The 57138-nt window shown below is 42.2% G+C and carries 53 protein-coding genes, 2 other RNA genes and 2 pseudogenes (1 of these 57 cut by a window edge); 29 read left to right on the forward strand and 28 right to left on the reverse strand.

All coding sequences use genetic code 11. The features are described from left to right. The 4 genes from BJP37_RS15375 to BJP37_RS15390 form a co-directional block, all read right to left on the reverse strand. A protein-coding gene (locus BJP37_RS15375; protein ID WP_075900027.1) for an alpha-2-macroglobulin family protein crosses the window boundary here: on the reverse strand, positions 1-369 show its 5' portion. The gene continues 5388 nt to the left of window position 1, outside the view; 369 of the gene's 5757 nt are visible here — the first part of the coding sequence; the start codon lies at positions 367-369; its stop codon lies off the left edge, out of view. A 157-nt stretch (positions 370-526) separates the two neighbouring features. Next, entirely contained in the window at positions 527-1783 is a 1257-nt protein-coding gene (iscB, locus tag BJP37_RS15380; RefSeq protein ID WP_075900029.1) for an RNA-guided endonuclease IscB, read from the reverse strand. A gap of 229 nt (positions 1784-2012) precedes the next feature. Then, a complete protein-coding gene (locus BJP37_RS15385) occupies positions 2013-2225 on the reverse strand; it encodes a hypothetical protein (RefSeq protein WP_075900031.1) in 213 nt (70 codons plus the stop codon). A gap of 398 nt (positions 2226-2623) precedes the next feature. Next, a complete protein-coding gene (locus tag BJP37_RS15390) occupies positions 2624-3079 on the reverse strand; it encodes a DUF6335 family protein (protein WP_075900033.1) in 456 nt (151 codons plus the stop codon). Positions 3080-3278: 199 nt separating this feature from the next. On the opposite strand from BJP37_RS15390, the pseudogene BJP37_RS45040 reads away from it, so the two are divergent. Next, positions 3279-3419 (forward strand): annotated as a pseudogene (locus BJP37_RS45040) (Uma2 family endonuclease); the annotation flags it as partial. Between the two features lie 173 nt (positions 3420-3592). Here the strand turns inward: BJP37_RS45040 and BJP37_RS42545 are convergent. The 3 genes and pseudogenes from BJP37_RS42545 to BJP37_RS42550 form a co-directional block, all read right to left on the reverse strand. Continuing rightward, positions 3593-4297, reverse strand: coding sequence for a pentapeptide repeat-containing protein (locus BJP37_RS42545; protein ID WP_229415323.1), 705 nt, complete (start codon positions 4295-4297; stop codon positions 3593-3595). Positions 4298-4309: 12 nt separating this feature from the next. Next, positions 4310-4471, reverse strand: a pseudogene (locus BJP37_RS44320) (hypothetical protein); the annotation flags it as partial. A 9-nt stretch (positions 4472-4480) separates the two neighbouring features. Then, a complete protein-coding gene (locus tag BJP37_RS42550) occupies positions 4481-4897 on the reverse strand; it encodes a hypothetical protein (protein WP_229415324.1) in 417 nt (138 codons plus the stop codon). 575 nt (positions 4898-5472) lie between these two features. Between BJP37_RS42550 and BJP37_RS15405 the strand changes: the two genes are divergently transcribed. Together BJP37_RS15405 and nblR are read left to right on the forward strand one after the other, a co-directional pair. Then, on the forward strand, positions 5473-5673 hold the full coding sequence (locus BJP37_RS15405) for a hypothetical protein (RefSeq protein WP_075900035.1): 201 nt from the start codon (positions 5473-5475) through the stop codon (positions 5671-5673). 238 nt (positions 5674-5911) lie between these two features. Next, entirely contained in the window at positions 5912-6607 is a 696-nt protein-coding gene (gene nblR / locus BJP37_RS15410) for a response regulator transcription factor NblR (protein ID WP_075900037.1), read from the forward strand. Here nblR and BJP37_RS15415 read toward each other — a convergent pair. Further along, the gene (locus tag BJP37_RS15415; RefSeq protein WP_075900039.1) at positions 6604-6942 is read right to left on the reverse strand and encodes a hypothetical protein; all 339 of its coding nucleotides are present in this window, start codon (positions 6940-6942) and stop codon (positions 6604-6606) included. The genes nblR and BJP37_RS15415 overlap by 4 nt on opposite strands. A gap of 134 nt (positions 6943-7076) precedes the next feature. Here BJP37_RS15415 and BJP37_RS15420 point away from each other — a divergent pair, with 134 nt between their 5' ends. The 3 genes from BJP37_RS15420 to BJP37_RS15430 all read left to right on the forward strand — a co-directional run bounded on the left by BJP37_RS15420 (position 7077) and on the right by BJP37_RS15430 (position 9795). Continuing rightward, positions 7077-7643, forward strand: coding sequence for a DUF192 domain-containing protein (locus BJP37_RS15420; RefSeq protein WP_075900041.1), 567 nt, complete (start codon positions 7077-7079; stop codon positions 7641-7643). A gap of 875 nt (positions 7644-8518) precedes the next feature. Then, positions 8519-8710 carry a DUF2949 domain-containing protein gene (locus tag BJP37_RS15425; protein WP_070396710.1) on the forward strand — a complete coding sequence of 64 codons (192 nt, stop codon included), beginning with the start codon at positions 8519-8521 and terminating at the stop codon, positions 8708-8710. Between the two features lie 731 nt (positions 8711-9441). Further along, positions 9442-9795: a hypothetical protein gene (locus BJP37_RS15430; RefSeq protein ID WP_081431201.1), complete on the forward strand. Its 354-nt coding sequence runs from the start codon at positions 9442-9444 to the stop codon at positions 9793-9795. Positions 9796-9948: 153 nt separating this feature from the next. On the opposite strand, the gene nfi is transcribed toward BJP37_RS15430, so the two are convergent. Then, on the reverse strand, positions 9949-10614 hold the full coding sequence (nfi, locus tag BJP37_RS15435; protein ID WP_075900043.1) for a deoxyribonuclease V: 666 nt from the start codon (positions 10612-10614) through the stop codon (positions 9949-9951). A 184-nt stretch (positions 10615-10798) separates the two neighbouring features. Next, entirely contained in the window at positions 10799-11503 is a 705-nt protein-coding gene (ispD, locus tag BJP37_RS15440; protein ID WP_075900045.1) for a 2-C-methyl-D-erythritol 4-phosphate cytidylyltransferase, read from the reverse strand. A 126-nt stretch (positions 11504-11629) separates the two neighbouring features. Here ispD and BJP37_RS15445 point away from each other — a divergent pair, with 126 nt between their 5' ends. Continuing rightward, positions 11630-12592, forward strand: coding sequence for a glycosyltransferase family 9 protein (locus tag BJP37_RS15445; protein WP_075900047.1), 963 nt, complete (start codon positions 11630-11632; stop codon positions 12590-12592). A 247-nt stretch (positions 12593-12839) separates the two neighbouring features. Here the strand turns inward: BJP37_RS15445 and BJP37_RS15450 are convergent, their stop codons facing one another. Further along, positions 12840-13343, reverse strand: a complete 504-nt coding sequence (locus tag BJP37_RS15450; protein WP_075900049.1) for a CRR6 family NdhI maturation factor — start codon at positions 13341-13343, stop codon at positions 12840-12842. A gap of 124 nt (positions 13344-13467) precedes the next feature. Between BJP37_RS15450 and ssrS the strand changes: the two genes are divergently transcribed. Next, positions 13468-13650: non-coding RNA, 6S RNA (gene ssrS, locus BJP37_RS15455), on the forward strand. A 386-nt stretch (positions 13651-14036) separates the two neighbouring features. On the opposite strand, the gene BJP37_RS15460 is transcribed toward ssrS, so the two are convergent. Beyond that, positions 14037-14402, reverse strand: coding sequence for a single-stranded DNA-binding protein (locus tag BJP37_RS15460; protein ID WP_075900051.1), 366 nt, complete (start codon positions 14400-14402; stop codon positions 14037-14039). Between the two features lie 378 nt (positions 14403-14780). On the opposite strand from BJP37_RS15460, the gene BJP37_RS15465 reads away from it, so the two are divergent. From BJP37_RS15465 to mreD, 3 genes are all read left to right on the forward strand, one after another. Beyond that, positions 14781-15788, forward strand: a complete 1008-nt coding sequence (locus BJP37_RS15465; RefSeq protein ID WP_070393270.1) for a rod shape-determining protein — start codon at positions 14781-14783, stop codon at positions 15786-15788. A gap of 124 nt (positions 15789-15912) precedes the next feature. Further along, positions 15913-16653, forward strand: a complete 741-nt coding sequence (gene mreC, locus BJP37_RS15470) for a rod shape-determining protein MreC (protein ID WP_075900053.1) — start codon at positions 15913-15915, stop codon at positions 16651-16653. A 240-nt stretch (positions 16654-16893) separates the two neighbouring features. Further along, positions 16894-17439, forward strand: a complete 546-nt coding sequence (mreD, locus tag BJP37_RS15475) for a rod shape-determining protein MreD (RefSeq protein WP_075900055.1) — start codon at positions 16894-16896, stop codon at positions 17437-17439. Between the two features lie 206 nt (positions 17440-17645). Here mreD and BJP37_RS15480 read toward each other — a convergent pair whose 3' ends face one another. Then, entirely contained in the window at positions 17646-18485 is an 840-nt protein-coding gene (locus BJP37_RS15480) for an HAD family hydrolase (RefSeq protein WP_075900057.1), read from the reverse strand. Positions 18486-18876: 391 nt separating this feature from the next. On the opposite strand from BJP37_RS15480, the gene BJP37_RS15485 reads away from it, so the two are divergent. Together BJP37_RS15485 and ribD are read left to right on the forward strand one after the other, a co-directional pair. After that, the gene (locus tag BJP37_RS15485) at positions 18877-20928 is read left to right on the forward strand and encodes a protein kinase domain-containing protein (RefSeq protein ID WP_075900059.1); all 2052 of its coding nucleotides are present in this window, start codon (positions 18877-18879) and stop codon (positions 20926-20928) included. 165 nt (positions 20929-21093) lie between these two features. Beyond that, positions 21094-22215: a bifunctional diaminohydroxyphosphoribosylaminopyrimidine deaminase/5-amino-6-(5-phosphoribosylamino)uracil reductase RibD gene (ribD, locus tag BJP37_RS15490; protein WP_075900061.1), complete on the forward strand. Its 1122-nt coding sequence runs from the start codon at positions 21094-21096 to the stop codon at positions 22213-22215. A gap of 87 nt (positions 22216-22302) precedes the next feature. Here ribD and BJP37_RS15495 read toward each other — a convergent pair whose 3' ends face one another. From BJP37_RS15495 to BJP37_RS15505, 3 genes are all read right to left on the reverse strand, one after another. Further along, a complete protein-coding gene (locus tag BJP37_RS15495; protein WP_075900063.1) occupies positions 22303-23094 on the reverse strand; it encodes an amino acid ABC transporter ATP-binding protein in 792 nt (263 codons plus the stop codon). A gap of 377 nt (positions 23095-23471) precedes the next feature. Continuing rightward, positions 23472-24689 carry an amino acid ABC transporter permease gene (locus BJP37_RS15500; protein ID WP_075900065.1) on the reverse strand — a complete coding sequence of 406 codons (1218 nt, stop codon included), beginning with the start codon at positions 24687-24689 and terminating at the stop codon, positions 23472-23474. 42 nt (positions 24690-24731) lie between these two features. Continuing rightward, positions 24732-25904 (reverse strand): amino acid ABC transporter permease, encoded by a 1173-nt coding sequence (locus tag BJP37_RS15505; RefSeq protein ID WP_075900067.1) that lies wholly within the window; start codon positions 25902-25904, stop codon positions 24732-24734. 772 nt (positions 25905-26676) lie between these two features. On the opposite strand from BJP37_RS15505, the gene BJP37_RS36635 reads away from it, so the two are divergent. Next, the gene (locus BJP37_RS36635) at positions 26677-26856 is read left to right on the forward strand and encodes a hypothetical protein (protein ID WP_143727634.1); all 180 of its coding nucleotides are present in this window, start codon (positions 26677-26679) and stop codon (positions 26854-26856) included. Here BJP37_RS36635 and BJP37_RS15510 read toward each other — a convergent pair. After that, positions 26853-27893, reverse strand: a complete 1041-nt coding sequence (locus tag BJP37_RS15510; protein ID WP_075900069.1) for an amino acid ABC transporter substrate-binding protein — start codon at positions 27891-27893, stop codon at positions 26853-26855. The genes BJP37_RS36635 and BJP37_RS15510 overlap by 4 nt on opposite strands. A gap of 655 nt (positions 27894-28548) precedes the next feature. Here BJP37_RS15510 and BJP37_RS15515 point away from each other — a divergent pair. The 3 genes from BJP37_RS15515 (at position 28549) to BJP37_RS41120 (ending at position 30720) form a co-directional block, all read left to right on the forward strand. Next, positions 28549-30234 carry an EF-hand domain-containing protein gene (locus BJP37_RS15515; RefSeq protein WP_075900071.1) on the forward strand — a complete coding sequence of 562 codons (1686 nt, stop codon included), beginning with the start codon at positions 28549-28551 and terminating at the stop codon, positions 30232-30234. An 80-nt stretch (positions 30235-30314) separates the two neighbouring features. Then, the gene (locus BJP37_RS44590; RefSeq protein WP_366510690.1) at positions 30315-30410 is read left to right on the forward strand and encodes a hypothetical protein; all 96 of its coding nucleotides are present in this window, start codon (positions 30315-30317) and stop codon (positions 30408-30410) included. 163 nt (positions 30411-30573) lie between these two features. Further along, positions 30574-30720, forward strand: a complete 147-nt coding sequence (locus tag BJP37_RS41120) for a nucleoside hydrolase (protein WP_198954058.1) — start codon at positions 30574-30576, stop codon at positions 30718-30720. An 18-nt stretch (positions 30721-30738) separates the two neighbouring features. Here BJP37_RS41120 and BJP37_RS15530 read toward each other — a convergent pair whose 3' ends face one another. The 3 genes from BJP37_RS15530 to BJP37_RS15540 form a co-directional block, all read right to left on the reverse strand. After that, positions 30739-31797: a transposase gene (locus BJP37_RS15530; protein WP_081431203.1), complete on the reverse strand. Its 1059-nt coding sequence runs from the start codon at positions 31795-31797 to the stop codon at positions 30739-30741. A gap of 504 nt (positions 31798-32301) precedes the next feature. Continuing rightward, positions 32302-33897, reverse strand: a complete 1596-nt coding sequence (locus tag BJP37_RS15535) for a bifunctional ADP-dependent NAD(P)H-hydrate dehydratase/NAD(P)H-hydrate epimerase (protein ID WP_075900073.1) — start codon at positions 33895-33897, stop codon at positions 32302-32304. Positions 33898-34104: 207 nt separating this feature from the next. Next, positions 34105-34656 carry an SPOR domain-containing protein gene (locus BJP37_RS15540; RefSeq protein ID WP_158069605.1) on the reverse strand — a complete coding sequence of 184 codons (552 nt, stop codon included), beginning with the start codon at positions 34654-34656 and terminating at the stop codon, positions 34105-34107. Between the two features lie 43 nt (positions 34657-34699). On the opposite strand from BJP37_RS15540, the gene BJP37_RS15545 reads away from it, so the two are divergent. Both BJP37_RS15545 and BJP37_RS15550 read left to right on the forward strand, forming a co-directional pair. Continuing rightward, on the forward strand, positions 34700-35050 hold the full coding sequence (locus tag BJP37_RS15545; protein WP_075900077.1) for a hypothetical protein: 351 nt from the start codon (positions 34700-34702) through the stop codon (positions 35048-35050). 50 nt (positions 35051-35100) lie between these two features. After that, positions 35101-36264, forward strand: coding sequence for an ABC transporter substrate-binding protein (locus BJP37_RS15550; protein WP_075900079.1), 1164 nt, complete (start codon positions 35101-35103; stop codon positions 36262-36264). Here the strand turns inward: BJP37_RS15550 and BJP37_RS15555 are convergent. Further along, on the reverse strand, positions 36154-38586 hold the full coding sequence (locus BJP37_RS15555) for a SusC/RagA family TonB-linked outer membrane protein (protein ID WP_081431204.1): 2433 nt from the start codon (positions 38584-38586) through the stop codon (positions 36154-36156). The two genes, BJP37_RS15550 and BJP37_RS15555, sit on opposite strands and share 111 nt — an antisense overlap. 168 nt (positions 38587-38754) lie before the next feature. Here BJP37_RS15555 and BJP37_RS15560 point away from each other — a divergent pair, with 168 nt between their 5' ends. The 3 genes from BJP37_RS15560 (at position 38755) to BJP37_RS15570 (ending at position 40857) form a co-directional block, all read left to right on the forward strand. Further along, entirely contained in the window at positions 38755-39510 is a 756-nt protein-coding gene (locus BJP37_RS15560) for a DeoR/GlpR family DNA-binding transcription regulator (RefSeq protein ID WP_075900081.1), read from the forward strand. Positions 39511-39633: 123 nt separating this feature from the next. After that, positions 39634-40392, forward strand: a complete 759-nt coding sequence (ppgK, locus tag BJP37_RS15565) for a polyphosphate--glucose phosphotransferase (RefSeq protein WP_075900083.1) — start codon at positions 39634-39636, stop codon at positions 40390-40392. A gap of 9 nt (positions 40393-40401) precedes the next feature. Further along, positions 40402-40857, forward strand: coding sequence for a DoxX family protein (locus BJP37_RS15570; protein ID WP_075900085.1), 456 nt, complete (start codon positions 40402-40404; stop codon positions 40855-40857). Between the two features lie 92 nt (positions 40858-40949). Here the strand turns inward: BJP37_RS15570 and typA are convergent, their stop codons facing one another. Next, the gene (typA, locus tag BJP37_RS15575) at positions 40950-42746 is read right to left on the reverse strand and encodes a translational GTPase TypA (RefSeq protein ID WP_075900087.1); all 1797 of its coding nucleotides are present in this window, start codon (positions 42744-42746) and stop codon (positions 40950-40952) included. Between the two features lie 235 nt (positions 42747-42981). Between typA and kdsA the strand changes: the two genes are divergently transcribed. Further along, entirely contained in the window at positions 42982-43800 is an 819-nt protein-coding gene (gene kdsA / locus BJP37_RS15580) for a 3-deoxy-8-phosphooctulonate synthase (protein ID WP_075906127.1), read from the forward strand. Here the strand turns inward: kdsA and BJP37_RS15585 are convergent. The 3 genes from BJP37_RS15585 to BJP37_RS15595 form a co-directional block, all read right to left on the reverse strand. After that, a complete protein-coding gene (locus BJP37_RS15585; RefSeq protein ID WP_075900089.1) occupies positions 43797-44168 on the reverse strand; it encodes a DUF1801 domain-containing protein in 372 nt (123 codons plus the stop codon). The genes kdsA and BJP37_RS15585 overlap by 4 nt on opposite strands. Before the next feature lie 70 nt (positions 44169-44238). After that, positions 44239-46401, reverse strand: a complete 2163-nt coding sequence (locus BJP37_RS15590; protein WP_158069606.1) for a glycoside hydrolase family 2 protein — start codon at positions 46399-46401, stop codon at positions 44239-44241. Between the two features lie 282 nt (positions 46402-46683). Next, a complete protein-coding gene (locus tag BJP37_RS15595) occupies positions 46684-47889 on the reverse strand; it encodes an NAD(P)-dependent oxidoreductase (RefSeq protein WP_075900093.1) in 1206 nt (401 codons plus the stop codon). 310 nt (positions 47890-48199) lie between these two features. On the opposite strand from BJP37_RS15595, the gene ssrA reads away from it, so the two are divergent. The 6 genes from ssrA to BJP37_RS15625 all read left to right on the forward strand — a co-directional run bounded on the left by ssrA (position 48200) and on the right by BJP37_RS15625 (position 53900). Then, positions 48200-48599: a transfer-messenger RNA gene (gene ssrA / locus BJP37_RS15600) on the forward strand. A 298-nt stretch (positions 48600-48897) separates the two neighbouring features. After that, positions 48898-49086, forward strand: coding sequence for a DUF2188 domain-containing protein (locus tag BJP37_RS15605; protein WP_214607762.1), 189 nt, complete (start codon positions 48898-48900; stop codon positions 49084-49086). 437 nt (positions 49087-49523) lie between these two features. Then, entirely contained in the window at positions 49524-50888 is a 1365-nt protein-coding gene (locus BJP37_RS15610) for an exonuclease domain-containing protein (protein WP_081431207.1), read from the forward strand. 132 nt (positions 50889-51020) lie between these two features. Continuing rightward, positions 51021-51986 carry a sensor histidine kinase gene (locus tag BJP37_RS15615; RefSeq protein ID WP_075900097.1) on the forward strand — a complete coding sequence of 322 codons (966 nt, stop codon included), beginning with the start codon at positions 51021-51023 and terminating at the stop codon, positions 51984-51986. Between the two features lie 261 nt (positions 51987-52247). Further along, positions 52248-53042, forward strand: a complete 795-nt coding sequence (locus BJP37_RS15620) for a sensor histidine kinase (protein ID WP_214607763.1) — start codon at positions 52248-52250, stop codon at positions 53040-53042. 81 nt (positions 53043-53123) lie between these two features. Continuing rightward, positions 53124-53900 (forward strand): LytR/AlgR family response regulator transcription factor, encoded by a 777-nt coding sequence (locus tag BJP37_RS15625; RefSeq protein WP_075900100.1) that lies wholly within the window; start codon positions 53124-53126, stop codon positions 53898-53900. A gap of 367 nt (positions 53901-54267) precedes the next feature. Here BJP37_RS15625 and BJP37_RS15635 read toward each other — a convergent pair whose 3' ends face one another. From BJP37_RS15635 to BJP37_RS15645, 3 genes are all read right to left on the reverse strand, one after another. Then, positions 54268-55044: an aldose epimerase family protein gene (locus tag BJP37_RS15635; protein ID WP_075900104.1), complete on the reverse strand. Its 777-nt coding sequence runs from the start codon at positions 55042-55044 to the stop codon at positions 54268-54270. Positions 55045-55116: 72 nt separating this feature from the next. Further along, a complete protein-coding gene (locus BJP37_RS15640) occupies positions 55117-56097 on the reverse strand; it encodes a PLP-dependent cysteine synthase family protein (RefSeq protein WP_075900106.1) in 981 nt (326 codons plus the stop codon). Between the two features lie 74 nt (positions 56098-56171). Then, on the reverse strand, positions 56172-57138 hold a 967-nt coding region (locus BJP37_RS15645), incomplete at its 5' end, for an ABC transporter permease (RefSeq protein WP_075900108.1).

Consider the following 57138-nt stretch of genomic DNA (forward strand, 5'->3'; position numbering starts at 1 on the left):
ACGAGTGGCTAGAGGCAGAGCTTGGTCAGCTTGGAATCCTAGCATCCGTGGGGTTAAGAAACGAAATTGCCCAGGGATAGGGGGTATGATTTCAAATTTCTGTAATATTTCCCGCTGATTCGGACTTCCCAAGCGTTCAACGGGAATCAGGGGGTCTTTGAAGCGAATCCGAATCTGGGAAAGGGGCTCAGCCATGCCGATGGGACTAATTTGCTCAATCCACTCTGGGATTTGAGGCATCGGTAGGGGAGCAACTGCTGGTAAGGGTTGAAACCCTGACGTTAGTTTAGCGCTATCACAGCTTATTATTCCTAGGATCAGAGATAATCCCAGTAATAACCCTATGGCTGTTTTAATTACCCTACCCATGGCGTGCCTAGATTTTCCTTTTGGAGCTTCCATTTTTGATTAAAGCTCAGATTTTTTAATTTGGCAGGATTGCCCTAAGTTTCGTTAACTCCTGAGGGTAGGGCGGTTGTTGCAGTAACTTCCAGGACAAGTATTCCCTGGTAAATTTCGGCAGATACTAGCAAAAGCGATAAGTGTATCCATCTTTTCGGTGTATTGCCGATATATCTTGAGGCTTGCAACTTTTGTAGCCCTTGGTTCCTAACGGGGTAAATCCAAAGCTTCCTTTGCTTCTAGGGGTGACTTTGCCTATTCCTAGTTTTTGATGCTTGGCTATGTCCCCAGTGACCCAGCCTTTGATTGGTTTCAATGGGTTGTGTCTGATCGGGTAACCGTATTTGTTAAGTGCTGCTTTCTGTCTCCCTCCCTGTCCCTTGCAAGTAACCAACAGTGGCTGATAGGTTTTCAAGACCAAGGTCTCAATATCCCCAACACAAGCAGCATCAATCCAGTGTTGCTTAGGAAGACCTAGTTTAATCCGGTTATACTTGGTCTGCGCTCCTGTTCCAGTAACTACAAGCAAGATATTCTGGAGTACTTTAACTAACTTGTTACGAGTTGTATTTACCGCTGCTGCATCCAATAATGGTTGCTTGGCTTTAGTTTTGATTTTTTGGAGTAAACTTGGCTTATTTTTTAGGAATTCCTCTATGGGCTTGTTTCCTTTCCGTTGATTGCATTTTTCGCAAGCTAAGCAAAGATTACTGACTCGATTACTTCCGCCCAATGACTTTGGTTGAATGTGTTCGATTTGCAGTGGAACGGATTGTTTGCCGCAGTAAGTGCATTCCCTTCTCCATTTCTCTAGCAAGTACTCTCTAACTTCATAACCAGCTAGCTCTCCTTGCTGGTACTCAACACCACTGATTTCAGGTTTCTGCATTTTTTGAGTGTCAAACTTAACTCTTTCAACCCAAATTTCATTAATCGGGCAAAACTTTGTTAATCGCTTTACCCACGTTTCAATCGTCGAAACCCTGTGTTCTAAGCTGGGTGGAAGCCAACCCTCTGAACGTTTGCGATTAAGAAATCGTGGCTTTCTGTAACGGGTGTGACGATTACGTCGGCCACGTCTTACCGCCTTTCTAGACTCTAATTTTTTCTTTATAAACCCTCCTCTGTGTTCTAACTCCATTCCCCAAATGACTTGGTTGTTTTGAACTAAAGCAAATCCAGTTACCTTGCTGCCGGGATCTATCTTGATCTGACCTGGCGAGATAGTTGGATTGCTAATCGCCGTTTTCAAGATGATTGTAAATGGATACATTCTAAAAACGGCAGCTTTACCTTTATCTAATAGTCGGCGAGCTTTCCTTGGGTGAATGGGATTCAATGGTTGTTTATTTGCGTCAATGACAAATACGTAATTCTGCATGATTAGTGCGTCTCAATTCGGTAAAGTGTTCCGGACTTCGTCCCGCTACGCGAACGACAAAGTTGGAATGGCTTGTTGGGCTAATCACACATTTCGCCTTCACCTTAATGATTAGCGACAGAGCCAAGAGCTGGAGTTCACTCTTGGGTGTCATAACCAAACCAACGTAGAAAACTAAGTCTGCATCCTAGCTGGCAATTTCAAGGAATTACCGGGAATTGCCTAGGCTTTAACTAGGAGTCAGTCCATTGCCATTGAAAATGTTAACTACAGCTCCATAATTAGGTTTGAAGAAGCCTTTATTTAAGTTAACAAAAGCAGTGGGATGTAGGATTTCAGCCTGAGCACCAGGGCTGGAGAGGTTAGGATATGTTTGGGCTAGGGCTATATCGGGGTAACTAGTCAGTGATGCTACTATCGGAAGCATCAACATAACTGTCATCAAAAAAGATTGAAAGCTTCTCAGTAAATTTTTTTTCACTATTCTATGATTTATATGACTTTCAAGACTTTACGTTAATTTTTCAAATTTGTCAAATAAAATACACACTTCAAGATGTAGTATATTAATAACACGTAATCCGTAATAAAATTACCTATTTTTTTTATAAATAATCATTGTTTCCTTGTTTAATTTGTGGTATTTGTCTGATTTATCGGGATTTAACTAGAGGGGAAAAGTAAAGTTGCCAGCAACTATCCCCTCTTTTAGAGGTTTTTTATTGGTTAAGTCCCGATAGTCCCAAACTAATCAATTCCCAAACTAATCGATTTCCAAAAAACCATCAATCCCTTTCGCTATCCCTGACATCCGTTAAGCCATCCCTTGCCAACAACACCTTATTTCAAGTGTTGGGAGTAATCTTCAGAAGATTCAGGGTTCAACTCCCAGCGGAGGTGATCGCGAACCTCTAACTTGTCTCGAGTTTGCACAGCTTCACCATCAACTGAAGAAATTCCCATGGACTCCAGCAAGTCTTCAGTTACATTTTGGTCAGGAGTGGGCGTTTCTCCTCCAACTGCTTCTTCACCCACCACTGCAGCCTGATACCAATTATCATAAATATCGCCACCGGTGACATTGCCACCGGATAGTTTACTACTTCTCAACTTCTCCAAGGTGCGTCCCATCCCAGTGTCACGGTCAACCACACCCTCAAAAATCCGGTCAGGGTCTTCTATTCCAGTCAGGTCTGCTAAAAAGACTTCTTCTGTATTACGGTTGTCAGTATACCCTTCCTCTCGTTTCAGAATTTCATAAGAGTTGACTACATCGTTGTTCTTGTAATCTTTCATAATCGTTACTCCTGATTAGTGTCATTGCTTGATTCATAACTAGTCTCCTTCTACTTAAATTGTACTGCTAAAATAGCTATAATTCCAAAGCACTCTCCCTATGACCATCACTCCCTTTACCCCAGCATTATAAGGAATATAACGCGATGGGATCAGTTAGCAACACTATTAAACATTACTCAATAAATTGTAAAACTATCGCTGCTTACGCCTTACCTACAATCGTGGGAAGCTAGAAATTATGGCTCCTTCCCCTGAACATGAACTTTATAAAAAAGTGATGGGTCGCTTTGTTGAAACCCTAGCTGAAGAATTGAAAATTAGGATTTATCCTTTAGGTTAACCTACCTTTAGACTAATTACCAGTTATGTAAGTTATGCGATCGCTATTTTTTAATACACATAAATTATCCGTCGAATTACCAGTTATGTAGATTATGCGATCGCTCTTTTTTAAGACACATAACTGGTAATGTTTCAAGAACTAATTTCAGAGGGTTAAGCTGGAAAATTCTAAAAAATTGCTCCTCTTTGAATTAGCTTAAGCTTAGTAGATTCATCAAGTCCTACAATATATGTGAATCGGGCATTTTTCAATTCAGCACCACTGAGGTTGGCACCACTGAGGTCGGCACCATTAAGGTTAGCACCACTGAGGTTAGCACCACTGAGGTTAGTACCACTGAGGTTGGCACCAGACACCCTCATCGGATTCAGGAAGGCACCACTAAGGTTAACACCACTGAGATTGGAATCACTAAGGTTGGTAGCACTGAGCTCAGCACCCCTAAGGTTGGCACCAATCAGGTTGGCACCAATCAGGTTGGCACCAATCAAGTTTGCACCACTGAGGTTAGCACCAATCAAGTTTGCACCACTGAGGTTAGCACCGATCAAGTTTGCACCACTGAGGTTAGCACCACTAAGATTGGCAGCAATCAGGTTAGCACGAATCAAGTTAGCACCACTGAGGTCCGCATCACTCAGCTTAGGACGAATCAAGTCCGCACCACTCAAGTCGGCACCACTCAGGTCTGCACCACTCAAGTCGGCATCACATAGGTTAGCACCACTGAGCTTCGTATTACTGAGATCCGCATCACTGAGGTCTGCACCCCTCAAGTCTCGACCCACAGCTCCACTGCTGGCAATCTCTTGCACTAGACGCCATTTATGATCAAGGTTGCTATTTTCTTCATCATCTGACCTTTCGTTCAAAATTTGAATATCTTTAACAGGAAAACCGCTTAATTGTTTTAGGTCTTCTGATTTTATCCGAGCTTTAAGCTGTTCAATCGCCTCTTGAGAGCACTCTAGGATTAAGCTGCTGGTTTTAATATCAATAATGTTGATCGTGTATCCTGAAGATTGTTGTAAAATAGATTCAATCAGTTTTGAAGGTTAAACTGAATTTATATCTCCTTCTAATACAAGAACAGCTTTGATTGTTTCACTGTGTCTCTCGATTACAGTCTCTTTTTGGCTCAGGGATTCACTTTGCTCTACACCCTTCACCAGCTCTGAGCTACTGCCATCAGTTTTGTTTAGCTGTTCTGATGCTTGTTCTTCTGCTATTCCCGCAATTTCTTTCCAGTCTAGGGTCAATCCCTCGCATATCCGTTTAAATAAATCAAGCTGAATTGGCTCTAACCTAAAAAATTTTGTAACTGTATTGCGACTTATCCATTGTGACTTGGTAAAGTTACTTTTTAACTCAAATCCTAGCTTATCCAAAGCCTTTTTCGCTGTTTCTACACCTTTTGAAGAAGCGGCGATAGTTAGTTTTTTAGTTTTATTCCCCTGGCTAAACTCTGTCATAGTCTTGCTGATTTAGCATAACTATAGCATTTTCATTTGAGATGTAAATATAAGATTGATGGGAACAGGGAACAGGGAATAGGGAACAGGGAACAGGGAACAGGGAACAGTAGTCAAGATATCCGAGAAGTTTTTGGTGTTATAATAAATCAGCCTTGGTTTTCATGATCTATTTATAAATGGTATATACCATCAGAAGTATTAAACAGGAAATAGGCAATAGGGAATAGGCAATAGGGAATAGGCAATGTACCAATTTGGCATAGTAAAATCAGCCTATACCGTTAAACTACAATTATTACAAATATAGCGTTGATCATAGTTATGAGGTACAGTAAATTTTCTTAGGGAACAGGTAGCAGGGAACAGGGAACAGCCAATAGTAAAACAAGTCTGTGTACCTCATGAGTCCTATAAACGCTATAAATTAAATTATTATCACATAGTCTGCTCCAATCATTTTTTTTAACTATCTCTAACCCCTCCAAATAAAAACTTATAAAAACCCTTGACAATTAAATTTATAATCATTACAATAATTAATATAAAGCCACAATGATTTCAAGTTCTGACTTATGTCAAAATACTCTAACCAAAACTTCAAGAAACAACCTGTTGAGCACACTCTAAAAGGTCCTCGTCAAGCCGTAATCCATAGTATGCAAAGGTTTTATTCCCTTGGCTATGGGGAGATTGCCGACTGGAGCCCTCTGGAGCCTACTGAAACGCCAGGAGAAGTGAAGACAACCATGATGAAGTATTGGCTGTTGCCATAACACTTTAAATTTATGGGGGGGAAACCCCCCGAGCCTTGGCTCCGGTCTGGTCAAAATAGGATCACATCAGGTTCAGTTTGGGAACTAAGTGACATAAGTCATTTAAATAGCCGTGGATAATATTTCTACGGCTATTTTTTTTACAACTTACCCACTCAGCAATATTTAATGAGGACATGCTAAAACAGGGTTGGTATTCACCATAGTTATATCCAGCTTGTGCTGACAAGCATTATCTATGCCAAATCTGACCCTGGAAAGGAATCCCTGTGTCTTAGTTGTAGAAAACGATCAAATATTGGCGGAACGGCTGAGTCAGGACTTGAAAGAAGCAGGTTATCATACCGTCATTGCCCTTGATGCCGCCATTGCTTGCCATCAAGCTTGTGAACTCCAGCCAGCAATGGTGGTTGTGGATAGAGCCCTTTCAGGAGAATCAGGGCTGAGATTATGCGATCAGCTCAGACGTGAAGGCTCTCGCGTACCTGTAATCATGCTGATGGCTCATGACCGAGTAGAGGATCGAGTGGCTTGTATAGAAGCAGGGGCTGATGATTATTTCCTTAAACCCTATCGTACCGAGCCATTTGTAAAAATGGTGCGCCTTTATCTAGAGCCAAAAACAGGAGGCTCCGAGCAGCTTAGGTTTGGAGAACTAACGTTAGACCTAAGCCAGCGTAGAGCAATGCGCAATGGACGGGTCATTGATTTGACCATGAAAGAGTTTGAACTGCTCAAGTATTTGATCAGCCATCCGAGGGAAGTATTAACTCGCGAACAAATTTTGGAAAATGTTTGGGGTTATGACTTTATGGGAGAGTCCAATGTCATCGAAGTCTATATTCGCTATTTACGTCTCAAGATTGAAGATGAAGGTGAAAGGCGATTAATCCAGACGGTGCGTGGTGTTGGTTATGTGTTGCGGGAGGCTTAGGGTTGTGGGGTTGAAGGTTGTTCGCGTAGCGTGGCCAAAGGCCAAGGTTGAAGGTTGTTCGCGTAGCGTGGCCAAAGGCCAAGGTTGGAGGTTGTTCGCGTAGCGTGGCCAAAGGCCAAGGTTGAAGGTTGTTCGCGTAGCGTGGCCAAAGGCCAAGGTTGGAGGTTGTTCGCGTAGCGTGGCCAAAGGCCAAGGTTGAAGGTTGTTCGCGTAGCGTGGCCAAAGGCCAAGGTTGGAGGTTGGAGGTTGGAGGTTGGAGGTTGAAGGGTGGAGGTTGGAGCTTGAACGGTGTTGGGTGAAACTATACTAGTGGCTGAGTAACCAATCAATGCCATGGTTCGCACTTCCCACTCCCGACTCCCGACTCCCGTTCCCCTCCTGGGAGGGGTTAGGGGTGGGTTCCGACTCCCGACTCCCGACTCCCCACTTCATACTTGATACTTGATACTTGATAATAGGGAAAAGGGCTATGAAGTTTCAAATCACTCTATGTTCAATAGCACTAAGTATTTTACTGATGGGCTGTTCAGCAGGGTCAGTTCCAGAAGACACTATAAATAGTAACTCTGTCAAATCTGGTCAACCGCCAGCAACAGCGCCATCAGTATCACAATCACCAACCAAATTAGGTCAAATGTTACCAATTTCTGCTGAAGCTGAAATCGCAGGTGAGCGGATTTCGCTGGAAGTGGCACAGACCCGTGAGCAAAAGGCAATGGGGTTGATGTATCGCCTATCTCTAGCACCGGATCGGGGCATGTTATTTGGCTTCTACCCACCACGACCTGTCAGCTTTTGGATGAAGAATGTTAAAATCGAGCTGGATATGGTCTTTCTAAGAAATGGGGAAGTAAAAGCGATCGCAAAATCTGTCCCCCCCTGCGAAACCGATGAATGCCCTACCTATGGTCCAGGAATGAAAATTATTGACCAAGTGATTGAACTTCGTGGCGGACGTGCGGCTGAACTGGGTCTGAAAGTAGGTGACCAGGTAAATGTCAAATTTCTGGATGGGAGTACTACCGCACCTAACTAATATAGCGCTACGCGCAAGTTAGAAGTCAGAAGTCAGAAGTCAGAAGTAAGCGATTACTTACGTTTCGGATCTATAGTTAAATGCTTACCTCTGTCGTGGGGCTTCTGGCGGATTAAGCTAAATTAGGGTAATCTTTCCTAAGACAGATGTAAAAATCTCGCAAATGACTATACCCTTGATTACTAATGGCTACCCTTGACATAATTAATCAAGGTTGGGAAAACAAGGGTAGGGGTGACGCTACTGAGTCTTAGCGGTGAATCGCTAAGTTGATGGTGTGAGAGAGTAGTCAGTTATAGCGTACGCCAGCCAAAGTTTTTAACTTGACAGACGCTTGTCACTCAAGCGCCTTAGGGAGTGTGTATTTAAAACTGTCGAATTTTGCTTGACTTAACCATATGAGCTACCAGGGTCTTGCCAACTCACTGTGTTGGCAAGGTCTAGGGGTGATGCTAGTAGGGTATTTCATCTCGATACTGGAAAGAAAGCGATGCAGCGCCGACCTGCGGGGGTTTCCCCCATGAGCGACTGCATCAAGACACATAATATTGCTGTTCTAGGTTGACGAAAATCTCAGGTTGGCAGTGATTTAGGACACAGGTAATCAGCCTTGTAACCCTGAAAATTTACACAGGGGTACTAGAGTGCTAGTCCTGTCATCCTAAACCCTAGTCGGGTGATGATTGGGAAAGTTAACTCTTTTCCTATGGGATTAATTATCCTTAAAACCTGAAAATTACTGACTGTTTCTATGTCAGTTATAACCGACGCTTGTAATTTCCTAGTGGACAGATGAGATAGTGGCTACTGATGGTTTACACATTCAGATTACTAATTCCAAAATAGAGCCTATTAAAGGAGGTGAAAGACAACTAATGGCACCAAAAACCTATACAAAATTCTTGCATTTTCTCCAAGAAGAGTTAGCAATTTCAAGAGATTCTATTGCGATCGCACTAAGACACCGGGAACAAGACCCAGGACTTTTGCCAATGATTCTTTGGCAGTACGGTTTGGTAACTCTGGAGCAATTAGATAAAATTTATGACTGGTTGGAAACAGCCTAAAGCCTGAGCCATGAGGGAGGAGTAGGCAATCTATGTCTAAGGAGCTATGTCTTTGGGTTAAAATATCCCTAAGACAAATTTATAATTCTACTTTGTGCTTCATTATTGATCCCCTTATCAAAAAGAGCGGTTTCATGAGCAACTCGCTCTTTTTGTTAGATATTGATTATCCGAATGTAAGTATTAATGTAACTATTCAGCCTACTGCTATCAGCTATCAGCCATTCATATAGCCTTTGTATCATCGGTTGTGAAAATACTCCCAAAGGCTAAGAGGCAAGAGGCAAGAGGCAAGAGGCAAGAGGGGAAAGAGATACTCAGTTTTATTGTCCAATAAAAAAAGACCATACAGGTTTACATCTCAAATACAAACGCTATAGTATGCCTGTAGCCCTTCAGCGGACTGCTGATAGTTAAATGCTTACAATGAAAGTCCACATGAACTATTCCTCTTCTGTCATTTTGGGACAATCGAACGAATTTGCGTCATTTCAGCCTACGAAAAATCAAGGTCTGACCCCAGTTTGACAGAAGAAGGCTATAGCGGGTTCTAACCTAATGAGGTACACAGGATTTTTTCCCTGTTCCCGATTCCCGATTCCCGATTCCCGATTCCCGATTCCCCATTACCTATTACCTATTACCTATTACCCAAAAATTTGTACATCACCTAATTGAAAACTGCTATAGTCATAATGGGTAGTTAAGATAACTAATGGGGTTGTACTACTTTGAAACGAACAATCGTAATACTCACTTTTGGCTTAATCTTAGGAATTTTGATCTCACAGTTTATTCCACCAGCCACAGCTTCTATAACTGTTGTAGAATCGCGGATTTCTTCTGTTGAATCTGAGATAATTAACTTGAGATTTAAACTCAATCAGTTAGAGACTCAGTTACGTCAGGTCAACCAGTCAGTTCCTGATAGTAATCGACCCAGTCAACACCAGGGACCATCACCAACTGATACCTATAGCAGGGTAGAAGCTGATCACCCCATGTTTAAGCGTCTCGCTACTTTAGTAATAGAACTCAAGGAACGGGTTAATCGATTAGAAGAAGAGGTATTACCAAAAGAATGAAGAATGAAGAATGAAGAATGAAGAATGAAGAATGAAGAATGAAGAATTAAGAATGAAGAATTAAGAATGAAGAATTAAGAATGGAAACTTCTAACTTCTAACTTCTAACTTCTAACTTCTAACTTCTAACTTCTAACTTCTAACTTCTAACTTCTAACTTCTCTTTGATGCTAGTTGATCTGCCCAGCGAGTTGTTTCTGGTAATCGATACTTAGATGTGCAGCGCAACACATAATCAATTGCTGTGGGTAAGCTGATGCGATGACCAATGGAAACATAGACTGGCTTAACTCCAGTCCGAGTACGCACAACGGCTCCAATGATTTCTCCATCATGGCTCAACGGTTGCCAATTACCTTTGTTTTCGGGCAACTCCTCATGATAACCAATGAATCGGGACTTAGCCACACCAATGGTGGGAATATCTGTCAGTACCCCCAGATGGCAGGCAAGACCAAACCGACGAGGATGGGCAATTCCCTGACCATCACACAAAATTAAGTCAGGGATAATGCTAATTTTTTCCAAAGCATCCAGTACTACAGGGACTTCTCGGAATGATAGGAAGCCTGGTACATAGGGAAAGGTAGTGGGTCTCGATGCGATCGCATTTTCCCTCAGCTGCAAGTCGGGAAAGCTTAAAACTGCTACTGCTGCCTGTGATATAGCGCCATCCTCCTCAAAACCTACATCTACACCCGCAACATACTGCACTTCCCCCAAGTGATCTTCACAAATTACCTCAGGTTGTAGTTGTTGTTGAATTGCTTTAGCTTCTTCACTATTGACTGGCCAAGGGTGGCGTTGTTGGATCTCCATAGTGATTTTATGATTGGTATAGGGCTACGCGCAATGGCATTGGCAAGAGGCAAGAGGCAAAAGTTCACTACAAAAGCAAATGAGCTTTTATCAATGTCCTAACTTTAATGCGTAGTGCTATATGTGGAAATTTTCCATTTCCTGGCGCAACATAAACGATGATTAATTATAATCAATTAATTAATTAACTAGATTCGCTCCAACTGATATCAAAACGCTGGCGCAAGATAAATTCTGCGATCGCTAAATCCACTGGGGTAGTTACCTTCAAATTCGTCTCCTCCCCTTCCACAATCTTGACTGGCAAGCTGCACCGTTCAAACAAAGCTGCATCATCCGTAACTTCCCAGCCAGCCTTACGTCCTTGGTCATGGCACTGTTTCAACAACTTCACCTCAAATCCCTGGGGTGTCTGTGCTGCCCACAATCCTTTCCGATCCGGTGTATCTTGAACAAGATTGGCTTCATCCACCACTTTAATGGTATCCTTAACTGGCACAGCGGCAATTAGACCGGGACAAGCCATTAGGACTTCGGCACACCGTGCCAGTAACTCAGGGGTAGCTAAGCATCTAGCACCATCGTGAATCAACACCCTTTCGGCTTCTGCTGGTAAAGCCTGCAAGCCATTATAGACAGATTCTTGCCGTGTTTCCCCCCCCTCAATCAACTCCACAGGTTTAGATAGGGCAAGTTCAGCTAGAATTGCTTTAAACTCTGGCGAGTCATAGGGTTGTCCGATGATCCCAATCCAGCTAATACTACTAGCTTTCTCTGCTGCTAGTAGCGTCCAAGCAAGTATTGGTTTACCTAGAAGTGTTAAAAGAAGCTTATTGCGATCGCTCCCCATCCGTCGTCCCATTCCGGCTGCTGGAATTAATAAATGCACGATTTTCTACCTCTTAGCTCCTGCTTCATGGCTGAGCTTAGGATACTATGCCCTGGATAGAATCAGAATTAGTCGTTCCAGCGTCAAGTTAAAATTAAGCTGATCCGTAAGCTCAAGTAATTTGAGATGAGAATACTAGCCCTTGTCCCTGGTGGAATTGGCGACCAAATCCTGTTCTTTCCCACCCTCTCACAACTAAAACAGTATTATCCCAAAGCTGAGATTGACGTTATTGTGGAACCGCGAGCCAAGGGGGCTTATCGGGTTTGTCAGTCAGTCGATGAAGTCCTAACCTTTGATTTTAAAGACCGCAATGGTCTCGCAGATTTTGGTAACTTGTTGGGAGTGATCCGCGATCGCGAGTACGATGCTGCGATGACCCTGGGACGTCGGTGGTCAGTTGGGCTGTTGCTCTGGATGACTGGTATTGTGCGTCGAATTGGTTACCAAGCTGGTTCAAGGGATTTGTTTTTTACCAACCCTGTGCCCCTAAAAACTGAGCAGTATGCTGCCCATATGTACCACGACTTACTACTAGGTTTCGGTATTAACGTTCCTTGTCAAGAACTCGCGGTTAGGGTTCCCAAATCAGATATTGAGTGGGCAGAAGCTCAACAGCAACAGCTAGACATTCCAGAAATTGGCTACATTCTTATTCATGGCGGTTCTAGTAAACTCGCTCTGTCCCAAGGAATTGATAAAATCTACCCAGTTGAGAAATGGCAGCAGATTGTTGAGGACATTCGCCAAAAACAACCCGATCTACCCATTGTCTTGCTAAAAGGGCCAGAGGATGCAGAATGGTGCCAGGCTATGATGGAGTACCATCGTGACCTCAAAGTTACTGCTCCAGAAGATATTGGGAAATTGGCAGCCATGATTGCTGGTGCTAATTTGATGCTGTGTACCGATAGTGCACCGATGCATCTAGCTGTAGCTGTTGGTACTCCTACCATTGCCTTGTTTGGTCCGACAGAGGCCAAAAAACTACTACCTGTCAAGGAGGGGGTATACGGTATTCAATCACCTACCGGTCGGATTGCTGATATCAAACCGGAAACTGTATTAGAGCAAATTTGGGGTAGCTAATAGGTTCCCAGTATTTCTTGAAAAAGTAATCAAGGTGCTTTTCTGTTATCCCCAAAATCTGTTGAGGATGGAAAGCTGACGCTATAGGGGTTGATTGAGATGATCATCAACCCGATGTGACATTATACTTTGCACAGCCATAAGCTGCCCATTCATAGTATTTCTTATGCCAAGATAGCGTTTCTTATACTGATGAGCCTCCACTCCATCTCCCCATCTCCCTATCCATCTTATTTATCATGGGTATTCAACCAGACTTGATATCACCCCCTGAGGTTTCGATCAGATCAAACAAAGTATCATCAAGTTCATAGCCGAGTAACTGAGCCATCGACTTGAGGCGGGATGGGCTCTGTATACCCCACTGCTTTAACCATTGAGTAAGTACAAATATCTTCTGCATCACAAAAATTTCTAAGGCTTCAGAGTTGTACTGGATGCCTTCTGTACGATTAAATTGGTGAGGCACTAGCATAGCAGTATAGCGGACGAATTCCCCAGATTTCCAATCTAGTAGAAAAGGTAACCAGGGATAGGTAGCATCCAAGCGCACAAACCATAACCGCACCTCTGGGATTTCTGAGAATTCCCGAGGATCCTCAGGATCGCAATCAAAATCAATCTTAAAGCCTAGCTGCTGCTCATAGTTTGCGATCGCACCGTCTTGCAGCCACGTTTCAATCAATGTCTGAGCTGGAGACAAGTCTAAGGTTTGGAAATGGTTAGTATTTAAGGAAATGATTGTAGTCACGCAATAGTTCCAATATCAATAAAATCAGTCAAGTCTTACACTATTTTCTCCTGCTAGGCATTTCCGTGCTCAAACACCTAGATGTTGCAGATATTTTGAGCAACTACTACAATAGAGTCAGCAGGTTTTACTGGGAAGTTGGTGACTGCCAATAGTGTTTTTTGATCTATGCTCATGTATATAAGGGAACTAATCGGATTTGCGGCAGTAGACTGGGAAAATACCCAGAAACTTCAAGCGAGATTCGACGGTGCCCACCTGGTTAGCCAGGTCATAAACTGAGGTAAGACGGCTTCTTGGTGAACCTGTAGGATCAGACAATCATCGTCTGAAGGATGTGTGACTAGTGATCGGCAACTAGTGATCGGCAACTGGTAAGTAATAACCTAAATACAGGAATTGGCTGAAAAAGTTAGTGGACAGTAGGCAAAAGTATCACAAAGCTTGGCCATTGCCTCAAGTAATTTGCTATTTTATGGCGCTCACGGGATATTCCGTCAGATCTTTGGGAGATACCCCCTGGGTGCGATGGCATCTTGCCTTGGCGATCTAGGGTCTGCCTTTGGTAGACTTTGGTAGCTAAAAAGTATCGGAACCTAGCGGAGAAATCTAGACCTATACTAGTCTAGCTCTTACTTTCCTCGAAAGCTAATAGCTAATTAGTTAGGAGGTTTGAGTATAAATCAAAACTATTCAAAATTCGGTGTTATCATAGCTGCTTACAGCGCTCGGATCAGTATCACGCTTAGATCCCAGTAAATCAAGGCGCTCTACTCGGATCACAGGTTGTGAGCGATCAGCTCCGGTGGTGCGATCGCTCCAAGTGTCAATTTTCAAAGACCCTTTTACACCAATTAAGCTACCTTTACGCACATAATTAGCAGCTACTTCCGCCGTCTTCCCCCAAATCTCTAAGTTGAACCAGTCAGGCTGATCACTATTGCGTGTCCGTCGTCTCACTGCCAAGGCCAGTTTACACAATACACCCCCAGACTCAAAATACTTAACATCTGGGTCTGTACCTGCACGACCGACTAAATGGACAACATTGAGACTCATAGTTATATTGGTACTTTTGTACTGATTATGGCTCTACAATAGCAGATTGAGCTGGTGTATAACAATTACTAACTTATTTTAAGACTTATTTTAAGTGACCGAAGCAAGTCAGTCATCAATAGTATTCTAGTTAACTTGAGCTTAACTTGAGCCGGTGAAACCGTTGTGTATTTGCAGTTGGGTGTATTTGCAGAAATTTATTCTAAAGAGTATCCGGAGAATCATGATCACCTAGTGTACTAGCGTACTAGACTAACTGGATAAAACATAATAGAATCCACCTCAGTTACAGTTTCGGTGCAATTTCGGTTGTACACAGCATTTTGTGAGGCGTAGAAACTAGTGAGTATTTTAAATCACTTTTCCCTGTCACGGGACATGGGTATAGACCTGGGTACAGCTAACACCTTAGTCTATGTATCTGGTAAGGGCATTGTTCTTCAAGAGCCTTCTGTGGTTGCCATTGATCAAGACGAAAAGCTTCCTCTAGCCGTAGGCGAAGAGGCAAAAAAGATGTTGGGAAGAACCCCAGGTAATGTAGTTGCCCTACGTCCTTTACGGGATGGTGTGATTGCTGACTTCGATACCGCTGAACTGATGCTGAAGCACTTCATCCAGCGGGTAAACGAAGGCAAAGCCCTAGTTTCACCTCGAATTGTGATTGGTATCCCCAGCGGTGTCACAGGTGTGGAGCGACGAGCCGTCATGGAAGCCGCATTACAAGCTGGTGCTAGAGAAGTTAGGTTAATTGATGAACCAGTAGCAGCAGCCATTGGTGCTGGATTACCTGTAGCAGAACCAACCGGTAACATGATTATTGATATCGGTGGAGGCACCACTGAGGTAGCAGTTCTCAGTTTACAGGGGACCGTTCTAAGTGAATCAGTGCGTGTTGCGGGAGATGAACTGAATGAGGCAATCACTCAGTATATGAAAAAAGTCCATAACCTAGTGATTGGGGAACGGACAGCAGAAGACATCAAAATCCGCATTGGCTCAGCCTATCCGACACCTGAGGATAATGAAGCTGCCATGGAAGTGCGAGGATTACACTTGCTGTCTGGCTTGCCACGAACTGTCACCATCAAACGACCAGAGATTCGTGAAAGTATGGCAGAACCCCTTTCTGTTATTGTTGATGCTGTTAAGCGCACTCTAGAACGGACTCCCCCCGAACTGGCAGCTGATATTATTGATAGAGGTATTATGCTGGCGGGTGGTGGTGCTTTATTGAAAGGATTAGATACACTTATTAGTCATGAAAGTGGCATTGTCACCCATGTGGCAGCTGATCCACTCAGCTGCGTTGTTTTGGGAACTGGTCGAGTATTAGAGAACTACAAACAGTTAGAGCGGGTGTTTAGTGGGCGTTCCCGTAATATGTAGTGGTCAGCTATTAAACATCAACCTTAAAGAGTATTTTAGTTCAATATATCAAGAGTGTAGATTGAGTGTGGCTAGTGTAAAAACTCACTGATTAGCCAAAATCTGACTATTTTATGGATAGGCTATGTACATGCTGCGTCGCTGGTGGGGGAGACATGGAGTAGCAATTATGCTGGGGAGTCTTACCCTAATTGCTGCTTGGTTACTGAGAACAACTCAGGGTGCAACAATTTTTGAAATCTATCAATTGATAACCCGCCCTTTTCAATCGCTACCTGCAAGAGAAGAAAGCCTCTCTAATGCGCGGATACTGGAACTACAACAGCAGGTAGAGGAACTCAAAACCCAAAACCAGAAGCTAAAAGAGCTGTTAGGTTATAAGAAAACCCAGAATAAACTAAGAATTGTTGCGCCTGTTGTGGGACGTAGCGCTGACAGTTGGTGGCAAGAAATCATTCTCGGAAGAGGGAGTGAAGCTGGAATCAAAACGGGCTTCGTTGTTATGGCACCTGGCGGTGTAGTGGGTAGAGTCGTTAGCGTAACACCCCACACCAGTCGTGCCTTGCTGATCAGTGACCCCACTAGTAAGGTAGGTGCCGTGATCAGCCGTAGCCGTAGCATGGGTTTTTTGGGTGGAAAAGGAACTAATCGGGCAATAATGCAGTTTTTTGATAAAGTGCCAAACGTCCGTCCTGGTGATGCTGTGGCTACCTCCACTGTTAGCCAGCTTTTCCCAGCTGGTTTACCCCTAGGACGTGTAGAGTCTGTTATTCTTGACAAAAGTCCAGCGCCAGAGGCGATTATTGAGCTGACAGCCCCCATGAGTTATCTGGAGTGGGTGATTATTCATCCCAATCACCCATGATTTATGACCAATGAACAATAACCCATGACTAATAGACCTCTTGCAAAAATATTTTGAGTTATAATAATAGTTTTGGGAAAAATTACTTAGATTGTGTACTAGGCTTATACACAAACTGTACTAGGCTTATACACAAACAAAGTACAAAGCACGTTTGTTAGTCAAAAGCGATCGCTAACTCGGAAATTCCCAGACTAGTGATTATACCAGGAAAAACTTTTGCAAGAGGTCTAATCAACAATGACCAACACGTCTCAGTTTTCTATTTGGGTTCGTCGAACAATCAATTGGGCAGTAACTGTTATTTCAGTTATCTTCTGCTCAATCTTATTACTGACACGTTTACCTGGAATGGAATTACTGGGAATCGCTCCCAACTGGCTGTTGATTTGGGTTGTGGCCTGGAGCATTAAACGCACAGCCTTTCAAGGAGCATTCGCAGGGTTGGTATTGGGGTTAGTGCAAGATGGTATGACATTCCCTGAGCCTACCCATGTCTATAGCCTTGCCATCGTGGGGATTTTGACTGCTCTGATTCAAAAGCAACGGTATATTCAGGAAGATTTTATTTCAGTAGCTTTAATTGTGTTTGGCATGGCGATTGTTGGGGAAACAGTTACTGCTATTCAGCATAGTTTTCAAGGCTCTCGCCAATTAGCACAAATCTGGACAGACCATCAGCGTATTGCCATCTGTTCTGCAATTCTCAGTAGTCTTTGGGCACCAGTCGTCTACTATCCACTCAATCGATGGTGGCAGTGGTGCAATTCAATGGAGGAATCGTGATGCTTTATGAAGGTTGAAGGTTGAAGGTTGAAGGTTGAAGGTTGAAGGTTGAAGGTTGAAGGTTGAAGGTTAAAGGTTAAAGGTTAAAGGTTAAAGGTTGAAGGTTATCGCTCTACCGCACCTAGTATCGATAAAACCGCGCTTATAACAGTGTCTTGATCCAAAGCGCGAGTGAGGGAAACGCCCGTAGAGCCACTGCATCGCTTTTACAGAGCAAGTTCGGTAGAGCCAACAGCTCTAGAGAGTTCTAATAGATAAGAGGTGGCACAAAGTAGGTCGCTACAGATATGAGTGGGTTCAAACCGCTTGAGATATGATTGAGAACGAATGCCACAGGTAAGAGCTATGGTGGGAATTGAGAGAGCTTGTCCTGCGAGAATATCGGCTTCTGTATCACCAATCATCCAAGCAGATACGGACGGTTGAGCCAGCGGAGATTGTTCGGTATAGGATGAAGTACTATGCTCAGACAGTGCTTGTTGGAGAAGTTCCTGTTTGACCTGAGCATAGTTTTGATAAGCATGGTGGTTTTCTGTGGTCCCATAAATGCCGCTAAAAAGACGAGTTAAACCGTAATTGCTCAATATCTGTTTGACCTGGGATGTGCAACGCAATGTCACCAGAACTAGTCTGATACCATAAGAATGCAGCAAAGGTAAGGCCCAGTTTACGTTTGGTTGCAGCTGATCTTTGTTCAATAAGGCAGATTGATTCACAATCTTGATCACACGCCCCAAGAAGAAATCGATTTGCTCTCCTCGCAACCCTGAACGCATGGCAATTTCTTCGTCAGGGATGCGTTCTTGCTTCATTTGCCAGAACTGCTGTTTACTCATGGTCTGGATCGGTAAGCTTATACCTTTAGCTTGGTAGAAGCCTTGAGTATCGGTTAGTGCTAGCTGGTACGTGGTGTAGTAGCGATTGGAAACATCAACAATCGGACCGTCAAAATCACAGAATACGGTCAGTTGTTGCAAGTAGGGGACTGTATTTTGAGGCAGGTAAAATCGGGATAATTGCCTGTCTGGGGCAGCAACACAGTTCATAGATTAGATTTTGGCTGGGCTGGGCTTTTTGAAATACTTCTTTACAATGTACCAGTTTTAGTGTATTTTCGCACCTGGTTGACGGGACATTGATACCATTTTGTATTCTTTGGAGAAACTATTTTGATCGTTGGCGGTCTAAAAATAACTATATATAGTTTAAAAAAACTGTAGCCCTAAGTAACTCGAGCAGCACTTAGGCTAAATTAGGCAACAATTGCATTCCATGAGTGCAACTTTGTACTAGCATGTAAAAACCTATATATTGATCTGTTCACTCCTGCTGTTGAGCTACTAGGGGCGTAATGAGCGAAAATATTGCTTTGAGTAGATTAATTCAAAACCCCCATCCTAATATTGGGATAAGACCACTATCTCTTTGTAGCTAGGCATGAGCTACTGTATCAATCCCCTGTGCCTTCAACCAGATGACCCAGGGAACATGACGAATCTCGTTTGTCGCCATTGTGGCTCAGATTTGTTATTACAAGGTCGCTATCGGGTGATGCGCCTGTTAAGTGACCAAAGTGGCTTTGGTAAGGTTTACGAAGCTTACAACGGGGCAGTACCAAAAATTTTAAAAGTGCTTAAGCCAGAGCACAACTCGAAATCCAGAATTATTGAACTATTTCGCCAAGAGGCAGCTGTATTGAGCAAGCTGACTCATCCCGGTATCCCTCAAATCGATCCAGAGGGCTACTTTCAGTTTTTTCCTAGACAGAGTAAGGAGCCGCTGCATTGCATCATCATGGAGAAAATTGATGGACTTAACTTGAAGCAGTGGATGAGGCAACAGGGCAATCACCCAATTCTAGAACCGCAAGCCCTTAAATGGTTAAAGCAGATAGTAGAGATTTTGCATCTTGTTCACCAAGAAAACTATTTCCATCGCGATATCAAGCCAGAAAACATCATGCTCCGTGCCAATGGGCAATTGGTATTGATTGACTTTGGCACCGCTAGAGAGTTGACCTATACCTACCTAGCGGAAATTGGTGGTGGAGGCAGTGTTACCAAGATTAGTTCCCATGGCTATACTCCCCCAGAGCAAGAAAAAGGGTATGCAGTCCCACAGTCCGATTTTTATGCTCTGGGGCGAACCTTTGTTTATTTACTAACTGGGAAATCAGTCACGGATCAGAGTGTTTATGATCCGTTAAATGATCAATTTCATTGGCGTGATCATGCTCCTCAAATATCTGAGCAGCTAGCCGAATTTATTGATAGTTTGATGGCCCCAACGGCAGCAGCTCGACCTCAGAAAACTCAGCAAATTTTAAATGATATCGCTAATATTTCATCTTTTATTAGTATTTCACAGGCTAATACTAATCTAGAAGCGAGTACAACCAACCAAAGATTTAAAACTAAATCTCAACCCAATATTTCTATAGAAACGGAAGTTGTCAAAACCCCAAGAAGAAGATGGTGGTTAGGAGGGATATTGACTTTGGTGGTGGGATTATTTGGTGCTGGTGGTTGGCTATTGTATCAATCCTATAATCCTTCCCTTAGAAAATATCAAGAGATATCTGCTCAAGAATTATCTGTAGTTAACACTAAGACCTTCACTGCTCATTCAAGTTGGGTTAATTACCTAGTCATTAGTCAAGATGGCGAATTATTAGTTAGTGGGAGCGCCGATAAAACGATTAAAATTTGGAATATCAACACGGCAGAAGAAATCTACACTCTCCAAGGTCATAATAGCTTTGTTAATTATCTAGCTATTAGTCCCGATGGACAACACTTATTTAGTGCTAGTGCCGATAAGACGATTAAAATTTGGGATATCAACACGGGAAAAGAACTCCGCACTCTCCAAGGTCATAAGAGTTATATTAATCATCTAGCGGTTAGTCCGGATGGACAACGATTGTTTAGTGCTAGTGCCGATAAGACGATTAAGATTTGGGATATCAACACGGGAGAAGAACTCCGCACTCTCCAAGGTCATCAAAGTTCAATTAACTTTTTATTAATTAGTCAGAATGATCAAGAACTATTTAGTGCTAGTGCTGATAAGACAATTAAAATTTGGGATATCAACACTGGGGAAGAAATCGACACTCTAAAAGGCCATGATAGCTATGTTAATTCTCTAGCCATAAGTCCGGATGGACAACGATTGTTTAGTGCTAGTGCTGACAATACTATCAAAGTATGGAATCTAGATACTGGAGAAGAAGTCAATAGTCTAACTGATCATACCAATTATGTGGAAGAACTAGCTATCGGTGCTAATTGTAAGAAGTTGTTCAGTGGAAGTGCAGATAAAACGATAAAAGTGTGGGATTTTGCTAATGAAAAACTAATCTACACCCTAAATGGTTTTCCAAATCCAATTGACTATTTTGCGATTAGTCCTGATTGCCATACAATTGCTACTAGTGGTGGTAAAAAGATAATAAAACTGTGGAATTTGCCACAGTTAATTCATTAGTTTTTAAGTGATTATTATGGTTGAGCTATTGGTGAAAAAATTAAATTTTATGACGTTTATAGTTTAGAGTCAAAGTTAATTAAATGCTAAGGGATTTCATTAATGATTAAAAATAAAATATCAATAGTAACAAACGAATACTAACAGAGGAATAGTAATAGACAAATGGACAACTCTCCTGTGACATCTTTTCCTGAAACTCCCTTGGCGCAAGCCATGATACAGCGGTGTATCCAACTAGCACGGCGAGCCCAGGGACGTACTACACCCAACCCTTTAGTGGGTTGTGTAATTGTCCGGAATGGGGAAATTGTCGGGGAAGGGTTTCATCCCGCTGCTGGTCAACCCCATGCGGAAGTGTTTGCCCTCTCAGAGGCTGGGGAAAATGCCCAGGGCGCAACGGTTTACGTGAATCTGGAACCCTGCAATCACTATGGTAGAACCCCTCCTTGTACAGAAGCGTTAATTAAGGCTGGAGTCGCTAAAGTAGTTGTCGGGATGGTGGACCCTGATCCACGGGTATCTGGAAAAGGTATTGAACGGTTAAGGGCGGCTGGGATTGAAGTGGTGGTAGGTGTGGAAGAGAGTGCTTGCCGTCAGCTTAATGAAGGCTTTATTCATCGCATTATTTACCAGCGTCCATTGGGAATTCTCAAATATGCCATGACTTTAGATGGCAAAATTGCTGCTACTAGTGGTCATAGCAAATGGATTACAGGGGAAAACTCACGTAGTTGGGTGCATCAATTGCGATCAGCTTGCGATGCAGTGATTGTGGGCGGTAATACGGTGCGTCAGGATAACCCCAATTTGACTAGCCACAATCCAAACGCACCGAATCCCCTACGGGTGATCATGAGTCGCACCCTCGACTTACCCAGAGATGCTCGTGTTTGGCAAACGGATGATGTACCGACGTTGGTGTTTACAGAGGTCGGAACTGAGGGAGATTTATATCAACATCTGGTCAACCAGGGTGTAGAGGTGGTGGTATTGAATCCCCTGACGCCTTCTCAAGTCATGGCATATTTATATGACAGGCAGCTTTCCAGTGTGTTATGGGAATGTGGTGGTATCTTAGCGGCAAATGCGATCGCAGATGGTGCAGTCCAAAAAATCGTAGCCTTTATTGCTCCCAAAATCATTGGTGGTCAAGGTGGTCCCTCACCGGTAGGAGATTTAGGCTTGACACTCATGACTGATGCTCTAACCTTAGAACGAGTCAGTTGGCGTCAGATAGGATCGGATTATGTTGTAGAAGGTTATTTAGCTCCTGATAGGAAGTAGGGAGTCGGGAGTGGAGTCGGTAATCGGGAATCGGGAGTCGGGAGTCGGGGTAAGAAAATTGACTATACCTGATAAGTATGATCAATCTTATAAAATTTGAGATAAAAACTGCTTAGTACGTTCATGTTGAGGATTGTTGAAAAATTCCTGGGGTGTACTTTCTTCCACCAACTTCCCATCAGCCATTAATACCACTCGGTCTGCCACTTCTCTTGCAAAACCTACTTCGTGGGTAACGCAAACCATAGTCATCCCAGAATCAGCAAGCGATCGCATGGTATCGAGTACCTCTCGCACCATCTCCGGATCGAGAGCTGAGGTAGGCTCATCAAATAACATAATTTTAGGCTGCATTGCCAAAGCACGGGCAATAGCTACCCGTTGCTGTTGTCCCCCTGACAGTTGACCGGGATACTTCTTAGCTTGTTCGAGAATACCGACTTTCTCTAACAGCTGCATGGCAATTTCTTCAGCTTTTGCCTTTTTCCAGCGGCGTACCCAAATGGGAGCAAGGGTGACATTTTGCAGTACAGTCAGGTGAGGAAATAAGTTAAATTGTTGGAAAACCATCCCCACTTCCTTGCGAATGGTATCAATGTTTCGCAAGTCATGGGAGAGTTCAATGTTATCTATAATAATTTTTCCTTTTTGATAGTCTTCTAGAGCATTAAATGTCCGAATAAAGGTGGATTTTCCAGACCCACTAGGCCCCATAATCACTACTACTTCTTTTTTCTTGACTTCTAAACTGACACCACGCAGAACATGAAATTGGTTGCTGGCGTACCACTTATGAACATCTTGAGCGATGATCATGGATTCGGGATCTCCGGAATTAACTGGGTCTTCAGGAGCAGTGATCGGTTGTTGATTGGTCATGATTCTTTTCCCTTGAGTAAGGTTAGATTGGGTTAAAGGTTAAAGGTTACAGGTTGAAAGTTACAGGTTGAAAGTTACAGGTTTAAGGTTACAGGTTTAAGGTTACAGGTTGAAAGTTACAGGTTGAAAGTTACAGGTTGAAAGTTACAGGTTTAAGGTTACAGGTTTAAGGTTACAGGTTTAAGGTTACAGGTTTAAGGTTATATAGCGTTTCTCGCAGTTATGAGGTATTTTATTCTTTGACGTTGATTCCCTGTCTTCATGCAGCGCAGGGCTATTCCCTGTTCCCTGTTCCCTGTTCCCTATTCCCTGTTCCCTGTTCCCTAAAATCCGTAAATTGTGTACCTCATAGCTATGATAATTGCTATAATCTAGATTCAATGGTCTACATTCAATTGTTTTTCTAGACGTCGGCTGGCTGTAGACATGGCGTAACAAAATAACCAGAATAGGAGTCCGTCGAATAGGTAAACTTCTTGATAGGGGGTTTGAAATTTGGCTTGGGCAAAGATTGAATCACCGATACCAAGCAACTCTACTAGACCTACAACAAATAGGAGAGTTGTGTCTTGAAACAGACTAATAAACTGACCGACAATGGCAGGAATAACAGCTTTGAGTGCTTGAGGTAAAACAATCAGCCCTACCGATAGGGGAGTATTTAAACCCAATGCTTTGGCAGCTTCGATTTGACCTGTAGGTATAGATTGCAGTCCTCCTCGCACATTCTCTGCTAAGTAAGCAGCACTAAATAAGGTTAGACCGATTATTGCCCTTAACACCCGGTCTGGTCGCATTCCTTGTGGTAGAAATAGTGGGATAATTACTTGTCCCATGAACAAAATCGCAATCAGAGGTAGTCCTCGGATTAGCTCAATGTAAAGGATAGAGAAGCCGCGCACAACTGGTAAGGTACTTTGTCGTCCTAGGGCTAGTAATACACCTAGGGGAAAACAAATTAAAATACTAACCACTGCGGCTAAGAGATTCAGCAGTAAACCACCCCATTGATTAGTGGATACCTGTTTTAGTCCGAGTCCTCCTCCCAGAAGCCACAGGAAGATTAATAAAGCAATAAACCAAGCTAAAGGTAACCAATTACCCAATTTCGGTTGAGTTTTAGCAACCTGTTGTCCTCCCCAAGCACTAGCTACCAGTAAGACTAATATTCCTAACAGCAATAAGCGATAGGGAATTGCTACTGGAAATAGCACTAAGATAGCACCACTGATCACAATAGATATTAAGACATTGCGACTAAATAGAGTGGTAACATTTCTTGCTAAAACTCCCCAAGTTATCCCGGAGAGGAATACAATAATCCCCAGAATCAACCATGGACGCCAGTTTTCGGTGGCGGGATAGGTTCCTACAAAAAATAGACGGAAGTTCTCCTTAATAACATCCCACTGGGCTTCAGTGGTTACCCATATTATCAAGCCTTTTACGGTTACGAATAGAAACCATAAAACACTAACCGTTAGTATGCTATTATACCAAGTATTAAATAAATTTTTCTTTATCCAGGTAACTGGATTAACCTGTAGTTCAGGGGGTGGTGCTAGTTCAGGAGGTTGAGAATTAACAGTAGTCATTATCTAGTTATAAGTCAATAGTTAACCAATTAAGTTAACCAATTATCTTTCCTGCAATTGAACTGTCCGATTCAACAGATTCATCACGAAAGAAATGATCAGGTTAATGGTTAGATAGGTCAGGGGTATGATCACTACGATTATTTCTATTTCATGACCGGCTTGGTTGAAGGTGGTTTGAGCAATGGAGTAGATATCTGGGTAGCCAATAGCAGATGCTAAACTGGAGTTTTTGGCGAGGTTCATATACTGGCTGTTTAGGGAAGGGATAATCACCCGCAAGGCTTGGGGAAAAATAACTAACCGCATAGCTAAGCCTGACTTAAGTCCCAAGGATCTTGCTGCTTCCCACTGTCCCTTCTGTACTGACTCTATTCCAGCTCGGACAATTTCCGCGATAAACGCACCTGTGTAAAATACTAGACCAGCTAGTAAGGCACAGAACTCAATAGTTAGCCGGAGTCCGCCTTCAATATTACCTGTATCTATAACTTCTTGCGGTCTTTGCCAACCAAAACCGATGATGATAATTAAGACAGCAGCAATTGCGATCGCAATTAAAGCAATTAACTGCGGCTGACCGGATTGTGCTTGTTCTACCATCACTTTAGTGCGCCACTGCCAGATTAAAACTGCTGCGATCGCACCGACTAGCAAAACCACCAACCACAGAAACAGCTGGGTGGTGAAGGGGGGCCAAGGAATATAAATTCCCCGCTTGCTCAAAAATATCGACCCAGGTAACTGAATTTTTTCCGACAGTTTTGGCAGTTGGAAGAATACCCCAAAGTACCAAAATAGCAATTGCAGCAGCAGTGGTGTATTGCGCACTATTTCCACATAAAGCAGACTGAGCTTACTCACTAGCCAATTGTCAGAAAAACTAGCTATCCCGGCGGTAATACCAACAATAGTTGTCAGGATAATCCCAAACACCATCACCCGCAATGAATTGATCAGTCCGATCAATAAAGCATAGCTATAGGGGTCAGTGGCTTTGTAGGGAATGGGAGTATCGCCAATACCAAATTTGGCTTGATCTTGCAGAAAATCAAACCCCAATTTAATCGCTTGTCGCTGAATATTTCGGCTTAAGTTGCTGCCTAGCCATGCCACGACCGCAATCACCACTAGCACAAATAGGACTTGTATGGCAATGCGCCAAAATCGGTCATCTCGCCACAAAGGAGGCTTTTGACCTATATTGCTTGTCATTGGTTAGTTGTTTAGGTTGAAAGTTGGTTGGTTGAAGGTTGGTGGGTTGAAGGTTGAAGGTTGGTGGGTTGAAGGTTGAAGGTTGGTTGGTTAAAGGTTGAAGGTTGGTTGGTTGAATGTTGCAGGTTGGTTGAATGTTGGTTGGTTGAATGTTGCAGGTTGTAGGTTGGTTACAGGTTTTAGGTTTTAGGTTTTAGGTTTTAGGTTTTAGAGGCTGTTTTAAAAGTGTTGGATGCTACTCGAAACCGCTCCCTAGCCCCCCAAATTTGGGGGGAATTTGGCTCAAAGTCTCCCAGATTTGGGGGATAATCGTGGCTCATGCCAAACATTTGGTACTTCTCAAACATCCTCTTAGCTGGCTCGCGAGAAGCCCCGCGCTATTATAATCTCGCTCTTTAGCGTCGGGATGATAGCCCAACAAGGTCGGTCTGCTCAATTGTCAATTTGGAACTTTAATTTTTGACCAGCGTCTATAATTAACATAGTAGGTCAAGTCAAATTAAGAGCTAACCGCCACCTACGTTATCGAACCTTAACAACCACCGAATATGGGGTTCCACTCAGAAAAAGCAATTTAAGCTGTCTGTGGGTGGGTAAAATTCCAGCAGTACTTTGGAGACAGAACTCATTGTATTGTTCCGGCGCGGAGGGGCATCCCGTGTCGTTAATAAAGTAACCCGTGTATCCGTTCGCGCAGCGTCGGCGAAAGCCGATACCAGTGGGTGGAGTTGGTAAGAAGCCCGCGTTGTCCCGTTAGGGCAACGTCGGGAGTATGTCACGTTTACCGTTAACAGTCAACAGTCAACCTTGGCCAAAAGGCCACGCTACGCGAACAACCTACCCTTCAAGGGACGCCAAAGGCGAACAACCAACCAACCTCCAACCTTGGCCTTTGGCCACGCTACGCGAACAACCTTCAACCTTCAACCTCAAACAGTTAACAATCCCTTAACGGAAGGGTGGAGAATACAAAATACCCCCACGAGTCCAGAGGTCATTGAGACCCCGATTGAGTTTAAACTGAGAACTTTTACCCAAGTTCCGGTCATAGACTTCGCCGTAGTTACCGACGTGCTTAATCACTCGCGCTGCAAAATCGTTTTCTAAACCGAGACCTTTGCCTAAGTCACCTTCAACACCCAGGAAGCGTTTGACAGTGGGGTTTTGACTGTTGCTCATTTGTGCTACATTCGCCTTAGTAATGCCTAACTCTTCGGCTTCAATTAAGGCGAAAGTCACCCACTTGACTACATCAAACCAAGCGGAGTCATTATTAATAGTTACTGGTCCCAAGGGTTCCTTGGACATGGTAACATCTAGGAGTATATGATCATCAGGCTTAGGCAGAGTGCTGCGTTTGGCCAATAGTTGGGATTTATCAGAAGTCATGCCGTCACAACGTTCTTCGTCATAGGCAGTATAGGCAGGGTCTGCTTTCTGAAACACCACTGGCTCAAATTCGACACCTGCTTCCCGCATCTTGTCGGTTAAATTCAACTCAGTAGTGGTTCCAGTTTCCACACAGACGGATTTGCCTTGAAAATCTTTCAGTGTCTTAATCCCACTGTTTTTGCGCACCATCATGCCCTGACCATCATAAAAGGTAGTAGGGGCAAATTCTAAGTTATTGGTAGAGCTATCTCGGCTAAGAGTCCAGGTGGTATTGCGGGAGAGCATATCCACTTCACCATTCCGGACGGCGGGAAATCGCTCCGTGGAGTCAAGGTTACGGTACTCTACTGCTTCTGGGTCATCAAACAAAGCAGCAGCAACTGCTTTACAGACATCCACATCTAGCCCGGAGTACTTACCGCTCCCATCCACAAAGCTAAATCCGGGAATGCCACCGTCAACACCACAAATCAGCTTGCCACGGCTTTTGACTATATCTAAGCGGCTTTGTGTAGCGCTTGTCCCACCTCCTTCACAGGCTGTCAAGGGTGCAACTAATACTAGAGTGGCTAGTACCAGAGAACTCCATTTAGGCATAAGTTTTTTCTTGGTCTTGTTTTTTAGATAGACAACGGCCTCACGCGATCAGCTTACATGAGTTTCCGCTGCTTAAGCTTGCTTGCATTTTAGATCAAGTTGGTTAGATTACTTATGCAGCTAGATTAGTTATCTAGCAAGTAGGGAGTAGGGAGTAGGGAGTAGGGAGTAGGGAGTAGGGAGTCGGGAGTCGGGAGTCGGGAGTCGGGAGTCGGGAGTCGGGAATATGGCATCAAAAATTATCATAATTTCGACACGGATGGCTATCCTATCCGTCGGCTGCTAATGGGTAATTACAGTAGACTTCGCTGCAGTTGTCGGGAACTTCAGACCAGGGAAATTTAGTTATTGTAGTTATAAACTTTAAATTATAATTATTTTTAAGTTTTTTTAAAAAACTCAGGTGGTAATAAGCCGGACAGGCACGTAAAAAAAATAAGTATTTCTAGACTACAGGTAGTCCTAAATCACGACCAAACCTCAAGTCTTGGGATGTTCCGGTGCCTGCTCTGGATGCATCTGTGTATTCAGTAACGCCGTCACTGGCATCAGTGTAATTCTTAAGAAACTATTTTAATTATAATTATAGGTTATATTTTTGTTTATCCTATTTCTATATAAAATTCTGAAATATTACTAAAAATTACTTCCTGTAATGACAACTCCTCGATTGTATTTGCCGAAACCCCGAGAGGCGGTGGACAACTATCTCAGAATCATTTCAATCAATGATGTTTACGACATCAATAATTATCCCTACGTGGAAACAGTGATTAAATCCCTGAAGGAAACATCGGAAGATGCCATGGTGATTGCCTGCCTCAGCGGAGACTTTCTCTCTCCTTGTTTAATTACCTCCCTTGATGGCGGGAAAGCCATGCTGGACGTGCTCAAGGTAGTCAACATTGATTATATTTGCTTGGGCAACCATGAATTCGATGTGACCGTGGATGTCCTAGGTGAGCGTTTCAAAACCTACGAAGGGAAATGCTTAAATAGCAACATCTTGGACTTGCCAATTGTGGATGCCAGTGGTCAGCTGCTTCCGAAATATGACATTGTTGAAGTCGGTTCTCGTAGAGTTGCCTTTGCTGGATTTTGCACTAGTAAGATCAATACTTTCCGACCCGGGGCGAACATAACCATCCAACCCATCTTTGATGCGTTAAAAGAAACCTGGTCTGAGTGTTCCAATGACGCAACCATGCTGATTCCGCTGACCCATCAGACGATTGCCGAAGATCGGGAACTAGCCACGGGGATCGAGCAAGATGACCAACTTAGTGGTAAGGTTCCTGTAATTGTTGGGGGGCACGAGCATGAGATTTATATTGAGAAAATTGAGGGGAGTCTGATTGTTAAGGCTGGTGCTGATGCTACTAATGTGGTTGTTGTTGATGTCTGGTGGGATGCTTCCGAGCAGTGGCATAGTGCTGTTCATCTGTTGCCAGCCACCCATTTTGATGCCGATCCCAAGGTCCAAAAGTTTGTAGAAAGTACCGAAAATTTTCTAGGTTCGCTGATGGATGTGGAAATTTTTGAGGTGAAAGAACCCATGTCCTCTAAACGGATGCGATTCCAACCCGAAAAAGTGGCCTCAACCCTATGTTCTTATATCAAGAAAAGCTTTAAAAATGTCGATCTAGTTATGATCCAGGGAGGATCCTTTAGGGGTAAGCGAGACTATGAGAAGGGAGAATCGTTCACATATAGGGATTTGTTGGAAGAGATGCCATTGGATACCGAAATGGCCTTGATTCAGGTGCCTGGGTACATCTTACAAGAGGCGATCGCCGAAACTCGCGGCACGCCCGAGCGGGAAGCATCCAATTTTCTCCATGCCGATCTTGATGTAGTAGTTGAAGACTACCCCAGTCTGAAAATTGTCAGCATTAACCACGCCCCATTTGATCCCCAAAAGATTTACACCCTCAGTATTGTCCAATTCTTGCTGAGGGGGCTCGATCAAATCAAACCGTTGGTAGATTATGTCAACGCAAATGGAGGTGCTCCACCTTTGGAGCAATGTCTTCCAGGCCAAAACCTGATCGTAGAAAGCTGTATGAAAGATGCCTGGAGAGTCCTAATTAATTATGAGGAATGGGACGCCGATGGCGATGGGGAAATCACCAGAGAAGAGCTGAAACAGGGTGTCAAAAATGCCTTTGCCTTTCTCGATCAAAATCAGGATGGGTATATTTCCCCCGCAGAACTACGGGCAGCATTGGCAGAACGGACAGGCCGCATTCAGAAAGGATTAATCAGCCTGATGTTTGAGGTGTTGGATGTCGATAAAGATGGTATGGTATCGATGGATGAGCTGGCATCGTTAGCAATGTAAGGAGAACACAATGGTTAATTCCCAAGCCCGTCCCATTTATCGATACTGATGGGGGTGTTGATGATGCCCTCGCAATTATCATGGCCCTGAATTGTGAACAAATTGAGCTCAAATCAGTCACCGTGTTAGCTGGCAATATTGATTTCATCAAGCTGCTAATAATTTGTTGCGGGTGATTGACATTGTTCAACCAAACCAGCCTCCCCTAGTGGCAAAAGGCTGTGAAAAACCTCTGGTTCGTCCTCCCTTCAATGCTGCAGGCATTCATGGCTCCGATGGACTGGGAGAATTGCATCAGTTCAAAAATGCTGATGGCAGCCCAAGTATCCCCAACTTACCATGGAGCCTTCTTCAGAAGATGCTGTTGATGTATTGCTCAAAGCCGCCCAGGAATATGGCAGCGACTTGACCATTGTGGCTCTAGGACCATTGACCAATATTGCAACAGCTCTGCAGCGCGATCGCACCACCCTGCAAGATCAATAGATTATGTCTGGTTTCTACTCAGATCTTGCACCTGATCAGACAAAAATCAAAACTAAGCTCATGTAACCAAGGCATAAGTGTATCTAAATGATTGAAAATAGAGAGAAGCAAAATATGCGGTAAAAGTAAAATAAGTGCTTGTTGTGCACAATAAAACCCATCTAAATTATCCGATTTACCTAAGTGTAAATAAACCCAATAAGCCAACAAATAAGAAACTAAACACAGAATCAACCAACGGTAGACTCCAAGTCTTGTCTTTTGTCCAAAGCGGTGTAGGCTAAAACGATGTTTAGCTGTCTTAAAGAAACCCTCAATCTGCCATCTACGTTTTCCCCATCGAGCAATAGTTTTACCCTTCATTGGTTTAGTTGATATCACAAAACGTTGAATCATTTTGCCATCTCGTTTTAACCATATCCATGACAAAAAAACAGGTAATTTTAAACCATTCAAATAAACTTGTTGACCACGCTTTTTAATGTCTGAGACCTTACGACCATCAGTTAAAGTTCGATTTTTCCTAATCCCAACAATAGCATGGCCGGATTTTTGACGGATATTATCAATCAATTTAATTGTACCAAAAGCCGTATCACCAAGTACATAAACTTGAAAATTTTGAGTAATTTTTTTAGGGAAATTATTTAATAACTTCTGTGCTAATTGGGATGGGGAGGGAGTACCCTTACCCCTATAAATCCTGAAACTCCAAGGAATACGCCAATTTCCCAGGACTAAATACATCACTACAATGTGTAAACCTTTCTTATGATTATAGACTCGCACTAAGTTTCCTAGATGGGTAAAATTACCTACCTTTTCTAGGGTAGTTAAATCTAGGATTACTTGTAGAGTTGGTTTTCTTCCTCTTTTTCTTTGATCAAGAATAAATTTGATTATTAAAGAACGAACGGTACGAATTAAAGAACGGGTTGACCATTGATAATTATTTAAAAAACGACTAATAGCACTTGCCGATTTGGTTTGACAATGATCCGGAACAGAATTACCTTGCCCACAAAGGATTAATCCAAAAATGGATTCTAAGGTTTCTTGTTGATAACTAGTGGGCATTAATTGTTTTAAGTTTGAGATTAATTTTTCTACTTCTGGTAAAATCTTATTCAGGGTCTTTATCCTCCATTAATCTTAGAAAAGAGTTTACCACAATTCTCATGTAATCAAAAAAAATATCAATTCTAATTGAAGCCATAACTAAACTATTGATTATTTATATTTTTCCGTATAATCTGGGTCATTGAGTGTCATTAAATTATGGGATACAGAGGCTTTTTCAAGGTATTTGATTAGTTGTCTCTAACTCAGGGATAGAACTGCCTCTAATCCCCTAATAACAATAACTTCAGCCGTTCCTTCTCACAGCCACTTTTTTTGGTGCAAGATCTGAGCTATTCCCAATTCCCAATTCCGTCTCCCCACACTTCCCACACTTCCCACACTTCCCACACTTCCCACATTCTTCTCCCTCTTGCTAGCATGCCTATTGCCTATTGCCTATTGCCTATTGCCTCTTGCCTATTCCCTGTTCCCTATTGCCTATTCCCTGTTCCCTATTCCCTACTCCCTATTCCCTCTCACCACTGTCATCAAAAACTCCGCCAAGGTTACCCCATCGACCCCCAACTCACTCCGCTCCTGAGCCGCTAAAATTCCTGCTTGGGCATGCCACCAGGCTGCCGTTGCCACTATTGCCTCCAAAGGATGCTCAGACAGAACTGGCTGAGCCATCAAACCTCCCACTAGTCCAGTGAGCACATCCCCACTCCCACCTCGGGCTAGAGCTGGTGTACTTTCAGGAATCAGCCACACTGAGCCCATAGGATTTGCGATCGCACTCCTGGCTCCTTTTAACAACACCACAGACCGACTCAGTTGGGATGCCTTCCGCACGGCCTTGACTCGATCCGGTAACAGTTCTGCGGAATCAGGAAATAAACGTCGGAACTCTCCGACATGAGGGGTTAAGACTGTCTGGCCTGGACGCTTCAACAAAGTGGGAATAGTGATCAGTTCCGCTAGGATATTTAAACTATCCGCATCCAAAACCATTGGGCATGGGGCAGCTAAAACCCCTTGCACTATATCCTTAGCATCCTTTGTTAAACCAGGACCACATGCGATCGCATTATAAGTCTGATTTGAAGCGTGATAGCTACCAGAGGGTTGGTGTAACTTCTCTAACACTAACTCAGGCAAAAATGCTATAGCACCCGCCGTCGTTTCTGGGCAACCAATTACCACTGCTTCTGGCAAGTGACTGACCACTAGCAATTTGATAGACTCCGGTACTGCCATGGAAAGCATCCCCACCCCACTAGCCCGAGCCCCTAATCCCGCCAAAATTGCTGCCCCTGAATACTGTTTGGAGCCACAAATCAGCAACAGATTGCCCTGTTGGTACTTATGAGTTACCTTAGGGCGAGGTAAAGGTAAAAAATGTTTCGCAACAGTTTTTGTCACTCTGAGCAAATCTGGTGGCTCACCTAAAATTGACCAAATATCCTTGAGGGGAATACCAAAATCAATTAACTCAGCTTCACCAATATAATCCAACCCTTGGTCTTGCAGAAACCCCAACTTCCACAACCCTAAGCACAATGTCCGGGTAGCCCGAACCGCGATGCCCAAAACTTCCCCAGTATCAGTATGTAATCCCGAAGGTAAATCAATACTCACCACCGGTTGTGACCATTGATTCAACAGCTCAACCGCCTCAGCGATACTACCAGAAAGCGATCGCGTCAGTCCAAATCCGAACAAACCATCAATAATCAGGTCACACTCATACAGCGGTTCAATCTCGTCATAAAAAGGAATCCCCAAGCTAAGCGCATACCGAGCATGGTAGTCAGTCAATTCCTTCAGTTTCGACAAAGGACGGTAAATGTGGATCTCATACCCCTGTAAATAAAGTTCACGAGCAACAACTAACCCATCGCCCCCATTATGACCAGGACCAACTAACACACCCACTCGCCTCTTCTCAGCCCAGGGATAAAGACTTTGAATAGAGCGAGTAATCAATCCTGCCACCTTTTCCATCAAAGCTGCTACAGGCATCCCCGCCTCAAAGATGCGCCCTTCAATCTGACGCATCTGCTCAGCAGTTACCACCACTTGCTCAATTACTTCTCGCCGATTCTGAGACTCCATCAGTAGAATTTAGAATGTAGAATGTAGAATTTAGAATTATTGAATGTAGAATTTAGAATTATTGAATGTAGAATTTAGAATTTAGAATTCTGCCTTTTGCCTTCTTAATTCTGCCTTTTGCCTTTTGCCTTTTGCCTTTTGCCTTTTGCCTTCTTAATTCTTAATTCTTAATTCTTAATTCTTAATTCTTAATTCTTCATTCTGCCCCTACCGACCAAAATACACCCGTGCATCCCAACCAGCAGAGCGCAAACGATTACTCCAACGTTCTGCATCACCCCGCTTTTTAAACGGACCAACAGCAACATGTTTACCTCTTGGGGCATCTCGTTGGCTGACTAAATCCTGGGCAATCCCAATTTTAACCAATTCCGTGACCATCTCTGGTAACCTCTGAGCATTTCCAGGAATAGCCACAAAATAGCTCCTACCCCTGGATTCTCCTGAATCCCCTGGATTAGAACCAGAAGTGACAGCACCACGGTTCGCCAAATCTAATCCTGTTTCTGGATACACCAAACGGGAGCCATAGGTGATTGAGCCATCAGATGAGAAAGTTGCTATGTTGCTCAGATTTGTAGCACCATTATCAAATACTTGTTGTGCAATTGTTGTGATGCGGGCTGGAATTCCCAAAGCTTCCAAAGCCTGGAGACGAGACTGAGCATTGTAGCGATCCATAAATGTACCTGCTTGAATCACCCCCTCTCCCTCGCGCACAAACGCTTGTGGTTCAATTGCTTGTACTTGGGATAACAACCAATCACTATCACCCACCACATCAACCCGATAGAGATTAGCGATGGGTATTGATCTATTAGTTCTTGATGGATTAGTTATTGATCTATTAGTGTCGTTGACGTTTAACTCAGGTGGTAATGGTGTATTTGGTGTATTGCTTGGCCGATTGGGTGAGGCGGTTGGCAAAATTAAAGGGGAAGTATTAACCGATGGTAGAGAAGATGGCCTCATAGTTGGTAGAGGTTCCCCAAAAAATCTCGGTTCTGGTGAAGTTTGGGCACTAGCTGGCGTAAGGTCCCCCATAACTGTTTGCCCAGTCAGTAGTAACAGTAGCCAACCAGTTACCTTAATCAGTGTTTTAGGATTTCTGAATTGGTCAGACACTCTGATCATAATCGGTCTTGCTCTCTAGTAAGATGAATAGGTTATATCAATTTAAATTTACCCGTCAACCCTTAACAAATGAAGAAAATCCTGTCAAAATTGGTAATCTTACCGCTGATAATTCTCTGCATTATAGCCTGTCAAAGCAGTAATTTAGATGGAGTAACCACGGTCACTCTCGGTGGTTGGCAAAGCAGCCCTACTGAAAAACAATTACTAGAGCAAGTACTAAAGGAATTTGAAGCTAAACATCCCAAGGTAAAGGTTAAGCTTGAAGTCATCACTGGTCAATACATGGATGTGATCAAAACCCGATTAATTGGTGATGCAGCTCCAGATATCTTTTATTTAGATGCCTATGAAGCCCCATTACTAATGAGTCATGATGTGTTGGAGCCTTTGGATGACTACATTAAGCGCACTGATAATTTTGATGTAGCTGACTTTGAACCCTCTCTGTTTAAAGCATTCCAATATAATGGAATAACTTACGGATTGCCTAAAGATTTTTCCACCCTTGCCCTTTTTTACAATAAGCAATTATTCAAACAAGCTAATTTAACTCAACCACCCCAAACTTGGGAAGAATTACGGGATTATTCCCAAAAACTAACCTTTGATAAGAATCGCGATGGCAGGAATGAACACTATGGTTTAGGAATTAATCAGGAACTGGCTCGTCTCTATTTTTTAATTAAAGCCTTTGGAGGTAATTTAGTTGACAATAACGGCTATGCTACCTTTGCCACTCCTGAAACTTTTAAAAGTCTTCAAACTGTCATTGACCTATACCGAAACTACCAGTCTGCTGCCTTACCCTCAGACGTTGGGGCTAGTTCTGGTAGCGAAATGTTTGGTCAAGGTAAAACCGCAATGGTAATCGAAGGTAGCTGGGCTATTCCTTATCTCAAAGACACATTTCCTAAAATTAAATTCGCCACCGCTGAAGTTCCCTCCTTAGGTAGTAAAAAAGGAACCATGGCTTATACCGTTGCTTATGTTATGAATAAACAAGCTCAACATAAAGAAGCAGCTTGGGAACTCATTTCCTATCTTACCGGCAAAGAAGGAATGAAAGCTTGGGGAAAAGCCGGACTAGTACTGCCTTCTCGGGTCTCTGTGTTATCGGAATTAGGGTATCAAAAAAATCCCCTTTATGCTCCTTTTATTAAAGGAGCCGCCTATGCCACCATTTGGCAAGCTGGGGAAACCTTGCCAATTTCTACTGAAGTTAACATTTAAATTCCAAGTCAAATCTTGTGTCTTAATTGGGGTGAACCTTGCAAAAATTTCGATACCCTTGTTTTCCATGGTGCCCACGTTCTCGATGCGCGACGCACCCCCTATCGATGGTGCCAAAACACGGCTTACGATAAGATCTTCTATATTTTGATTATAATATGAGAAAAGTAATCCCGCCCGATTATCGAAAAAGCTTAAATCGGCACCAATCTCAAACTCCTTAGTACGCTCGGGCACTAAATCTTCGTTACCCAAACGATTGTTCTGTTGTAAGGTAACATCATTTAAAAAGTCAAAAGAGGTATAACTACCGAAGCGCGCATAAGGCCCAATCGCGGTAAGGTTACCGGCCTCACCATAAGAGGCTCTCAATCTTGCTGAGTTTATAAAACTGTCTTCAGACCAAAAAGATTCGTTGGATATCAGGTATGAACCTGAAACTTTGGGATAGAAGTTTGTTCGATTATCCACATCGAAATTGGTCGCCCCGTCCACTCTTCCCGCTAAGGTCAAGAACAACTTGTCATCATACGAAAGTGTCTCTTGTAAAAAGACACCAAAGATATCAAGGTTCGAGTCAATAGGCTGTGTCTGAAGAGGCACAGTAGGATTGCCCGACGCATCCAAATCCCTTCCTTGGGTTCCATCAAACTCCAATTCACTGGCCTGAAAGTTATAGCCCACCGTGGTCTGTGAATTCAACTTAGAAGATATATCCCAATCATAGGTGACATTGATATCATAGTTCCAGTTGAAGACCTTGGCTTCTGCCTCTCCTCTATATCCCAAATTGAAGTAAGCCGGATTGACATTTTCATAAGGATAAACGGGAATGAATATATTTCCTTTCTGATTATAGGTATCAACACCCAAAATCTGATCTATGGTCAGGTTTTTAATAGGATTCATCCTTACATGAAGACTGGGTATGAAGTGATTTACCTTTTGTGTAATGTCAAAAGTCTCAATAATACTCAATGGGTTTACCCTGGTTCGTTCCACGGCCAATAAGTTTCCATTGGCATCCCTTTGCGAAATATCAAAGACATTATTGGTAATGTTCACGGAGTTTATAGGGCTCCAAAATACATTCCCATCCGGTTTCTCATCTGAATTGCTATTTGCGAAGTAAAGGCCCAGGTCATAGGATATCCAGTCGGCTATCTTATGGGTAAAATTGACCCTTGCAGAGAGACGTCTGTAACTTGTATTTCCAATGATTCCCTCGTTGCCCAAATAACCAATGGAGGCATGGTAGTTCATTTTTTCATTACCATCTCGAATCGAAAAGTATGTATCGGAACCAAAACCTGTCTGAAAGATATCATCCTGATAATCATACCTGGTTGTATTGAACTTTTCGGAAGAAAGGAATCTAAACGGGGTCAGTGAACCCGTATCGGGATTAAAACCGAATATTGGCCAGAGCCTTCCTGTGAGAGGGCTATCGGCTATGGTCTCAAATTCTTCACCCCTAAGGTTAAGATCTAGTTTTTTGCGAACCGTATTTACATTAAAGGTGTTCTTAAAAAACATTTCAGGGCCATCGTCGGTATACCTTCCTTTTTTAGTGGTAATGACCACCACACCATTGGAGGCTCGTGAGCCATAAATGGCCGCTGCTGCCGCACCATTGAGCAAGTTTATGTTATCGATGTCATTCGGGTTGATGTCTACCATTCTGTTTTGCCCCGGACTTGCATCTCCAGACGAAACATTTAAATTAGTTACATTGGTGGTAAGGTTACTGACCACTACCCCATCAACCACGTACAAAGGCTCAGAAGACCCTTGTATGGTACTAACACCCCTTAAACGAATGGAGAACCCGCCGGCTGGATCACCGGAATTTTGAGTTATCTGCGCCCCCGGCACCTTACCTTGTAAAGATGTGATGACATTTGGAGGAGCAACCTTGTTCAATTCCAATGACTTAACGGTCGTAATGGCGTTGCCCAATTTTTTCCGCTCTTGGGTCAAAGAAGATCCCACAACGATAACCTCGTCCAAGTTATTGGAATCTTCCCTTAATGATACGTCCAACTGTTGGTCTTGCCCCGTAAGCGTTATCTCTTGGCTCTTAAAGCCAACATAGCTGATGGTAAGGGTTTTGTTCGCCGCATCATTTGTTACAAAACTAAAGTTTCCATCAAAATCTGTTTGACTTCCAATTGAAGTTCCTTTGATAAAGACACTTGCCCCTGGCAAGGGCTGGCCTCCATTGTCGCTTACCGTTCCTGAAATCGTGACTGATTGTGCAAAAGACATGTGCACAAATAAAATCGCGATCAAGTACAATAGTCGATACTGTGCTTTTTTCATAATCGTGTTCTTTTAGTGAGCTTTCAAACAAACCTAGCACAATAATTCAAGTATTGCAATTTTTTATTGCAATTTTTAATGGCAAAAATGACAATAATCGAATAAATTAGGCATTTTAAAGATTATTTTGCTGTTTTTAGTGGCAAAAAAAGATTTTATATTTGCTCAATGGATAAGAAAAAGAGGCATCATATAATTCTCAATGAAGTGCATATTCACAACAGGGTCTTACTGACCGATTTGGCCAGTATGCTCAATGTTTCTGTTGATACCGTGAGAAGAGATGTAAAAGAGCTTCATTCCCTAAAGAAACTAAGAAAGGTTCATGGAGGTGCTATCGCAAATGGATTTAATGTATACTCCGATCGATCAAGAGAAATCTATGAGTTGGGAAGCAAGTCAACAATCGCACAAAAAGGAATTTCCCTCTTAAAAAGAGGCGATGTCGTTCTCATAAGTGGTGGATCCACTAACATAGAATTGATAAAACTACTCCCCAAAAATCTTGAATTGACTTTTTTCACGCCCAGTTTGAATATGGCCATTGAGTTAATCAACAACACTCCGGAACAATATGAAGTATATCTTATAGGCGGTAAACTATCAAGAAAATCACAATTGGCCACTGGTGGCAGCTCAATAAACATCCTATCCGATCTTACAGCCGATATTTGTTTTTTGGGTACCGGTTATATCGATATCAATCAAGGGGTAACCGAAGTGGATTGGGAAATTGCCCAGATGAAAAAAGCCATGATAAGAGCTTCCAAAAAAACCGTTTCGCTTGCCATCTCCGAAAAGTTGAACACTTCAAATCGATATAAAATCTGCGAAATAAATTCCATCGATACCCTTGTTACCGAACTCGACCCTAACTCTGAAATTCTTGAAGAATACCGAAAAGCGAATATCCATATTATATAATGAATCTTTTGAAACGGTAAAATTTGCGGAAAAATCGGTTCATAAAACGCCCCTAGAAACACTTACTTTTCATTGCTTAGCTATCCATTAACTTTTTGTTTCTTTGTTAAAATTTTTTTAAAAATGGAATTACTTGGAATCGATATTGGGGGTTCAGGAATGAAAGGGGCTTTGGTCAATGCAGAAACCGGTGAAATGGTTACAGAACGGTTTCGTGTGCCCACACCTGAAGGTCGAAAACCTGAAGACATGGCACAGGTCATTAAACAAATTGTTGATCATTTTGAATATGAAGGCCCCGTAGGTTGTGGTTTCCCAACCATTGTTAAGAATGGAATATGTAAAGCCCCCGGCAATTTGGACAAAAGCTGGGTTGGGGTAAATATTGATGAGCTGTTCACAGCGGCTACCGGACACGAATTTACAGTTCTGAACGATGCCGATGCAGCAGGGTACGCTTCGATGAATTATGGCATAGGGAAAGGAAAACAAGGATTGGTCATTATGATAACGGTAGGCACGGGATTAGGGAGTGGTGCCTTTTACAATGGAGAGTTGCTTTCAAATTTTGAATTGGGCCAGATACCTTATAAAGATTACAAGAAAATTGAGTTATATGCTGCGTCTTCGGCCAAAGAACGCGAAGGACTGACCATTGAAAAATGGGCAAAGCGCTTTAATAAGTTTCTCAAATATGTAGAACTGATCGTGGCACCAGACCTTATTATAGTAGGTGGCGGCATCTCAAAAAAATGGGATAAATATGGTCACCTTATCGATATAGAAACCGACGTGGTACAGGCAGAACTCATGAACCATGCTGGAATCATTGGCGCCGCCATAGCTAGCCTTAAGGAACATCACCATGGGCACTTAAGCTAAGCTTTTGTCATGGGTCTTTTATCTCTCAGGGAATTCGACCAAATAGTGGCCAAGCGCATGAAATCTTGGGGAATTCCCGCCATGCGTATTTCATTTGCCATCATCTTCTTTTGGTTTGGAGTCTTGAAGCCCTTGGGGCTTTCGGCCGCTGAAGGACTTTTGAAGACCACCGTGGCATGGTTGCCATTTGGGTCCCCGGAATCGTGGTTACATACCATTGGATGGTGGGAAATGGTCATCGGAATAACCTTTTTGTTCAAATCAACAACAAGAATTGCCATTGCCCTCTTGTTTCTACAAATGCTGGGTACATTTATGCCACTTGTTTTTTTACCGGATGTAACTTTCCAAAATAAAAATTACCTCTTGCCCACCCTCGAAGGTCAATACATTATCAAAAACCTATTGATTATATCGGGTGCCCTGGTTTTGGGCGGCAAGTTTTATCGTAAAAACCTCAAGTAGCAGTTAATCAACTCATCGTTTTTAAACCAAGACTCACTATCGATTTTATGTCCGCTTTCTTTGCAACTATTGTGACCAAAATGGCTCCGGTACTATTCCTTATTCCTTTTTCTATCCACTTCTTTTAAATGGATTTTTCTTAGGCGTAGATGATTGGGAGTCACCTCCACCAATTCATCTTTTTGAATGTATTCGAGCGCTTCTTCCAATGAAAACTTAATTGCTGGGACAATCTTAGCTTTGTCATCTGCCCCCGCGGAACGCACATTGGAGAGCTTCTTGGTCTTGGTCACGTTGATGGTCATATCATCTTGACGGGAATTCTCTCCGATTACCTGTCCTTCATAAATATCCTCACCGGGATCAATGAAGAATTTACCGCGTTCTTGAAGTTTATCTATAGAATATGGGATAGCGGTTCCGTTTTCCATGGAAACCAAGGATCCATTGATCCGCCCGGTAATCTCACCTTTTAGGGGTTGATATTCGAAAAAACGGTGGGCCATAATTGCCTCTCCAGCTGTTGCGGTCAACAACTGATTTCTCAAACCAATGATTCCCCTTGAGGGTATAATAAACTCACAAACCATGCGAGAACCTTTTGCTTCCATGCTGACCATCTCCCCTTTACGAATCGAGACCATCTCAACAGCCTTCCCAGAAACCTCATCAGGTAAATCTATGGTCAACTGCTCGACCGGTTCGCATTTTACCCCATCGATTTCTTTAATAATTACTTGCGGCTGACCTATTTGTAGTTCGTAACCTTCCCGACGCATGGTCTCAATGAGCACCGAAAGGTGCAATACGCCTCGACCAAATACCATAAACTTATCCGCACTATCGGTTTCTTCGACCCGAAGAGCCAAGTTCTTTTCCAGCTCTTTTTCCAAGCGTTCTTTTATATGGCGTGAAGTAACGAACTTACCATCCTTACCGAAAAAGGGACTGTCATTGATAGTAAAGAGCATGCTCATGGTGGGCTCGTCAATAGCAATGGTCTTCAATCCTTCTGGATTCTCCAAATCAGCAACGGTATCGCCAATATCAAAACCTTCCATACCTACCAAGGCACAGATATCACCGGTCTGTACTTCTTGGACCTTTTTTCGGCCCAAGCCATCAAAAACAAAGACTTCCTTGATTTTGGACTTTACCTTAGAACCATCACGCTTTACCAAAGTGACCTGTTGCCCTTCTTTCAAATTTCCACGTTGCAAACGCCCAATGGCAATACGGCCGGTAAAACTCGAGAAATCCAATGAGGTAATCAACATTTGGGTGGAACCTGTTTCGGGTTTGAATTCAGGTACATGTTCCAAGACCATATCCAACAATGGGGAGATATCCTCGGTAGGTTGCTGCCAATCCTCACTCATCCAACCTTGCTTTGCAGAACCATATACCGTGGGGAAGTCCAATTGCCATTCCTCTGCACCTAATTCAAACATAAGATCAAACACTTTTTCATGGACTTCTTCAGGAGTACAATTTTCCTTATCGACCTTATTAATGACCACACAAGGTTTTAAACCTAGATCAATAGCCTTCTGAAGTACAAATCGTGTTTGGGGCATGGGGCCCTCAAAAGCATCAACCAACAACAATACGCCATCGGCCATATTCAGTACGCGCTCTACTTCGCCACCAAAATCGGCGTGCCCAGGAGTATCAATAATATTGATTTTAGTATCCTTATATACAACGGAAACGTTTTTCGAAACAATGGTTATGCCACGTTCACGTTCCAAATCATTATTGTCCAAAATCAAATCGCCCTTGTTCTCGTTCTCACGGAACAATTGACAATGGTACATGATTTTATCAACCAATGTTGTTTTTCCATGGTCGACGTGGGCAATGATGGCTATATTCTTGATTTTCTGCATGGCCTTGTTTTAAGCGCGCAAAGGTACCGCTATTTTTCTGTTGCGAAAGCCTACTTATGTTATTTTTATCTTATTGATTTTTAATGATATAAACCCGTAGTTTTTTACAGCCATAAAAGACCCATTGGAACAGTAATAATAAAACGATAAACCTAAAATGTGGTATGGTAGATTATACTGGCAAGGGGCATGGCAATCCTTTTTCAAAATAGTATTTTTGTCTGAAAACGGTTCCATGTTCTTATCCCAGATTCCACAGATTAAGTTTTCCGAAGGCGACAATTTCTTCTTATTAGCAGGACCCTGCGCCATCGAGGGCGAAGAAATGGCGCTTCGAATTGCCGAAAAGGTGGTCCAAATAACAGATAGTCTTAAGATACCCTATGTTTTCAAGGGCAGTTTCAAGAAAGCCAATCGAAGTCGAGTAGATTCCTTTACTGGAATTGGGGATGAAAAAGCCCTTAAAATTCTTCGTAAAGTATCAGAAACCTTTAAGGTACCCACCATAACCGATATCCATACAGAGCAAGATGCGGAAATGGCCGCCGAATATGTAGACGTGCTGCAAATACCGGCGTTTTTGGTACGCCAAACCGATTTGGTCGTTGCTGCTGCCAAGACCGGAAAAGTAGTGAACCTCAAAAAAGGGCAATTTATGAGTCCTGAAAGTATGAAACATGCCGTAAACAAGGTTACGGAAACGGGCAATGAAAAGTCTTGGGTTACCGATAGGGGAACCATGTTCGGCTATCAAGATCTGATTGTTGACTTTAGGGGCGTACCTACAATGAAACAATTCGCTCCGGTGGTATTGGATGTGACCCATTCTTTACAGCAACCCAATCAATCATCCGGGGTTACCGGAGGCAGGCCCGCATTAATCGGAACAATGGCCAAGGCAGGAATCGCCGCAGGTGTCGATGGCCTTTTTATCGAGACGCATTTCGACCCAAAAAATGCCAAAAGCGATGGCGCCAATATGTTGGATTTAAGTCTATTGGAAAAATTGTTGACCGATTTGGTAGCGTTACGCCAAGTGGTGAATACCTTTTAATCCCTTTTATAGAAGCCTTTTTCTTTCAATGCATGGGCTTCTTGTAACACTTCGATGAGAATTTGATCATTAATTTCTTCCAAGGTCCTGTACCGAAAAGACTTTACGACTTTTCTTTTCTCGGAATGCATCAACTCAATGTGTTTTGTGAGATGTGCTGAATTCCAAAAAGCGATATCTACAAATCCGCCCTTATAGGAAGCATTTAAGTAGCAAATTGGTTTTTTTTCAGCATAGAAGCAGGGGATGCTCCATTTGTATTTCATATTAACACCCGGAATCACCACTTCTATGATAGACTTTAGGTGCAGCAGCATACTTCGGTAGGGTTCTTCCCTTGATAAAATATATTCTTCAGCAGGATTCATAATACAAATTGCGAATTTATGGAGTTCATTAGCCACCACTTGTCAAAAGACCAGTACTTCAATCGAATAATCACCCTCCCATCATATTGGACATATAATATTTGGAAAAAGCAACAAGTATTGAAAGTAATGTAAGTAAGACTACAACCCCCCATAAAGCTATTCTTTTCCATTTAGCCTTAATTATGCGCCTTAAAACCAAAAACCAAAGTAAAAAAGCCGCAATCAGCATTGCAAATGCCACTTTGTAGGCAACCTTCATAAAATCGAAAATTTTAATAAAAAGGTTCATACCTGAATACTGTTCTTCGAATACCCACACGCAACTGTCGTAATATATCTTGCCGTCTTTTGAACCACTTACAATAATTTCGTTGTTTCCAATCTGTAGCGTAATGTCTTCCCAAGAGACAATCCCCTTTTTAGGATTTTTCACCTCAAACTCTTTCCCGTTTACTTTAAGACTTATGTCACTTAAATTCGTATACGCCTTGACCTTGGTGTTCATTTCCTTCCTGAAAATATACCGCGAGGAGGTAATGTGCAGAACAGGCTCTTCAGACCAATTGGCTTTATAAAAGAAGAAGACATCCTTTTTTGTCTTTCGATCATAGGTAACCATACCCTTATCGTTGATTCCATAATGATCACCCTCTTTTCTAAAATGTGACCCAAAGTCGAACATATTCCATATGTATGTTCCCCATACATATGGACGTTCATCAAAAATTTTCAGGTTTTCTTCGTGATAAAACGACTGCCATTCTTCAGGATGCGGGGACCCCATAGGGTTGGGGCGTTCCAACTTATCAGCATGTTGGTATATACTTCCGCCTGCTCCATATTCACTGATCCCTACTTTATAATTTGGAAAATCATTGTGCAATTGGTCTAGAAAGAGTCCCATATCCTTTGGTTCTTTATAGTACCACCCAAAATATTTGTTCCATGCAATGATATCCGTAATGTTATGGATATTCTCATTTTCTTGTGGACTTAACATACTGGCCCCAACAGATAATCGATCAGGATCTTCGGCCTTTACCAAGGCATTCAGCTCATTAATAAAATCTGTTGGTCGGGCATCCTCAGGATTTTGTATCTCATTGAAAATACTCCACATTAAAATTGACGGATGGTTGAAGTTCTGGCGAATCAGTTCATAAAGTTGTTGTTTGGCATTGGTTTTAAATGCTTTGGTATTTTCAAATCCGTTTGATTGGGATAGAAACCCCGATGGAATACCCACCCAAGGCAGCTCTGCCCAAACAACCAAACCCGCTTCATCGGCCATGTCATATACAATCTCGGCATGCTGGTAATGCGCAAGGCGCAAGGTATTGATTCCCATTTCAAGCATTAGATCCATATCTTCTCTATGATCTTCATTAGAAATGGCCGAGGCTTTATCCTTTCTATCTTGGTGACGGCTTACACCTCTTAAATCGATGGGTTCCCCATTTAAAAAGAACCCTTTGTTCGCATCAACCGAAAAATAACGGAACCCTAAAGGTTCTGTTTTGGAATCGACTACCACTCCGTTTTTTAAAATATTAACTTTAACCTTGTAGAGATAGGGATCTTTTTTCCCATTCCAGAGACGTGGATTCTCAATGTTATAATCATGGGTCAAATCGGTTGTGCCCAATGCAACGGTATGTTTGGTGAGTTGTTTGCTTACTACCTCCCCCTTAGCATTCAGTATTACCGTTTGGTAGCCAATTTCATGATTGGAATCTGACCCATTTGAAATTTTGGTCAAAACATTCACCTCTGCACTACCCTTACTCACATTACGCTGTCTTATGTATATTCCAGGAGAAGCATAGTCTAAAGGCGTAATGCAAATCTCATCGGCGATAATTAATTGTATTGGTCGATAAATACCGCCATAATTATTAAAATCACCAACCAGGGGTATCACTTCTGAATTTACCGCATTGCTGACAGTAACCACCAATTCGTTCTCTTGACCTAATAGAAGTTGGTCTGTAATTTCATAGCTGAACGCCGCATAGCCGCCCTTATGGGTGCCGATTTCCCTATCATTTAATTGAACTTTAGCAATAATATTTACTCCCTCAAAATGAATGAAAATTCTTTTTCCAACCCAAGATTCTTCAGCGATGAACATTTTTGTATAAGTACCTTCTCCCCGGAAATAGGGAATACCTTCTTGAGCATCTGTCCTATTCCATGAATGCGGTATAGTTACCATTTCGTCAATTACCACCCCCGAAACGGTCCTACCTTGAAAGTTCCAACCATTGTTGAAAGGAATATGTAGTCGTTCTTGGGCGCAAAGAGTATTTATGGGGAATAACAAAAAAACCAGATAATAGAAGAAAAGCCTATAATTCAAACAGATTTCCATGGTGTCATAGATTATATAATCTCAGAACGGTATAGACTCCAGCCAAACAGCTAGCCAAAATCTTCTATTCGTTCAAATGAAAGGTAAGGTGAAAAACCTTTAGGCAAAAACTTTCTAGGTTTTTTACTACACAACAATCAGTCAACCCTTACCGTCAACATAATCCTGTAAATAAGCATAACGCTCGGTAAGCCCTCCATTTTCGGTCATTTTGGCCCGTGAAAGAATACCATCTTTGTCACCATTGAAAAAAGCAGGAATCACATATTTCGAAAAGGCCTCTCCAAAGCCATAACTGGCATCTCTGGGTAGTTCTGCCGGCAGATTGTCTACCGCCATGACCGCAATGGCTTCAGGATTCTTGTAATCCACCACCGTTTCTGATTGTGGATCGTAGCCATAAATGGGATTAGCAATTGTGGAAGGTTGTACCGTAGTAGCCACGGGACCGTCAATATCACAACTGATATCGGCCACCACTTTTATTTTGAACTCATGGTGCTTTGCATCATCCCTAGTATATAAATAAGGCGCCCCATCACCATAAAAATGTCCGGCAATATAGAAATCGGTGACCTCGGCGAAACGAAAGAAGTTGGACTTATATTCCTCTGGATTAGCAAAAAAATCAGCCTTGTTTCCACGTACCCCATCTTTACGTTTATTGTATTCCGAAGCATCAATTTGACAATACACGGGCTCATCAAAAGTCTGGTTGAGATAGTCGCCCACATTGACCCTTCTAAGATGCATGGCGTCGAGCATTTCGCGGGCGCCATTGCCGACACGACCACGACCGGTCAACAAAATTTTGATATTGGGAAGTTTGATATTGTTGAGTTCCGTTATCAAGGCTCTCTGGTCTTTTAGCATTTCGGCCTTGGGCAAGTTGAAGGTTCCATACTTGAGTCCGAATGCCCGCACCCCATTATAGGCCCCCACGATGCCAGCATAGCGACCAAATGCCACTAAACGCATTCCCTTGGCATTCGTAATCACCTCATGGTCATAGAGTTCGATTTTCTTTTCCAAGATAGCTCGGAGCAAATCGCGGTTATAGGGCTGTTTTTTAATGGTATGGGAAAAGAAAAAATACTTCTTGTTAGAAATTAAGGCATCAATCGGCACTTCCTTCACGCCCAACAATACGTCACATTCTTCCATTTTGGAAGCCACTTCAATACCCAATTCGCGGTATTCCGAGTCATCAAAAACACGAATGGGGGAAGGTTCCACAACAATATTGGCTTTTGGATGGTTTTCTAGGACATTTTGGCATAATTGGGGAGACAGCACTACCCTTTTATCGGGTGGATTCTTGCATTCTCTAATGATTCCGAATTTCATAAGTGGAATTGGTATACTTTTTGCCGAAAATAAGAGGATTGTCAAGTCTGGGCAAACTTTTCGGCCAAAAGCAGGAAGGTTTACGGTTGGCAGATAAATGGTTAACTTTGCCGCCCTGCGTTAGGGATTGAGGCAAATACCATGTATGGCCGAAAGCCCGACCCTCTGAAGCCTTGGTGAAAGTGGGAAACGCCCACACTTGGACTGCGCTTAGTGTGACACTGGTTCTTTGAAAATAAAATGGGAAAGAGATTCCCGCCGAAGTTTATGCTGAGTGTAGACGAAGTGCGGGAATGACAATATTCATTATGGGGCCGACTGGTTTTGACAGCGAGACCAATGGCGGTGTAAGCATGCCGAGCTATGGGAATGATGCTCGTTAATTCAACATCCCAAACCTTTAAATGGCGAGTCTAACTACGCTTTAGCTGCTTAATCGACTGAATTATAGTAAGTCCTAGCCTAGTCGCGCAAGGCGCGAAAGCTAAATGTCGCTTGGTAGCCCTTGTTGACGGCGACCTTTTTTGCGGCACCATAAAAGTCAACACCGAATTTCTAGGGCTTCGATAGAAATTCTAAACTAAAGAAGCTAAGCGTACGATAGGCGGTCTTGGGTCGGTCGTGCGTTGAAAATTGAACTAAGACTAAGCATGTAGAAAGCTCAGTTATTGCTTGTTTGGACGAGGGTTCGAATCCCTCCGGCTCCACTTCAAAAGCCACCGAAAGGTGGCTTTTTTCGTTATGCCGTCGGGATTCGAATGCCAACGCGGTAAGCTCGCTCCTGCGCTAAAAAGCGGCTACTATTCTAGGAAGACTCTCTATGGTTATAGGCAGAGCGAAAAGCACTGAAGTACATCAAAATAATTTCAATGATTACCACTATATTCGACAGCAATACTCAGCTCCATGTCAAAAGGAAAATCTTGGTTGCGAAGCCTCATAGAGCTCATCGAAGTTTTTTTGGACAGTTCCAAACGCAATAAGCGGGGCCGTACCTGGCACCAACATGTGGTACCCTTTGAGGACGGTTGGGCAGTTCGCCGTGAAGGGAATAAAGGCATCACCAGCAAGCACCAAAAACAAAGTACAGCCATTCGTAAAGCCAAAAGCATGGCCAAAAAGTACAAGGCGGATGTTATTATTCACCGAGCCAGTGGGGGTATTCGGGAACGGATAAGTTATACGACTAAAGAGTGATATAACTCTAAAACCACCGAACTGGGTTTTCTTTACCTCCCTAAGAGGACTCCCGTCTTCGTTTTACACTTCTGATTTATCGGAAAACAAAACCGTTAAAACGACTCTTTTTTCGATGAATTCATGCACTATTACAGCTTATCCATCATAGCGGAAACTTACCGAGTTTGTTACCATTTACTGCAATTTCAGGGGATCTTTGGAAAAAATCATCCCAAATGAAAGTACTTGTGTTACGACTCAAAAAAGAGTTGACCCCTTCGAACCGCTTAGCAGCCATTAGCTGTATGATCATTTCCGTTACTATTTACTTTATCATGTCAGTACTGAGTAGGGAAATGCCCCTGTAAGTTAGTACTCCCTTTTTTTGAAAGGCCGCCCATTTGGTGGCTTTTTTCTTTATCCCTAACTTCCATTGAACAATAAGGGATATACTGGTGTACTGCATCATCGACATAGAAACTACTGGAAATGGCCTTAAAGGAAATAAAATCACCGAAATCTCTATATTTAAATTTGATGGTGAAAAGATCGTCGATGAGTTTACCAGTTTGGTGAATCCGGAATGTCCGATTCCCTATTTTATCACGGGGCTCACAGGTATTGAAGATGAAACCGTTCGAAATGCGCCCACTTTTGATCAAATTGGTCAACAGGTCCTGGATATTACCCAAGGTTGCATCTTTGTGGCCCATGCGGTAAACTTTGACTATGGGGTCATCAAAGAAGAGTTTCGGCGACTGGGTATTGGCTTTACTCGTAAAAAACTGTGTACAGTACGTCTCTCTCGAAAATTAATCCCCGGTCTAAGGTCTTACAGTTTGGGTAAGCTATGTTCTGCATTGGGCATACCTATCACCGACCGCCATCGTGCCCGAGGCGATGCTAAGGCTACAGCAATCCTCTTCAAACAATTACTTCAAAAATCAGAGGCAAATGTTGTCATTAAAAAATTCTTGAACTCTAGAAGCCAAGAAGCTACCTTACCACCTCATCTCAATAGAAGTGTAGTCGATAACATTCCCCACCTACCTGGAATTTATTATTTCTACAATCAAAAGGGAACCATAATATACATAGGCAAAGCCAAAAACCTTAAAAAAAGGGTTCTTGGCCATTTCTACGATAAATCAGAACACGAAATCAAGCTTTGCCGTGAAGTGGCCAATATCAATTTCAAACTTTCGGGTGGTGAACTGATAGCACTACTAATGGAGTCAGCAGCGATAAAAGAGCACTTTCCAAAATTCAATCGTGCCCAAAAAAAAACTGTTCGACGCTATTCAATTTTTAGCTATGAAGACAGAAATGGTATGCTACATTTGGGTTTTGCCAATTCAAAGCAGGTTTCAAAACCTTTGGCCGTTTTTGGCAATCCTACCGACTGCCGCGTTTTTTTAAAACAATTGGCAACCACCTATGAACTCTGCCCAAAATATTGTCAACTAATGCCCTACAATGGAACACGCATGGAATGCCCGGGTAATTCTTGTGATGGCATATGCCAGGGTAGGGAGAACACTTCAGGTTATAACGAAAGGGTAAAAAACGCAATAAATTCCCTAACCTTGACCAAAGAGTGCGTATTCATAAAACAACCTGGGCGAACCATTGATGAAGAGGCCTTCATTTATATTGAAAATGGGGTGTATCAAGGCTATGGATTTATTGATTCACAATCTTATATATCTTCTACTGAAGATATAAAAGCACATCTCATTCGTCAGAAAAATACTTTGGAAACGCAGCGCATTGTTGAAAATAGAATCCAAAAAGAAAAGACAATATTCAGATTAACTTAAATTGTTATCTTTCAGATAACTAACGATGGGCTAAAAACAACTCAATCTTTGTTCTCCAATCCCAAGCACATATTAGGATTCGACGATCGGCTATTGGCATTGATAGGTATTATTTTGAATACCCATACGGTAATGAGCATTTACTACACCGGGGCTTTTTTTACTGTCGATTTCCGTTCTTATGCTTTGAAATGGATTGGTGAATTATTTGTTGTAATCTTGCTTTGGATCATCATACGATGGCTATACTTCGAACTACTGAAGCGAAAAAGCGGCCTTAAAAACATAAGGCTCAGACTATTGATCATTCCACTTTTTTTAATTCCTTATTCACTCATTGGTATTTGGTTCATTGAGGATATTCAAAGTTATTTTGATTGGCCGTATCCTGAATTTCAAGATCCCGTTGCCGGAGTGCAACTCATTACTGGTGCTGTTATCTTTTTTGTCAATATTGGTTTTTATGAAGCACTACACCTATTCGTAGAACTCAAGGATACCAAATTGCGTGAAGAACAACATAAAAAAGAAACGATTACCACCCAGCTGTTAAACCTAAAAAACCAAGTTAGCCCGCATTTTTTGTTCAATAGCCTAAACACACTTGTATATTTAATTGACACCGACAAAGAAAAAAGCAAGGAGTTCGTTCATAGCCTCTCGAATATTTACGAAAGGGTTTTAGAATTTTCGGACAAAGACCTTGTTATGCTGAAGGATGAGCTGGACTACATAAACGACTATATTGACCTTCTTAAAAAACGCTATGGCGATAATTTAAAGTTTGACTTCAAAATCACCAAGGATGCCATGCAAAAAATGATTGTTCCACTATCCATACAAACGGGAATAGAAAACGCTGTAAAACATAATGTGGTTTCCAGAAAAAAACCTCTATTAATTAATGTTTTGAACTCTAAAGACTATCTTATCATTAATAACAATCTTCAAAAAAAAGAGGTAGCCCCCAAGGGTGGCGGACAGGGTCTTAGAAACATAAAAAATCGCTACAGGCTCTTATCGAATAAGGATATGCTTGCAGAAGAAACAAATTCAGGATTCAAATTGAAATTGCCTTTAATCGAGTCCAACAATTAACTCTGGGATATGTTCGGGGAAAAAGAAAAGCAGATTTTAGGTTTTAATGACCTCAAGTTGGTCATAGCCCAGATTTTGCTTTACTCTTTTCTTTCGATGTCGATAATGTTTCCCGACCTCCTACTGGATGGCCGGTTTGGGCTATACTTTATGCAATGGTCCGAAGCACTCATGTATATGGTAATTTACCTTCTAATTGGAAGGTATTTCTACATTTATGTAGTAAAACTATTTCCTGGTTATAATAATTGGCGTAAAAGATTGCCAAGGTTATTTCTTGTTTTGGTCGTTTATCTTTTGATAACCCTTTTACTGCAACTGACCTTACAAAAATGGATTAATATAGAAGTACCTGGATATGAAGAAGATCGTATTCTAAAAGAGGTCATTATGGGTGTCTTTTTTGCCCTCTTCGGGGTTGGCCTATATGAAAGTCTTTATCTCTTCGTACAGTTAAAGGAGGACCAAATCAGACTGAAAACAATTGAAAAACAAAAAGTTCAAAATCAACTTGATGTCTTAAGGCATCAACTAAGCCCCCATTTCTTATTCAATTGTTTTAACTCCCTTAATTTTCTCATCGATGAAGATAAAGCTAAAGGAAAGGTGTTCGTAAACCTTTTATCTGATATTCATAAAAAAATCTTGGAATTCTCTGAAAAAGACCTGATAACCCTTGAAGAAGAAGTGGAATTTTCAATAGCGTATGTAAATCTTTTAAAAACCAGGTTTGGTAATAATCTTCAATTTCATATTAACATAAGAGAAGACCTTATGGATAAAAAAATGGTGCCGTTGGCCTTGCAAATAACCATAGAAAATGCCATAAAACATAACACTATAACAAAAAAACAACCTTTGTCAATAGCTATTTGTGATTTAAAGGACTATATAGAGATAAAAAACGACAACCGTCCCAAATCAAATCAAACTGCAGTCAAAGGAATGGGCCTAGGATTAAAGAACGTAACTGACCGATATGGGCTACTTACCACACAGGAAGTAATCATTGATTCAACCGAAAAAGCTTTTATCGTACGACTACCTGTGTTATAATGGTGACTATTCACAAAATTTAGTGTCCTACTATTAAAAATATAGTAACTTAACGCGAGCTTTGTGACTTCAATACTGAACATGGGCAAAACTTTAAAAATTGTTATAGTCGAGGATGAACCCATATCCTCTGCCTACCTAAAAAAGTTAATAGGAGATACAGGCATAGACCATGAGATTGTTGCCGAACTGGACAGCATTGCTGAATGCCTAATATTCTTTTCCCAAGGCATCAGTTATGATATCGCTTTTATGGACATTCATTTAGGTGATGGAACCTGTTTTGAACTTCTTAATTCATTGACCATTGAAAAACCCATTATTTTCTGTACGACTTTTGATTCATATGCTGTAGAGGCGTTCAGATATAACAGTATTGATTACATATTAAAACCTGCAAAGTTGGAAGACATCAACGCCGCATTGAAAAAATATTGGTCTTTCAAAAAAGTGGATGAGGATGATTACTTAGCTAGGATGGGTTCCATGATGGAAAGTTTTGGTCCCCCTAATTATAAAAAAAGGTTTCTCATCAGGGAAAACAATAAATTAAAGCTTGTTGATGTTTCGCAGATTACCTGTTTTTATTCAGATGAGGGACAGACACATTTGGTTGATAAGTCTGGAAGGGACCATAGCATTGATTTCACCTTGGAAAGATTGGAAAATCTATTGGATCCCGAACAGTTTTTTAGAATAAATAGAAAGGTCACCATTTCAATAGACGAAATACATTCAGTGGAAGATTACTTCAACAATCGTTTAAAAATACGATTGAACAGTAAGTTTAATATGGACATGGTAGTTAGTAGAAATCGTGTAAGGGACTTTAAAAATTGGCTGAAGGGTGTTTCTTAATTTACTTTTTCATTTTATCGTACATTCTAACAATAAAGACCAACCACACTAAAAATATTAGTGCTACAATGATGGAGTAAACAAGTATAAAATCCATTATTTCTTATACTTCAAGTAATTCATAAAACCCAATATGGTCGGTGCCCAGAATGCTATAAAAATGGCATCCATCTTTTTTCCCTTGAGGAAAAGTACTTCAGAGACGATGATAATTGAAAATACCACCAAGAGCATAATGCAGTTCACTACGCCCACCCTCTTGACAAAACGCTTAAACATTTTAAAGAACTGATAAGATTCTACCTTCTAAGGTATGAAGTTAAACGCAAAAAATGTTAAAATTATTGTGATTTTTTTAACATTTTTGTTAAATCTCGGGGTGAAGTGATACTTCGAGGATGGAAGTTCCCTCAAGGTACTGAAAACCTTTATTTAGGTCTTTCTGTGCCACGGCATAAGGGTAGAAAGTGATGGGCTCAATACATACCATGTTTTTAACTTCGGTCCAGCACATAAAATGACCAAACCCTTTTGTCTTAATGGTAATCTCTTTCTCGTCCTTTAAGGTCAATGTATCGTGGTCCGCGACTTGTAGGGCACGGCTGCCAACGGCCAAAACTTCATCTAATGTAATTTCACGGGTATTGGTTTTAATAACAGGTCGGTTCGTGTACAATTTAAAAGCAGGATGGTAGCCCAGCATAAAAGGCATTCCGTCATCTCCCGAAATAACAAATTTGATTTCTAAAAAACCATCACATAATTTAAAATGCTTCTCAAACTCAAATGAGTAAGGCCACGCCAACCACTCTTCTGATGATTTAGATGGATATTTTGAGTTCTTGATCGGTGTGCCGGCCTTATATGTTTTTTTAAAAACAGCTTCCGTTGCTGATGAGGAAATCAATGTATAAGCAAACTGTCTTAAATGGCCGTGCTGGTCCTGGATTGCATTTCCCAAAGGCACCTTAACCTCAAAACCAGCTTCATTGACAGGACCAATAATTGGAAACATTTCAGTATCCGCACTTGACCAACCTGGGCTTCCTTTTTGATGAATAAATTGATGCCCTTTTACCTCATAACCTATTAATTCACCGGCCTCAATGGTCGCCCTATGGCCGTTCATTTCAAGATGTATCATAACCTCTTATGTTTCTGGTTTGTTTTCTTTCCGACTTTCAATATTCTAGATCAAAATTCAAGGGTTGTTCCCCTAATTCAAATACCCCATCTTGCGCATCCATTCATCATTGTACATCTTGCCTACATACCGGCTACCATGATCATGAAAAAGTACCACCACAACATCGTCTTTGGTAAAGTGTTCTTTAAGTTGCAGTACCCCTTTAATGGCGGCACCAGCGGAATTGCCCAAAAACATGCCCTCTTCTTTTGAAAGGCGCTGTGTATAGACGGCAGCATCTTTATCAGTCACTTTGGTAAATCCGTCGATAAGGTTAAAATCTACATTTTTGGGCAAAATATCCTCGCCAATACCCTCAGTAACATAGGGGTATATTTCATTCTCATCGAAAATACCTGTTTCATGGTATTTTTTAAACACAGAACCATAAGTATCTACCCCCCAAACCTTAACCTTAGGGTTTTGCTCCTTCAAATAGCCTCCTACCCCAGAAATGGTCCCACCGGTACCCACTCCGACAACAAAGTGTGTTACTTTTCCATCGGTCTGGTCCCAGATTTCTGGGCCCGTACTCAAATAATGGGCTTTTGTATTACTTGGATTATCGTATTGATTGACATACCATGAATTGGGTATTTCTTGAGCCAACCGCCGTGCAGTGGAATAATAGCTTTGAGGGTCGTCGGGCGCAACATCGGTCGGACATACGTGCACCTCACTTCCTACCGCCCTAAGAATATCCATTTTTTCTTTGGACTGCTTATCGCTCATCACACAAATCATTCGATAGCCTTTGACTATGGCCGCCAGGGCCAATCCCATACCAGTATTGCCAGAAGTACCTTCAATAATGGTTCCACCGGGCCGCAACCTACCATCGGCTTCGGCATCTTCCACCATTTGAAGTGCCATGCGGTCTTTAACGGAATTACCAGGATTAAACGTCTCATATTTGGCCAATACCAAACAGGGCAGTTCTGCCGTTAGTTTGTTCAACTTCACCAAGGGTGTTTTACCAATGGTCTCCAAAATATTCTCAGCATAGTCCATATCGGGGGCAAAGGTAATTCTTTGAGGGGTCCGAATGGTATTTCCACGGCCTATATCATTCTTGACCGCTTCGGCTATTCAAATTTGATCGCCTTAACCGGTGAAATCTTGGATATGGCATAAGAAGGGACCAGTAACATGAGAAGACAAAGCACCATTACCCCAAAATTGAGCAATAAAATATTTAAAAGAGAAATGTCGACGGGGATATAGGTGACATAATATTCCTCTGGGTTCGGAAATTTTAAAAACTGAAATTGTTTTTGAATAAATATAAGGCCAAGGCCGATTAGATTTCCCCAAAACAAACCAAGACCTATCAGATAGGCCGCATTGATCAAGAATACTTTTCTTATAGTCCAATTCTGGGAACCCAGCGCCTTTAGGACCCCAATCATTTGGGTTCGCTCCAATATCAGTACCAAAAGGGCCGTTATCATATTGATACCTCCCACAATAATCATTATGCCAATAATTAAAGTGGTATTAAAATCAAAAAGCTCCAACCACTCAAAAATCTTGAAATATTTACTCCCCAAGTTTTGGGTGTCCAGACTAGAGACCGTTTTTCCGTAAATCTCTGCCGTTTTTTGTTGAAGATCATTAAAATCTTTGAGAAATACTTCAAAATGACCTACTTGATCAGATTGCCATTTGTTCATTCGTTGAATGTGTCGAATGTCAACAAGAATGTAACTCGCATCCAATTCCTCAAAACCACTTTCGTAAATTCCCGTTACTGTAAATCTTCTATTGTTCGGGGGCCTAGATAGGTCACCATCCTTTAGAAAAATCGACAAATAAGAATCCCCGACCTTTAGGTTCAACTTATTGGCCAGTGTTTGGGAAATCAAGGTCTCCTCGTTTAGTTCCCCTTTAAAATTCGGTAAGCTCCCATCAATTAAAAACTCCTCAAAACTGTTCCATTTAAAATCAGCGCCGACTCCTTTTGCCAAAATCCCTTCAAAGGTCTCGGCCGTTCTAATGATTCCCGCTTTAATGACTACAGCCTGCACGTGATCGACACCGGCTAAATCAGTA

It is taken from the genome of Moorena bouillonii PNG (assembly GCF_001942495.1).
GTDB lineage: Bacteria > Cyanobacteriota > Cyanobacteriia > Cyanobacteriales > Coleofasciculaceae > Moorena > Moorena bouillonii.

Bases quoted from the DNA above. Each gene is read 5' to 3' on its own strand.
- iscB (WP_075900029.1), bottom strand. From the start codon at position 1,783: ATGCAGAATTACGTATTTGTCATTGACGCAAATAAACAACCATTGAAT.
- BJP37_RS15385 (WP_075900031.1), bottom strand. From the start codon at position 2,225: ATGACAGTTATGTTGATGCTTCCGATAGTAGCATCACTGACTAGTTAC.
- BJP37_RS15390 (WP_075900033.1), bottom strand. From the start codon at position 3,079: ATGAAAGATTACAAGAACAACGATGTAGTCAACTCTTATGAAATTCTG.
- BJP37_RS42550 (WP_229415324.1), bottom strand. From the start codon at position 4,897: ATGACAGAGTTTAGCCAGGGGAATAAAACTAAAAAACTAACTATCGCC.
- BJP37_RS15405 (WP_075900035.1), top strand. From the start codon at position 5,473: ATGTCAAAATACTCTAACCAAAACTTCAAGAAACAACCTGTTGAGCAC.
- nblR (WP_075900037.1), top strand. From the start codon at position 5,912: ATGCCAAATCTGACCCTGGAAAGGAATCCCTGTGTCTTAGTTGTAGAA.
- BJP37_RS15415 (WP_075900039.1), bottom strand. From the start codon at position 6,942: ATGGCATTGATTGGTTACTCAGCCACTAGTATAGTTTCACCCAACACC.
- BJP37_RS15420 (WP_075900041.1), top strand. From the start codon at position 7,077: ATGAAGTTTCAAATCACTCTATGTTCAATAGCACTAAGTATTTTACTG.
- BJP37_RS15425 (WP_070396710.1), top strand. From the start codon at position 8,519: ATGGCACCAAAAACCTATACAAAATTCTTGCATTTTCTCCAAGAAGAG.
- nfi (WP_075900043.1), bottom strand. From the start codon at position 10,614: ATGGAGATCCAACAACGCCACCCTTGGCCAGTCAATAGTGAAGAAGCT.
- BJP37_RS15445 (WP_075900047.1), top strand. From the start codon at position 11,630: ATGAGAATACTAGCCCTTGTCCCTGGTGGAATTGGCGACCAAATCCTG.
- BJP37_RS15460 (WP_075900051.1), bottom strand. From the start codon at position 14,402: ATGAGTCTCAATGTTGTCCATTTAGTCGGTCGTGCAGGTACAGACCCA.
- BJP37_RS15465 (WP_070393270.1), top strand. From the start codon at position 14,781: ATGGGTATAGACCTGGGTACAGCTAACACCTTAGTCTATGTATCTGGT.
- mreC (WP_075900053.1), top strand. From the start codon at position 15,913: ATGTACATGCTGCGTCGCTGGTGGGGGAGACATGGAGTAGCAATTATG.
- mreD (WP_075900055.1), top strand. From the start codon at position 16,894: ATGACCAACACGTCTCAGTTTTCTATTTGGGTTCGTCGAACAATCAAT.
- BJP37_RS15480 (WP_075900057.1), bottom strand. From the start codon at position 18,485: ATGAACTGTGTTGCTGCCCCAGACAGGCAATTATCCCGATTTTACCTG.
- BJP37_RS15485 (WP_075900059.1), top strand. From the start codon at position 18,877: ATGAGCTACTGTATCAATCCCCTGTGCCTTCAACCAGATGACCCAGGG.
- ribD (WP_075900061.1), top strand. From the start codon at position 21,094: ATGGACAACTCTCCTGTGACATCTTTTCCTGAAACTCCCTTGGCGCAA.
- BJP37_RS15495 (WP_075900063.1), bottom strand. From the start codon at position 23,094: ATGACCAATCAACAACCGATCACTGCTCCTGAAGACCCAGTTAATTCC.
- BJP37_RS15500 (WP_075900065.1), bottom strand. From the start codon at position 24,689: ATGACTACTGTTAATTCTCAACCTCCTGAACTAGCACCACCCCCTGAA.
- BJP37_RS15505 (WP_075900067.1), bottom strand. From the start codon at position 25,904: ATGACAAGCAATATAGGTCAAAAGCCTCCTTTGTGGCGAGATGACCGA.
- BJP37_RS36635 (WP_143727634.1), top strand. From the start codon at position 26,677: ATGTCACGTTTACCGTTAACAGTCAACAGTCAACCTTGGCCAAAAGGC.
- BJP37_RS15510 (WP_075900069.1), bottom strand. From the start codon at position 27,893: ATGCCTAAATGGAGTTCTCTGGTACTAGCCACTCTAGTATTAGTTGCA.
- BJP37_RS15515 (WP_075900071.1), top strand. From the start codon at position 28,549: ATGACAACTCCTCGATTGTATTTGCCGAAACCCCGAGAGGCGGTGGAC.
- BJP37_RS44590 (WP_366510690.1), top strand. From the start codon at position 30,315: ATGGCCCTGAATTGTGAACAAATTGAGCTCAAATCAGTCACCGTGTTA.
- BJP37_RS41120 (WP_198954058.1), top strand. From the start codon at position 30,574: ATGGAGCCTTCTTCAGAAGATGCTGTTGATGTATTGCTCAAAGCCGCC.
- BJP37_RS15530 (WP_081431203.1), bottom strand. From the start codon at position 31,797: ATGCCCACTAGTTATCAACAAGAAACCTTAGAATCCATTTTTGGATTA.
- BJP37_RS15535 (WP_075900073.1), bottom strand. From the start codon at position 33,897: ATGGAGTCTCAGAATCGGCGAGAAGTAATTGAGCAAGTGGTGGTAACT.
- BJP37_RS15545 (WP_075900077.1), top strand. From the start codon at position 34,700: ATGGGTATTGATCTATTAGTTCTTGATGGATTAGTTATTGATCTATTA.
- BJP37_RS15550 (WP_075900079.1), top strand. From the start codon at position 35,101: ATGAAGAAAATCCTGTCAAAATTGGTAATCTTACCGCTGATAATTCTC.
- BJP37_RS15555 (WP_081431204.1), bottom strand. From the start codon at position 38,586: ATGAAAAAAGCACAGTATCGACTATTGTACTTGATCGCGATTTTATTT.
- BJP37_RS15560 (WP_075900081.1), top strand. From the start codon at position 38,755: ATGGATAAGAAAAAGAGGCATCATATAATTCTCAATGAAGTGCATATT.
- ppgK (WP_075900083.1), top strand. From the start codon at position 39,634: ATGGAATTACTTGGAATCGATATTGGGGGTTCAGGAATGAAAGGGGCT.
- BJP37_RS15570 (WP_075900085.1), top strand. From the start codon at position 40,402: ATGGGTCTTTTATCTCTCAGGGAATTCGACCAAATAGTGGCCAAGCGC.
- typA (WP_075900087.1), bottom strand. From the start codon at position 42,746: ATGCAGAAAATCAAGAATATAGCCATCATTGCCCACGTCGACCATGGA.
- kdsA (WP_075906127.1), top strand. From the start codon at position 42,982: ATGTTCTTATCCCAGATTCCACAGATTAAGTTTTCCGAAGGCGACAAT.
- BJP37_RS15585 (WP_075900089.1), bottom strand. From the start codon at position 44,168: ATGAATCCTGCTGAAGAATATATTTTATCAAGGGAAGAACCCTACCGA.
- BJP37_RS15595 (WP_075900093.1), bottom strand. From the start codon at position 47,889: ATGAAATTCGGAATCATTAGAGAATGCAAGAATCCACCCGATAAAAGG.
- BJP37_RS15615 (WP_075900097.1), top strand. From the start codon at position 51,021: ATGAGCATTTACTACACCGGGGCTTTTTTTACTGTCGATTTCCGTTCT.
- BJP37_RS15625 (WP_075900100.1), top strand. From the start codon at position 53,124: ATGGGCAAAACTTTAAAAATTGTTATAGTCGAGGATGAACCCATATCC.
- BJP37_RS15635 (WP_075900104.1), bottom strand. From the start codon at position 55,044: ATGATACATCTTGAAATGAACGGCCATAGGGCGACCATTGAGGCCGGT.
- BJP37_RS15640 (WP_075900106.1), bottom strand. From the start codon at position 56,097: ATGGACTATGCTGAGAATATTTTGGAGACCATTGGTAAAACACCCTTG.